The organism is Salmonella sp. SAL00672, assembly GCF_046552175.1.
GTDB classification, from domain to species: Bacteria; Pseudomonadota; Gammaproteobacteria; order Enterobacterales; family Enterobacteriaceae; genus Salmonella; species Salmonella enterica.
On sequence record NZ_JBGDUQ010000001.1, the window covers coordinates 114,144 to 168,730 of the forward strand.

Consider the following 54,587-nt stretch of genomic DNA (forward strand, 5'->3'; position numbering starts at 1 on the left):
TCGTTTAATATTGGTTTAGGTTTAAAGCCAGGAGGCGCTAATTACGATACCTTCTTACGTTTCAGTACTGACTAATAATGTTGAGAAAATGAACAGCGTCGGGTGGGAAGACGCAATACAGAATAGAAAGGAAATAAGAGAATAAGATGGCGTTAATTAACCCGGTATTCCTAGCGTCATTTCCCTTGCGTTTTATCCCCGTCAAAAGCGGCCTTTAGCCCACGTTGGCGCTCCCGACGTTTGTGCGTATGATGTTTTTAAAAGATCGTCATACTTTCTGTTCTGCGTCAATTTTTTCCTTACAAATGCTCGCCATAATGCCGTCCTCAGGAGGTCTCCCGACGTTTATGCTGCGCCGGGAGAAACAAAAACAACGCATAATCTGGGACAAATTGATGATTAAAGGCAAACTGGCGCTCGTGACGTGCGCGCTGACTCTGGTATTCACTTCGTCGCTTTTCGCCGCGTCGGACACGGCAGATGGTCGTACCCTGAAGCTGGCCATTGGCCCTGAGCCAACGGAAGGCTTTGATCCTATGCTGGGCTGGAGCCACGGCAGCTATTTATTGCTTCATGCGCCGTTGCTCAAGCAAAACGCCGACATGAGTTGGGGTAATTTACTGACGGAAAAAGTGGATACCAGCCCAGACGGTAAAATCTGGACGCTAACCTTAAAGCCCGGGCTGAAATTCTCCGATGGCTCGCCATTAACTGCCGAAGATGTCGTATTTACATACAACAAAGCGGCGAAGAGCGGCGGTAAAATTGACATGGGCAATTTTAGCCATGCGCGAGCGCTGGATGCGCGCCGAATTGAGATGACGCTGAGCCATCCGCAGAGCACCTTTGTGAATGTACTCGGGTCGTTAGGGATTGTTCCGGCCAGCCGTTATGATGAAAAAACGTTCGCCCGCGAACCGATAGGCGCCGGTCCATACCGACTGGTCAGCTTTCAGCCGGGTCAGCAACTGATCGTTGAAGCTAATCCCTGGTATGCGGGTAAAAAGAATGACTTTAACCGGCTGGTTTTTGTCTTTCTGGATGAAGATAATGCTTATGCCGCCGCGCGCAGCGGACAGTTGGGACTGGTGCGCATTGCCCCTTCTATGGCGGTGGCCCCGCAGCAGGATAATCTTAAACTCTGGGTACGCGATAGCGTTGAAAACCGGGGCATTGTCTTCCCGATGGTGCCTGCCGGTAAAAAGGATGCTAACGGTTATCCTGTCGGCAACGATGTGACCGCTGATGTCGCTATCAGACGCGCAATTAACTATGCCATTAATCGTAAGCAACTGGCGGAACAGGTGATGGAAGGCCATGCGATACCCGCCTATAGCGCGGTGCAGGGATTGCCGTGGCAAAATCCTTCAGTGATATTCAGCGATGGCGATATTGCAAAAGCGCGCGCCATCCTGGAAGAGGCTGGCTGGAAGATAAACAGTGCGGGCGTGCGTGAAAAAGCAGGTAAAGAAGCGCGTCTGACCTTATGGTATGCCAGTGGCGACAGCACCCGACGGGATCTGGCCGAGGCGGTGCGCGCCATGTTGCAGCCTTTAGGCATTGTCGTCTCGTTGCAATCGGGAAGCTGGGAAACTGTAGAGCGCCATATGCACGCTAACCCTACGCTGTTTGGCTGGGGAAGTCTGGACCCGATGGAACTCTTCCATCACTACAGTGGGAAAGCCGCTGGTGTGGAATATTATAACCCGGGCTATTACAGCAACCCTGCGGTAGAAGCACATCTGAAACAGGCTATAGATGCGCCTGACTGGCAAAAGGCGATTCCTTTCTGGCAGCAGGTTGAGTGGGATGGGAAGCAGGGCGCGGGCGTCCAGGGCGATGCGGCATGGGCATGGCTGCTTAATATTCAGCATACCTATCTGGCCAACCCCTGTATTGATCTGGGAAAAGGCGCGCCAGAAATCCACGGTAGCTGGTCGGTGTTAAACAATCTTGATGACTGGACCTGGACCTGTCGGTGATGAAATTGTTCTTCAGTCATTTTTTGCGGCTGATTATTCTGTTGGTGCTGGTGGCTGCCGGCACCTTCATTTTGCTTAGCTTTTCGCCCGTTGATCCTATCCGTGCTTATATTGGCAACGATCTGCTCCATGTTCCGCCAGAACAATATGCGCGGATTGCGGCGCGCTGGGGGCTCGACCAGCCGCTGTGGGAGCGTTTCGGTCACTGGTTTTGGCGTCTGCTCCAGGGTGACATGGGGTATTCCATGCTGTTCAACATGCCTGTCGCCAGCGTGATCCGGGAACGTTTTGCGACGTCATTCGCGCTGCTGGCGGGCGCCTGGCTATTGTCTGGTGTGCTGGGCGTGACATTGGGTTTTCTGGCCGGACGTTTTCTCCACCGTTGGCCGGATAAGATGATTTGCCGTATCAGCTACTTATTATCATCGTTGCCCACTTTCTGGATAGCAATGCTGTTGCTGGCGCTATTTGCCGTCCGCTGGCCGGTATTACCTGTTTGTTGCGCCTGGGACCCCGGAAATAATGCAGGAACAGCTCTTTTATCGGAACGTTTACGCCATCTTGTGTTGCCGGTATGTGCGTTAAGTCTATTGGGCATGGGGCAAATTGCGCTGCATACGCGAGAAAAAATAGCCAGCGTAATGAAGAGCGAATTTATTCGTTTTGCGCGCGCTCAGGGGGATAAAGGATGGTCGCTGTTACGTCACCAGGTGTTACGTCATGCGATTACCCCAGCGCTCTGCTTACAATTTGCTTCTCTGGGCGAACTGATGGGGGGGGCGTTACTGGCAGAAAAAGTCTTTGCGTATCCGGGGCTGGGACAGGCCACTATCGATGCCGGCCTGCGTGGCGATGTCCCGCTACTCATGGGGATCGTTTTATTCTGTACGCTATTAGTGTTTGCCGGAAATACGATTTCAGCCTGGCTTGTGGTGGGGCTTAATCGATCGCTGGAGCGTCCCGATGCTCTATAATCCTGCCCCGACGTTGTTTCGTCTGATCCTCTCCGTTACCTGTCTGCTGTTTATTGCCGGATACGGTTATGCCACGTTGAGCCAGCCGCCAGAGGTTAATCTGCTTGCCCGGCATCTGTCGCCTGATATCCAGCACTGGTTTGGCACCGATAATCTGGGGCGCGATGTATGGCTTCGTTGCTTTCAGGGGGCCTTCACCAGTTTACAAATTGGCGTTGGCGCCGCGCTGTGCAGCGGCGTTATCGCGCTAGTGATGGCGGCAGCGGCGCGCATTCATCCCCGGCTGGACCTCCTGATGCGGCTGATAACCGATGCTATGCTCGCCATGCCGCATTTACTTTTGCTGATCCTTATCTGTTTTACGCTCGGCGGCGGTAAAAGCGGCGTCATTGCGGCCGTGGCGTTAACGCACTGGCCCCGTCTGGCGCTGATTCTGCGCGCCGACGCGGAGCGGGTAGCGCAGAGTGACTACCTGACATTGACCTATCGTCTGGGGCATGGACACCTTTATTGCTGGCGATATCACTATTTTCCGGCGCTATTGCCGCAATGGTTGACGGGAACGTTATTGATGTTTCCTCATGCGGTATTGCACAGCGCGGCGTTAAGTTTTCTGGGGTTTGGGCTGGCGCCGCATGAGCCTTCGCTGGGGCTGTTGCTGGCGGATGCGTTACGGTTTATTAGCCATGGTAACTGGTGGCTGGTGCTGTTTCCCGGCCTAATGTTATTCACGCTGGTGATGCTCTTCGATCAGTTTGCGCGCGCCATTCAGCGGCTGTGGCTAAGGAGTGACGTATGCTAAGTTTACAACAGGTTACGCTGGAAAGCGCGCGTTATCGCTGGTATGGCACGAGACGCTGGTCGCCGTTATTACAGAATGTCTCTTTTGATATCGCACCCGGCGAAATGGTGGCATTGGTTGGCGGCAGCGGGGAGGGAAAAAGTCTGCTGCTGCAATGCCTGCTCGATCTGCTGCCGGAAAACTTACGCTTTCGGGGGGAGATTACGCTTGATGGCAACCGGCTGGACAGACATACCATCAGGCAGCTTAGGGGCAATACGTTTAGCTACGTGCCGCAGGGGGTACAGGCGCTTAATCCCATGCTGAATATCAGAAAACATTTGAACAGAGCATGTCATCTGACCGGACGCGCCTGGGATGAGACGCAGATGGTACAGCTATTACAGCAAAGCGATCTTGAACCGACAGTCCTGGAACGCTTTCCCCGCCAGCTCTCTGGCGGGATGGCTAAACGAATTCTGGCGTGCCACGCCTCGCTCAGCCAGGCTCGTTATATCCTCGCGGATGAGATCACCGCCTGGCTTGATACCGCACTGGCAAACCAGTTGCTTGAGCACTTGCGAGGTCTCTGCGAGCGGGGATGCGGCGTGCTGTGGGTGACTCATGACCTGCTGCTGGCGGCGCGGTATGCCGATCGCATTGTGGCGCTGCATCAGGGTTATATCACGGACAATATTCGCTGCGAGCAGTTACAGCCGGAAGAGATGAGTGAGCCGTTAAAACGGCAATGGCAGGCATTGCCTGAACTAAACCCGTTATTTATGCCGACCGGAGAGGGAATAGAATGCTGAGCTGCCGCGACCTCGTTATTCGTCAGGGCGGGAAAGTCTTATGGCAGAACCTGACGTTTACGATTTCTGCCGGTGAACGGGTAGGAATTCATGCGCCAAGCGGAACGGGGAAAACAACGTTGGGGCGCGTCCTGGCCGGATGGCAAAAGCCGACGGCGGGCGATGTTCTGCTGGACGGCAGCCCGTTACCTCTGCATCAGTATTGTCCGGTACAGCTTGTCCCCCAGCATCCTGAACTGACGTTTAATCCCTGGCGAAGCGCCGGAGACGCTGTACGTGATGCTTGGCAGCCTGACCCGGAAACGATGAGGCGTTTGCATGTGCAGCCCGAGTGGCTGACGCGTCGGCCAATGCAGCTCTCAGGCGGGGAGTTGGCGCGTATTGCGATACTGCGCGCGCTTGACCCACGAACGCGTTTTCTGATTGCCGACGAAATGACGGCGCAACTCGATCCGTCTATTCAAAAAGCGATATGGGTATACGTGCTTGAGGTGTGCCGCAGCCGTTCATTAGGGATGTTGGTGATTAGTCATCAGTCTGCGCTACTTGATCAAGTCTGTACCCGCCATTTACAGGTGGAATAGCCGCAAGTCGTTTCTCCGCATTGCCGTGTCGCCGTTAACGCACCGGGAACCCATAGGTCCCCGGTATTGTCGGCAGAGATTTTACTGCATGACGTGTTTATCTGCGTTTTTTGCATCAGCGGTATTACTGTAGTCTCTGGTCTCTTCAACCTGTACAGGGGCTCTGACAACCAGACTTGGCAGCGCCAGTTCGATATCATTCTCAATGAGTTTTTCAATAATACGGATATTTATCTCTTGCTGAATATCCATGTATTTATTGTAATCCGCGGTATTGACGATATGCACCACCTCATAGGTCAGCCGATCCTGACCAAAGGCCAGTAGATGGGCGCGGTCGAATTGTGTTTCGCCGACATCGGTAATAATCTTTTTCACCATATCGCCGATGAGGCGTAACTTTTCCGGCGGTGTCGCAGTGGCGACGCCAAAAGTAAACACGATACGACGCGTTTGCATCCGCTTATAGTTGTGTATGGTTTGCTGCAACAACTGCGCGTTCGCACAAACGATCTGTTCGCCGCTGAGGCTACGGATGCGAGTGGTTTTCAAACCGATATGTTCAATCGTACCGGCTACATCATTAAAGACGACGAAATCGCCAATCTCGAAGGGCTTATCGAAACCAATCGACAGCGAAGCGAAGACATCGCTCAGAACGGTTTGTACCGCCAGGGCAATAGCAATACCGCCCACGCCGAGGCTGGCTACCAGTGCGGTAATATCCACGCCGACGTTCGCCAGGATGGAGAGCAGCATCATAGACCAGACGAGCACGCGCAAAATCATACCAAGAATGACTAACGTCACCGGGTTTTTATTGGAGCCTGGGGCATACAGTAAATGACGCATCCATGACTGTACGCCCTGATCAAGCCAAATCGCCATTTGAATCGCAACCACTAAAAACCAGGCGTGAGAGAGGGGAGAGAATAACCGGTCGGGCAGGGCGACAAAGCGCAGGCTAAAGAGAAATGCGGCAAAAAAGATGAGCATCTTACTGGTCTTTTTCAGCATCTCGAAAACAATAGGCCGCAGCCGCCCATGAGCATCATCCTTTTTATCCGGGCGTTGTAGCGCTTTATAGACCACATTAAGTAGCCAGTTGATGAGCCAGTAAGTAATGAGGGTGACGAAAAAAACGACCGCCAGATTGATCCAGAACGTCGTTGACATCAGCATCGCAACGATATTTAGTCGTGCTAAATACTCCATTTTACCTCCGATGAAAAGCAGATGAACATTACAGTATAGACGTCACATCACGGAGGCCGATTTCCGGCTTTACTATTGCTGTTTTATTCAGCACTTTTGTTCAAAAAGTATGAAAAAGAGGGGTAGCCGTTTGGCTATCCCGGCGTTTCTGTGCAGACTTATCTACTCCTCTTAATAAAATAAGGAGTCATTTATGCAACAAGAACATCGTGAGTGTATTGAGCAGTGTTATGAATGCGCGGCGGCGTGTGATATCTGCGCCTCTTCTTGTCTGCGTGAAGATAACGTCGAAATGATGAAGCACTGCATCCAGTTAGATATGCAATGTGCGGCCATTTGTCGCCTGGCGGCGCAATTTATGGCATTGGAAAGCGAGTACTCACAAAAATTATGCCGCCTGTGCGCGGATATCTGCAAAGCCTGCGCCGAAGAGTGTGCAAGGCACGATCACGACCATTGCCAGAATTGCGCGCGGGCATGCAGCCAATACGCAGACGCCTGCCTTAAAATGGCCGCGTAATTTTTCTTCCGCCATTAGCTCAACCGGATAGAGCATAGAGCTTCTACCTCTAAGGTTCGGGGTTCAATTCCTCGATGGCGGACCAGTTGATATCAAAAAAGGCCACCTGCGCGGTGGCCGCTGAGTTTCTGTTGAAATAAATGCAATGTTATAATATAACAATCATCTTTCTAAGAAAGATGAGGGTAACGTTTTGGTGATTCATTTAAAAAAACTGACAATGCTTCTGGGAATGCTGTTGGTAAATAGTCCTGCCTTCGCGCATGGTCATCATGCTCATGGCGCGCCGATGACGGAGGTTGAGCAAAAAGCGGCAGCGGGCGTGTTTGATGACGCTAATGTACGCGATCGCGCGCTCACCGACTGGGATGGTATGTGGCAATCCGTCTATCCTTATCTGGTCAGCGGCGAGCTGGACCCTGTCTTCAGGCAAAAGGCGAAGAAAGACCCGGAGAAAACGTTTGAGGATATTAAAGCGTATTATCGCAAAGGATACGCGACGAATGTTGAGACTATCGGCATTGAAAATGGCGTTATAGAATTCCATCGCGACAATAACGTTGCATCCTGTAAATACAATTATGCCGGCTATAAAATTCTGACTTACGCATCGGGTAAAAAAGGGGTGCGCTATCTGTTCGAATGTAAAGATGCGAATAGCAAAGCGCCTAAATATGTTCAGTTTAGTGATCATATCATTGCCCCGCGCAAATCGGCGCACTTCCATATCTTTATGGGAAATACCTCGCAACAGGCATTGTTGCAAGAGATGGAAAACTGGCCTACCTATTATCCTTATCAGTTAAAGGCGAATGAGGTCGTTGACGAAATGCTACATCATTAAGTCTGATGCAATGTTAAAAGCTCGCTATGAATAGCGAGCTTTTTTTCTGCCGTTATGCCATATTTCTGGCAATCAATATAAAAAATACCTGCGCCCCCGGAGCAACGATGACGCTGTCCATACCGCCCTCGATTCAATGCCAAACGGAAGCGGCATGTCGCCTGATTACTCGTGTCACAGGCGATACGTTGCGTGCTATTCATTTATATGGTTCCGCTGTCGCGGGCGGTCTGAAGCCAAACAGCGACATTGATCTACTGGTGACAATATGCCAGCCGCTGACGGAGGCCCAACGCGCAACGCTGATGCAGGAATTGCTGGCGCTTTCATCGCCGCCGGGGGCGTCGGCAGAAAAACGCGCTCTGGAGGTCACTGTCGTGCTTTATTCGCAGCTGGTTCCCTGGTGTTTTCCACCTGCCCGGGAAATGCAATTTGGCGAGTGGCTAAGAGAGGACATTTGTCAGGGGATTTATGAACCAGCGCAGCAGGACTGGGACATTGTGTTACTGATAACCCAAATTCTGGAAACCAGTATACCGCTAAAGGGAGAACGCGCGGAACGGCTGTTCACGCCAGCCCCTGCGGTGCAGTTGCTGAAGGCCTTGCGTTATCCCCTCGACCTTTGGCAATCCACGGCAGATGTGCAGGGAGATGAGTATCATATCGTTTTAACCCTGGCGCGTATCTGGTATACCCTTTCTACCGGGAGATTTACCTCTAAGGATGCGGCGGCTGACTGGCTGTTACCTCAGTTGCCAGAAGATTATGCTGCCACGTTGCGTGAGGCGCAGCGTGAATATTTAGGTCTGGAGCAACAGGACTGGCATATTTTGCTGCCTGCGGTCGTACGCTTTGTGGATTTTGCCAAAGCGCACATCCCCACGCAGTTCACATAAGATGCCCCAGGACGTCTGTCAGGTTGCGCAAACGGCGTTCCTCAACTACTACTTAATAGGTTCTCATCGCTGAAGTAAGCAGATGATCTTATGCGGGCCATCGAATGGATATTCCCACATGGCTCTCGTTTTGTTGAGGTGGATATGACTGGTTCCGCATCATCTGTTTTAAAGACAGATACAAGACTATTGAGCGAAAACCTGTTTCTTAATTATGGTCTGGAGTCCTTATTTAAGGACGTCGCAATAATAGCTGGTAACGTAAATTATATTATTTTTGATATTGACGATTACTACACCGTACAGCAGTATATTACTTCCGCATTTAAAACGGTACTCATTGGAATTGTTACCCATAATGAATATAACTTTATTGATGAACATCATGCCATATATCGAATAAAGGTCGATGCCTCTATTGCTGAGTGGCGTGAATTACTGATTTTGGCCGCTGCTGGTCAATTTTTTCCCAGGTCAGAGAAAGTCAGATTAACGGCGAATGAAAGAAATGTTTTGGCGATGCTTGTTAAAGGAATGGATATCCGACAAATAAGCTGTGAGCTGAATGTACATTTAAAAACTATTTACTCAGTACGCTACCATGTTCTGACTAAATTAGGTTGTAGAACAGTTCTGGATTATCAAATACTGTCCGTTTCTAAAGCCTTTACGCACTGGCTTACAATAAATAATGTTGATAATGTAATTTCCCGTGTAAATAGTAAGGTCATTGCTTAATAATGATTTGCTTCTGATGGCGTTTAGGTTCACTATGCTTTCTTACATCATCATGAGGCCAGACAGGCATGGCTACTTTTAGTATTAGCGCAATGGCGGCGCAGTGTGGTGTCACAACAGCAAATATCAGGTCCTGGGAACGCTATGGCCTGCTTCAACCTACCAAAGATGAAGCTGGCAATCGTTTTTATTGCATAGAAGATGCTATCAGAATACAGCATATTATCGACGCGTTAAGCAAAGGCTTCTCATTAAAAGAGATTAAACCTGCCCTCTATGGTGAAGAAACGCATTGCCGCTCGGGATGGTTATTCTACCAGGAAGAGATTTTAGCGCAGTGTAGAAAATTCGAACCCGCCAAATTGCGAAAATTACTCTGGCGTTATGGTCGGGAAATTCCGCCGTGTATCGTCATTGAGTCAATACTGCGTCCTTTACGGCTGTGGTTGTCCGCAGGCGATGATGATGCACGCCGATTTGAAAAGGCATTACTGGATACTGCGATTATTGAATACGCCACATTCCAGCTAAGTAGCGTACGAAAGGCGCCAGCAGGCACAATGCTTATTGCTGCGTTTTCGCTGAACGACCCCATTGAGCTATGGCTGGAAACGATTAAATATTGTAGTGAAGGTATGCGAGTTGAAGTCATCCCCTGGCAGGCGCCGATGCCCGATCTTTTATCAACGTCTTTCGAGCATATTGTTCTGTGGCATGATGAGACATTAACTCCCGCGCAGGAAAATCTTATTCAGGCTTTAAAAGAATCGGGTAAATTTAGTCTTCATGTGAAAAATGGCTCAGGCTTAACATTACTGCCAGCCGTATACCGGCAGCATGAGATGCCGGAAAGCATGCAGCATGTTGCACCGCAAATCCATGCAAACGGCTACGAAAAATCAGGCACCGCACGTTGAGGCATCTGCATTATTAACGAACAGGGGAGGAGTAACCCCCTCCCTTGTTTATACCCTTCATACTCCAAGTTGCTTATGTGTTGGCTACGGATTACTCGGCCCATCCATGGGCCTCGCCCTGACGGGCCGTCGCACGCGACGTTCAAATCTGCTCCCGGCAGATTTGTCGTTCACCTCAGTCATATAGTTATCTATGCTTCTGGGGACTCACTCCCTTGCCGCCTTTAAGCAACTCGAATTATTTTGGGTATATATTAGATGTCGTCAGGTGTCTGAAACAAAACGGCTTCTAAGGCATTACGGTAAATATCAAGCTGCACTACGTCTTTTTCTGTTTCCAGTTTTTCAATAAGTTTGGCGATGATATCCTTATTTGAGACATGCTGCTGCGATTGCAATAGTTCGTAAGTAATTTCCTGAATAGCTCGCTGTTCACATAACATATGTGCAGAAAAAGGATTGCCAGTACTATTTTGTTCGTTGACTAGTGTAATGGTAGTCATATTTCACCATATTCGATGTAAATTGAAGCCGATCTCCCTGAGCGGGGGAGAGAAATTAGTGACCTATTAAAGTTAGACCTATATCATAAAACTGTAATAAAAAATCATAAAAACGTGATGCGCATCACATTTGTGTGATTTGTTGTATATTTTATACACTTTAAATGAAGGTGAAGATTCCGCAGAATCAACGGCCTGTTCTTTTTTCTCACTCCAGTTTAAACGAATAAGCATTAATACCCATCTGTAATAATTACTTAATGTTATCTTAATAAAGGTAAATTACTGTCAGGCCTCCGTAAAAGGAGGTTGATTAATGATTCGTCATATCGCCATTTTTCTTTGTTCTTTATTGATGTGCAGCACCACTTTTGCCGATTCGGTAACGTCGGTATCGCTTGGCGCGCTCTTAACCGCGCTCAATGAACGCATGTTATTAATGAAAGATGTGGCTGCTTATAAAATGAAGCACCATCTGCCGATAGAGGATTTCACACGTGAACAAAATGTTTTTGCCGAGGCTGAAGAAGAAGCGAAAAATAACGGTCTGGACCCGCATTCGATAACCCCTTTTATTCGTTCGCTAATGGATGCCAGTAAAGCGATACAGTACCGCTATTTAGCGCAGTGGCGAATCGGCTCAGAACCCTCCTTTCCGATACAAACCTTGTCGGTCACCCGGCAACGTATTCGACAACTTGATAATCAAATGTTGATCATTATCAGCCAGCGCTTGATGGTTGGCGCTTTCAGCCACGACGATATGGTGTGGCTGAGAGCGCAGTTTAATGCGCCGAATCTGAATGAGAGCGATATCAGTAATGTGTTGGCAGCCTTATCTTTGGTGCGACGCGCGCGTTAACTCCACATGAGGAGAGGTGGGCCAATACCTGGTGATTGCCTGCGGAGGTAGCGATAAAAGAACGCTTTTAGGTGATTTGGATATAAGCGTGGCGGAATAGCGGCTGGAGAGACGTGGTTTCGCTTCCCATCTTCCGGTGCATTCGTTAGCATACTGTTTCGCAGCTAAGCGTAAATGTTTTCAGGAAGAGGTTAATGTGTTCGCGGAGTATGGTGTTCTGAATTATTGGACGTACCTGGTCGGGGCGATTTTTATCGTTCTGGTACCGGGGCCGAATACGCTTTTTGTGCTTAAAAATAGCGTGGGACGCGGGGTTAAAGGAGGATATCTTGCCGCATGCGGCGTGTTTATCGGCGATGCGATATTAATGTTTCTGGCGTATGCGGGCGTGGCGACGCTGATCAAAACAACGCCGGTTCTGTTTAACATTGTTCGCTATCTCGGCGCGTTTTATCTGCTCTACCTTGGCGCAAAAATCCTTTACGCCACTCTGACCTCAAAAGGGCGTGCGGTGACGGAAACGGTAGTTCCTTTTGGCGCTATTTTTAAGCGTGCTTTAATTCTTAGCCTGACGAATCCTAAAGCCATACTTTTTTATGTTTCCTTTTTTGTGCAATTTATTGATGTTACTGCGCCGCATACTGGCGTGTCATTTTTTATTTTGGCCACCACCCTTGAAATCGTCAGTTTTTGCTATCTGAGCTTTTTAATTCTTTCTGGCGCTTTTGTAACCCACTATATTGGTACCAAAAAGAAACTGGCAAAAGTGGGCAATTCTTTGATTGGCCTTCTTTTCGTCGGGTTTGCCGCCCGCCTGGCAACGCTCCAGTCTTAACCCTCCCGGACCCGTCGTCAACGGCGGGTCATTGCTCTCCTTTCGGTGTTATTGCGTGGAAAACAGCAAAATAGTAACCAATAAATGGTATTTAAAATGCTGTTTTTGGAGCGTAACCTTTTTACGACAGCGATGAGATTATCGCTGAGTAACCTGCGGGAAGAGGGAAGCAAATGCGGCAAATTCCACAAAATCATATCCATACACGTTCCACGCCCTTCTGGAACAAAGAGACGGCGCCTGCCGGAATTTTCGAACGCCACCTTGATAAGGGAACGCGACCCGGCGTTTATCCTCGTCTCTCGGTGATGCAGGGGGCGGTCAAATATCTCGGATACGCTGATGAACATTGCTCTGAGCCGGAAGAGATCATGGTGATCAATGCCGGCGAGTTTGGCGTGTTTCCTCCGGAAAAGTGGCACAATATTGAGGTCATGACGGATGATACCTATTTTAACATCGACTTTTTTGTCGCGCCGGAAGTACTGATGGAAGGGGCGACCTCACGAAAAGTCATTCATGCCGGGAGAGAATAATAATGGGAAAGGCCACTTATACCGTCACGGTCACGAATAATAGCAACGGCGTCTCTGTGGACTATGAAACGGAAGCACCGATGACGTTGCTGGTACCTGAAGTTGCAGCAGAAGTTGTGAAGGATTTGGTCAATACCGTGCGTTCCTACGATACCGAAAACGAACACGACGTTTGCGGTTGGTAAGGATCTTGTAGTATCTATTTGATATAAAGTGATTTTTTAAATCAGAAGCCGCATCGCGCGTCGCCAGCGTGATGCGGTTTTTGCGTATTGAAAAGCGCTGTTTATTTACATCAGACATGGGTTGAAAAGAAACATTAAGAAAACATTAAGAATATCGCATTGTTTGCTAATGAGAGCGTATTCATAAAACTTATGATTGGGTATTAAAAACCAGAAGAGTCTTATAATCATGAAACTCGATACCCGATTAACTTCGTCAGCACTTACTCTTGCGCTTGCCGCTGTGGTCATCCCGTTTACGGCGGACTGGCAATTGCCTTTGCTTAACGGCGTGGTGGTCCGATGGATTGAAAACGGACAAGCGTTATGGTTACTGTTTGGGGCGCTATTTACCGCCTGGTATATACGGCCACTTTCCCGTCCCGAAGGGGCAAAGCAGTTTTGGCTATGGGCTGTTGTCTGGTGGGTGGTGCTATTGGGTAGAAGCACCAGTTGGGGGCGTGACTATTTCCCTGACGAGCCGCGTATGCTGTTCAGAACGATTTCAGTGCTATTAATTGCTGCGTTAGTCTTGCCAGTCCTGTTTTCTGCCGGGCTCCGTAAGGAGATTGTTCGTCGCCTACGGGACGCTCCTCTGCCATTGTGGCTGTTTACCGTGACGGCATGTTCATATCTGATTTCCGACACTGTCGAGCATCATCGGTGGTTGTCGCCGATATTCCTGCATAACGCTCGTTACACAGATTTGATTGAAGAGCTTTATGAAGTGCCATTTATGATCGGTTTGTTTATGGTGACCGTGGTGTTTATGCAGCAGGACAAGCAGGATGAATGTACGGCGCTGGAGATGACCCCGTATCACGCAAAATAGCGCGCTGAAAAAGACCATGAATTCGACATGGGATAGATAGCGGTTAGCAAAAAAAGCCCGCACTCGGTGAGGCGGGCAAATAATACTGGAAGCAATGTGAGCAATGTCGTACCGAACAGGTGGGTTATAAACTCAACTACTCGGTGTTGATAAAGATAATCGTTATCATTAATGATTGCAACCCTGATATTTATGCGCTTTTATCCACGACGCTAAAAGGTGATGGATATCACAAACTTCACTTTCCTGACGATGTGCTATTCTTTTTAACGGCAAATAAACCGCTAACGTTAAGACATAAGTGAGGAAAAAATGGGCATTCTTTCATGGATTATTTTTGGACTTATTGCGGGTATTTTGGCTAAGTGGATCATGCCAGGTAAAGATGGCGGCGGATTCTTTATGACGATCATTCTGGGGATCGTTGGTGCGGTAGTCGGAGGATGGATCAGTACGTTCTTTGGCTTTGGCAAAGTGGATGGTTTCAACTTCGGCAGCTTTGCAGTCGCGGTGATCGGCGCGATTGTCGTGCTGTTAATCTACAGAAAAATCAAAAGCTAAACGCAGAACTTTCAGAGATAATAAAGGCTACGACAGGTAGCCTTTATTATTCAAAATGAATTTACCACCAGCCCAGTTCGGTACCCGCCACCGCAATTAGCGCGATGCCCATCAACACCATCGTTGTTTTCCTCATGGTTATGGTCCCGGCGCGGCGTAACCGCCAATAAAAAACCATGCCAAAAATAATATTGCCGTAATGAAAATGACGACAGGGAAGAGGATACCCACTCTCATGCTATTACCTTCACTGTTCAGGGGGCGCCAGAATAGCAGGGTTTTCTCAGCGACAAAAGGTCGGTTGCTTTGTGACAGGGCGTGGCTATTACTGACTTAACCCGGGATAAACACCCGCTAAAGCGCTGACAGAAAGTATGGAAATAGCGTACCCGCCAGGTTATCCTGGACAAAATATCGCTTTAAGGAGTCGTTATGAAATTTACGTGGATTGCGTTGCCAGGCGTATTGCTGCTTAGCGCTTGTTCATCGTCGCAACCCAACGCCCCCAGGCCGCCGCGTATTGGGATGCCTAATCCGGCAGCCGTCTACTGTGAGCAACAGGGCGGTACGCTGATGCCGGTGCAGACCCCACAAGGCGTGCGTTCCGATTGCAAATTGCCCAATGGCGAAATCATTGATGAGTGGGCATTATGGCGCAGAGAGCACCCTGATACGAAAAAGTGACAACCTGCGGTCCGACGGGATATGATTAAGAACAATCTGATAATGAGTTTCATGCGGCGCAAGAAAATATGTTTCAGTTAAAGCCGGGCGCGTTGGCAATAGTTATTGGCGCTAAAACACCCGCCGGACGGCAGAATATTGGTAAATCGGTTGAGCTATTTTGCCTGTGTCAACCCGGAGATGAATTCATTAACCCGGTAAATGGACACGTCACCTTACTGCCGAAAGAAGCGCCTCGGGCGCTGTGGCTGGTCACGGGCGATGTAGCCTCCGCCGATGGCCAGCACGGTTTTGCCTGGGTGCGGGCAGAACATTTGATGCCGTTGTCCCCGGACAGACAACCAGGCCAGGCGGCGGCACGACAATCACAGCTCTCGTAGCCACTCTGCCAGCACAATGGCATGGTTCTGGCGAGTATCTTTAGCGGCGTATAGCAACGTTAGCGGCTGGTGTCGGGCAATATCCGCCAGACGTTTGCCTTCTTGATGCTGTTGCGCAAGTTCTGCCCGGTATTGCTGCGCGAAGTGGTTAAAATCAATCAGTTCGCTATGAAAGGCTTTGCGCAATTCGGTGGAGGGCGTAATGGCCTTATTCCATTCATCATAGACCAGCGCTGCTTTTTTAATGCCTCGCGGCCATAGCCTGTCAACCAATACCCGATAACCATCGTCTTTTTCCGCCGGGAAATAGACGCGCTTACACTGGATTCGCATTTTTCCCTCCTGTGATGGTGTCGCTTACGGTACTTTTGTCGGATAGCGGTAATGATTTTAATGGATCAGGCCTGATAAACGAAGCGTCATCAGGCATTCAAGTGGGTATCAGGTTTATTTATGACGCTATCTCTCGATCGCGTCCAGCGTAGAGGCCGAAAATCGCCATGATGATAGCCAGAACCGTCACGCCTGACAGCGGTAGATACCAGCTACCGCTGGCATCATGAAGTTTTCCCATGACGGGCGGCCCACATGCCGCCAGTAAATACCCGACCGACTGCGCCATGCCGGAAAGCGCCGCCGCCTGATGCGCCGAACTGGCGCGCAGGCCGATAAACGTCAGGCCGAGGATCATCGTCGCGCCTGAACCGAAGCCGAACAGTAGCGTCCAGATGATCGCCTGGCCCGGCACAAACCAAAGCCCCGCCGCGCCCACTGCGCACAAGAGTGAGACCAGCGCGGCAATCCAGCGTTGATCGTTAAAGCGAGGCAAAATAAGCGGAATGGCTAACCCAGGCGCCGCGGTCGCCAGTTGCAGCAGGCCATGTAGCGATCCTGCCTGTGCTTCGCTGTAACCGTGGCTGATGAGTATTGTTGGTAACCAGCCGATAATCACATAATAAATCAGTGAGTTAAGTCCCAGAAACAACGTAACTTGCCAGGCTAAAGGCGAACGCCAGATACCGCGTTCATGTAATGCCCGGGAGCTACTCAGGTTAGCTGAGCGGGTAGTGCGCCACTGCGGCAACCAGATAAGAAACGCCAACAGCGGAAACAGCATTAGCATTAACAGCGCGCCGCGCCAGCCAAAACCGTGCAACGCCAGCGGAACCACCAGCGCGGACCCCAACGCGGCGGCGGCGCCCATCGTCAATGAATACGCGCCCGTCAGCCTGGCGACATGTTGTGAAAAATCGCGCTTAATCAATCCTGGTAGCAGCACATTACCCAGCGCTATCCCGCACCCAATAATGGCAGTTCCGGCAAACAACAATGCAGCGGAGGGCAGGGAGCGGAGAGCAATACCCGCGCAAATCAGCAGCATTGCGGCAAACAGACTGCGTTCCATCCCAAACCGGCGGGCAATACCGGCCGCCAGCGGCGAAACCAGTGCAAACGCCAGAAGCGGCAAGGTTGTTAGCAGGCCCGTCTGGGCGGTGGAAAGACCGTAATCCGAACGGATTGTCTCCAGCAACGGCGCAGCGCCGGTAAATGTTACGCGCAGCGTAGTGGCTATCATCAAAATACCGGCAATCAGTAAAGCGCCCTGTTTGCCGCGTGGTGAAAGGGCTGTCGTCATCGTTTTCTCATCTCGTCAGGCGAGGCGATACCTTAACAGTTTTTACTGTTTGGATGAATCAAGCTAAAATGACAATTTATCGCTAAAATCGGACAATATAATGATTGGCCTGAGACTGGACGGTTACGATCCCGACCTTCACCACGATGCCGCTGTGGCCTTTTGTATTCGCGCCAGGGATGATGAACTGTTTAGCCCTCGCCATCAGCATCGCAAGGGACAGTTGATCCTCGCTCTGCACGGCGCGATCACCTGTGAGGTGGAAAATGCGATGTGGATGGTTCCGCCCCAGTATGCCGTCTGGCTCCCCGGCTCGCTGCCGCACAGTAATCATGTGACCGCAGGGGCGGAGCTGTGCTTTTTATTTATTGAACCTGCGGCGGTCGTCATGCCGGAGCGTTGCTGCACGCTGAAAATTTCGCCGTTATGCCGGGAGTTGATTTTGTCGCTGGCGCGCAGAACCGATCCCGAAAGAGCGCAAATGCCAACGCAGCGCCTTATTCAGGTGTTGTTTGATGAACTGCCGCAGCAGCCGCAGGAACAATTGCAATTACCGGTATCGGGGCATCCGAAAATCCGCCAAATGGTTGAGACAATGGCGCAGGAGCCCGCGCGATGGAATACGTTAGGGCAGTGGGCCAGCGTATTCGCGATGAGCGAGCGTAACCTTGCCCGGTTGGTCGTCAAAGAGACGGGATTAAGCTTTCGTCGCTGGCGTCATCAGTTGCAATTAATTCTGGCGCTACAAGCGCTGATCGCGGGACGTAATGTACAGCAGACGGCGCAAATGCTGGGTTATGATTCCACCACGGCATTCATTACCATGTTTAAAAAAGGCCTGGGGCAGACGCCAGGCCAGTATCTGACGGGCGAGTTACTGCTTCCCCACAATTAAAGAGACCAGCCCCGCCGCAATCAGTGGGCCGACCGGCACGCCGCGAAACAGCGCGACGCCAAGTACCGTACCGACCAGCAGCCCGGCGACGAGCTGCGGTTGGTTTCCCATCAGCGTAATGCCGCGACCGCCCAGCCAGGAGACGAAAACGCCGACGGCAATCGCGACCAGCGATTTCCAGTTCACAAAAGAGTGGATCAATGTGGAGGGCGGTAGGGTTCCGCTGGCGATGGGAGCCATTACGCCGATGGTCAGAATGATAATCCCGACGGTGAGTCCCTGTTTTTCAATCCAGGGAAAAAAGGTATTCAACGGGGTTACGCGGACAATAATCAGCACCAGAATTGAGACGGCGACAGTGGTGTTGTGGCTGATAAATCCCAGAGCTGCCAGTCCGAGCAGGATCAGCAGAGTGACATCAAACATTATGGTTTCCTTGCCAAAAAGTAAGCCTGACTACTTTACGCCCAAACGGCAAAGCGCACAGGCCTTTTTAACGATTGATGCGGATTTCAGGCAACTGCCTGAAAGACAATCTCTACGTGAAAAACGGCGTTATCATTAAATTGTCATCAACGCCGCGTATTGCTAACAGGTGAACCGTCATTGTTGTCTTCCTGAGGATACAATTATGTACGATCCACCGTTTCTTGAAGCGCTGATGATTACGGTGTCGTTTTTCGCCATTTTTATCATTATCGTTGTGTCTGTATTGCTCCTTGAAGGGGAAGGGGACTAAGCCGTTGGCGATGACTGAAAGCGGCGGAAGACTGCCAGTTCTGGTCGGGCGATGCGCAGATAGTCCTGTGTATTCATAATGACTGATTTTTCCAGCAGGCCGGCATTAAAGGCAATTTCATCGAAACGCTCAAACAGGAGCGGATCGGCGACCAGTTTCAGATTAGGGTGAAAACTGAAAGGCGGGATCGCGCCAAAAACGCAGCCGGTCAGCATATCGACTTCCGCCGGGCTGGCAAGGGAAGCGCGTAAGCCGCCCAGATGTGAAGCAAGCTGAGAGAGGTCGGCTTGCTGATCGGCCGCCAGAATAGCAAGAACGTGCTGGTTGACGCCGTTGCCTTTGACTTTACAGACCAGCGCTTTTGCGCCCTGGCCCAGCGCAGTACCGCGTATTTCAGATACCGCTTCGCATTTTCCTACTGCTTCATGGCTCACCACACGATAGCGCGCGTTCTCCTGGGTTAATAAAGCCACTAAACGTTGGTGTGTAGCGACACCCTTCGCGACTTCAGTCATTTCGGCCATTTCTCACTCCTGGTGCAATATGAACATTTACTGCGAAGCACTATGATGAACGATGTTGTTTTTGTTGTTTGTTCAGATAGAGCTGCGCATCGGAAGCCTGGTAGGCATCATTAATCGTATCATTGGGCTGCATATTATAAATCCCGGCAGAAAAATGGACTGTCTTATCCGGTGCGATAATTTGCAGGTTACGAATAATACGCTCCGGCAGATGGATAGCCAAATCCGCCGCGTAATCAACAAGAATAATACAGAACTCATCGCCGCCGAGGCGAATGGCGTAATCGCTTTTACGAATCGATGTTTTAATCGCTTTCGCCAACAGGGTTATAATTCGGTCGCCTTCCTGGTGCCCCTGGGTATCGTTGATCAGTTTTAACCTATCGCAATCAATAGCGACAAATGCCACCGGCGTCCCGGTATTGACCAGGCGTTGCAGTCGCTGTTCCAGCACCGGTGTTAATATTTTACGGTTGTAAAGCCCGGTCATGGCATCGCTAATATTTTCGCGTGTGACGTTGCGATAAAGCCGAAAGTGCATCCGTACCATATTAAGCAGGAGCGCCGTTGCCAGTAAGTAAAAGGCCAGCGCTTTCCAGGACGAGACAAGGAAATAGGTTAAATCAAGGGACAACGAAACGCGCAGTCCACCAGGGATATCATGGCTATAATTCGCATATTGAAACAGATTATTTTTGCTTTGATTAATAATAATTTCTTTTCCGGAGTCCATGTCCTTTAGTGTTACGTTAAGATAACGCCAAACCAGCGGACGGTCCTGGGTATAAAAAATATTTTTTAAATTATCCTGGTTAACATCCACCATCACGATACCTTTTAACGCTCCCGCCAGATAGACTGGCGTTAAAAAGCTCATGACGTTTTCCTGGGTAATATCATCCATGTAAATACTTGAAATAACCGTACGGCCGGTAAAAAGTTTATCTATATCTTTTCTGTTAATACCCATTGTGCCTTTTTGTAAAAAAGTCCAACGATGCATGGCGAAGCGCCGTGAGTTGATTAAATCATAGAAATAGACATAATGTTTATTTAAATCAACGTAATAACGGAATTTAAGCTCCAGTGTGCCCAGCCCGTGACTGTGGTCGTCCTGCGAACGGTTGATGCTTACCGCCTGATCAAATGCAGGCAGTAAAAGGGCGTCATCAAGATTATCGGTACACTGTGTAGCGGCGGTTTGCAGGGTACCATGTAGCGCCGGATAATTATGCCGGGTCAGGTTGACACCGTGCGTACCGTTAATAGCCTCAAAGGCGTCGCAAAACGCGCGGCGTTTTTCTGCGGTGACGGGGTCTCCCGGCGCTTCAAAAGTTCGCATCAAATGTGCGGCGATGCTCTGATTCTGGTACTTATCGTACAAAAACGACGAATCGGCTCTCTCCATGATATAACGCATATAGGCATTCATTGCCCTGTCGCTGGCAATAAGTTCGTAAATCAGGAAGGACGATGTCAAAACGATGACGCTTGCCGAGATAAAGTGCCTGAGCGCTTTATGATGCAAATTCATGATGAACTACAGCCCTGAAAGTCGGATGCGTTAGTTTACCATAGCGATGAGAATTCCTCTAATAGACTGTTTAAAAATAAAACGTGTTGATGTTATGGAATAAAAATCATTCTCGATTTAATAAATTCAATAATATATGATGTTGATATTTTCAGTCGTGACTATTGTCGCAAAAAGTAAATTGTTAATTAACGGCATCGATTTAACACTAACGAAAATAAAATAGCCTTTATTATTACGCGAAAGGAGTGTGAAGTGGTAAGGATAATAATGTACTTCCGTTCGGAGGCACTATGAAACGATTTAAAGAAATGGCAACAATTTTTCTTTTTGCATTGCTGGCTGCGGGGTTCACGTCGTCTGCTATGGCAGCGTCGGGTAGTGATAGTCCGTGGGATTTTGATTTTTCGGGTCCATGGCTTTTTTGCAAACTACAACCCCCTGATTCTCTGCAATTACCGCCACCTCCTGGTGAGTATTGCTGGCATTAATAAATCCATACTATTCCAGTGATAAGTCGGCGCATGTAAGGTTAATCCAGTCAGGAGATATACAGGTTTACGGCTATTGTAATGGCAATATGTATAATCGCCTTGTTAGTGATAAATCAGCCCGTGACGCATTACGGGCTGATTTAGGTTTATGCACTTTGATTGGCGCTCTGTTTCTGAAACAATTCGCGGAATACCGGATAAATATCCTCCTGATCGCGAATATGCTGCATGGCGAAGTTATCGAACGTCGCCTGCAGATGTTCATACTCGCGCCATAAGGTCTGGTGGGCGCGGCGGGTAATCTCAATATAGCTGTAATAGCGCACTACCGGCAGCAGCTTTTTCGCCAGAATCTCATGACACAGCGGTGAATCGTCGGCCCAGTTATCACCGTCTGACGCTTGCGCCGCATAGATGTTCCATTGCCCCGGGTCGTAGCGCTCTTTAACCACTTCATCCATGAGTTTAAGCGCGCTGGAGACAATCGTCCCCCCGGTCTCTTGCGAATAAAAGAACTCATGTTCGTCCACTTCCTTCGCCTGGGTATGGTGGCGGATATAAACCACTTCGACGTTCTTATACGTTCGGCTCAAAAACAGATAAAGCAGAATGTAAAAACGCTTGGCCATATCTTTGGTTGCCTGGTCCATCGAACCCGAGACGTCCATCAGACAGAACATCACCGCCTGGCTGGAGGGCTCAGGTCGTTTTTCATAATTTTTATAGCGTAAATCAAAAGTGTCGATAAACGGCACTCGCTCGATTTTAGCCCGTAGTTCGGCAATCTCCCGACGTAACCGCTCCTCTTCAAGCAGTTGCGCTGGTTCGCTTTTGCTGATGGTCTCCAGTTCCGTTTCCAGCGCGTGCAGTTCGCGGCGTTTTCCTGCCGTCATTGCTGTACGGCGCGCCAGAGAGTTTTGTAGCGAACGTACCACGCTGATATTGGCCGGCACGCCGTTTGAGGTGAAACCGGCGCGGTGAGTTTTATACTCGTTAAGCTGGCGATGCTGGTTTTTTTTCAGATTAGGCAGCGCTAAATCTTCAAAGAGCAGATCCAGATACTCATCTTTTGAAATCTGAAAAACAAACTCATCCTGGCCTTCGCCGTCCTGGCTGGCCTGACCTTGACCGCTGCCGGAACCGCCGCCACCGCCTTGCGGACGCTCAATGCGATCATTCTGGATAAAGTGATCGTTACCCGGATGGACGCGATGGCGCAGACCGCCGCGCCCCTGATGAAACATCGGTTCGCTAATATCATCGGTTGGAATAGAGACGGACTCTCCGCTGTCGACATCGGTCACAGAGCGTTTATTAATCGCTTCGGAAATCGACTGCTTAATTTGTGCTTTATAACGACGCAAAAAGCGCTGGCGATTCACCGTGCTTTTATTTTTGCCGTTAAGACGTCGGTCTATGAACCAGGTCATATGCCCCCCGTACTGCCAACTGAGCGCCTGTTCTGTCAGTGCCGGATAGCGCTAACGCTTAGCCAGTCTACAGAACATTACTTTGTAGGCCCGGTAAGCGCAAGCGCCACCGGGCATTAACATCACGACGATTTACGCACGCGCAGGTACCACTCGCACAGCAAACGAACCTGCTTACGGGTATACCCTTTCTCCATCATCCGATCGACAAAGTCGTCATGCTTTTTCTGCTCGTCAGTCGACGTTTTGGCGTTAAAAGAAATGACCGGCAACAGCTCTTCAGTATTGGAGAACATTTTTTTCTCAATCACCGTGCGCAGCTTCTCGTAACTGGTCCAGTTTGGATTACGGCCGCTATTGTTGGCTCTGGCGCGCAGGACAAAGTTTACTATCTCATTACGGAAATCTTTCGGGTTACTGATACCCGCTGGTTTTTCAATTTTTTCCAGTTCGGCGTTCAGCGACTCGCGATCGAACAGTTGACCGGTATCCGGGTCGCGATACTCCTGATCCTGAATCCAGAAATCCGCATAAGTCACATAACGATCAAAAATGTTCTGCCCGTACTCAGAATAAGATTCGAGATAGGCCGTCTGGATCTCCTTGCCGATAAATTCGGCGTATTTCGGGATCAGGTAGCCTTTCAGGAACTCCAGATAACGCTCAGCCTGCTCCTGCGGGAACTGTTCACGCTCAATTTGTTGTTCCAGAACGTAGAACAGATGTACCGGGTTTGCCGCCACTTCCGCATGGTCGAAGTTGAATACGCGGGAGAGGATCTTAAAGGCGAATCGGGTGGAGAGACCGTTCATCCCTTCGTCCACGCCCGCATAGTCGCGATACTCCTGGTACGATTTGGCTTTGGGGTCGGTATCTTTCAGGCTTTCACCGTCATAAACGCGCATTTTCGAGTAAATACTGGAATTTTCCGGCTCTTTCAGGCGGGAAAGAATCGAGAAGCGCGAAAGCGTTTCCAACGTGCCCGGCGCGCAGGGCGCATGAGCCAGCTCGCTATGATTAAGCAGTTTCTCGTAGATTTTGATCTCTTCGGAGATTCGCAGGCAATAAGGCACCTTCACAATATAGACACGATCGAGGAACGCTTCGTTATTTTTATTGTTACGGAAAGTCACCCATTCAGATTCGTTTGAGTGGGCAAGTATGATGCCATTAAAGGGCAGGGCGGAAATACCTTCCGTACCATTGTAGTTACCTTCCTGAGTTGCGGTCAGCAAGGGGTGCAGCACCTTAATAGGCGCTTTAAACATCTCGACGAACTCCATGATCCCCTGGTTAGCGCGGCACAGCGCGCCAGAGTAACCATACGCATCCGGATCGTTCTGGGCGTGATGTTCGAGTTTACGAATATCCACCTTGCCGACCAGCGCCGAAATATCCTGGTTGTTTTCATCGCCGGGTTCCGTTTTGGCGATGGCAATCTGCTCCAGAATGGAGGGCCAGACTTTCACCACGCGGAATTTAGTAATATCGCCGCCAAACTCATGCAGGCGTTTGGCCGCCCACGGGGACATAATCGTACCGAGATAGCGGCGCGGAATACCGTACTCTTTTTCCAGGATCTGCGCGTCTTCCTGCGGATTAAACAGGCATAACGGATGATCGTTGACCGGACTACGCTCGCCGTTGGCGCTTAAAACATAAATTGGCACGCGCTGCATTAGCGATTTCAGCCGTTCAGCGAGCGATGATTTGCCACCCCCCACAGGTCCCAGCAAATAGAGAATTTGCTTCTTCTCTTCCAGCCCTTGCGCCGCATGTTTCAGATAAGAGACAATCTGTTCAATCGCGTCTTCCATGCCGTAAAACTCTTCAAACGCAGGATAGCGAGCAATAACCCGGTTGGAGAAGAGTCGGGAAAGTCGGGGTTCCTGGGCAGTGTCGACCATATTAGGCTCGCCGATAGCCATTAATAGCCGCTCTGCCGCGTTGGCATAAGCACTGCGATCTTGCCGACAAATGGTAAGAAAATCCTGCAGTGTGAACTCTTCGTCCTTGGCAGCTTCGTAACGCTGGCGATAGTGATCGAATATATTCATGATATGCCATCCTTTCGTTTTTTCGCACATGTTAAGAGCCGTTCATATGAATAGTAGAGGCTCCCGGAAGAAGTAGACTGAACGCCGTCTCTGCTAAGGAAAAAAAAGCAACTCTCATGCCATTTTATTGGTCAGAAGATCAACGTGTCCGGTGATACACCTTCTTAACATTAAGCGTAGATGGCATTTGCAAAACTTGCCTGTACGCGTCAGTGGATTTCGATGACATATCAATAACTCATCAGGTAGAAAAGGCTGGTGGATATCAGAAAAAGCGTTCCCGGTCACATAACGATCATCAGCCGATCATCTGAAAATAATCGGTGGTGGTGATATTAAACGGTTACATTGTGTAAAATAGTTGGGCTTACAGGTATTGGCGGTTACACTTTTGCCGCAGAACATTTGAATAAGGAATTATGGATTGTGACCAAACTTAAACTTCTGGCTCTTGGCGTGTTTATTGCAACATCCGCCAGCGTCGCGCACGCTGAAAGCAACCTGACGTTGGGCGCAGGCGTTGGTGTGGTTGAACACCCTTATAAAGATTACGATAGCGATGTTTATCCGATACCGGTCATCGCTTATGAAAGCGAAAACTTCTGGTTCCGTGGTCTGGGCGGCGGGTACTACTTGTGGAATGACAATGCCGATAAGTTGTCAATCATGGCATACTGGTCCCCGATGTACTTCAAACCGGGCGACAGCGATGACCATCAGTTGCGTCGTCTGGACAGGCGTAAAAGTACTATGATGGCGGGCGTTTCTTACGCGCATCACACCCAGTATGGATTCCTGCGTACCTCACTGGCAGGGGATACGTTGGATAACAGTAACGGTATTGTCTGGGATCTGGCCTGGCTGTATCGGTATACCAATGGCGGGCTGACCTTAACGCCTGGTATCGGGGTTGAATGGAATAGCGAGAACCAGAACGATTACTATTACGGCGTATCACGTAAAGAATCTTCGCGTAGCGGCCTGCGCGGCTATAACCCGAACGATAGCTGGAACCCGTATCTTGAACTTAGCGCTAACTATAATTTCGCCGGTAACTGGAGCGTATATGGTACTGCGCGCTACACCCGCCTGTCGGATGAAATTACCGACAGCCCGATGGTGGATAAATCCTGGACCGGTATCCTTTCTACTGGCGTGACCTATAGATTCTGATTGATTGAATTTGCCGGAAAAACCACGACAAAGCCTGCGTTATGCGGGCTTTGTGCTGTCTGAAACGCGAACATGACGGCTTGCATAAATGCGCTGTTGACCGGGTATGGCGCAGCCTTATGTGATTTATACTTTGTTACATCAATTTAAAAAACTAGCCTTTTATATGAAAAATCCAGGTGATTACAACTGCGCTAACAATTAGCGTAATAATTGTTGCAATGCTGGCTGATATCGCCCTGTCACGTCCCGCTTATGCTATACCCATTCTTCACAGCGAGTAAGACGAATGAGCATAGTATTCAATACCGTAGCCAAGCCCAGCGGCAGTCTGTGTAACTTATCCTGCAAGTACTGTTTCTATCTTGATAAACCCCGGGGGCAGCGCGTCATGTCTGACGATGTGCTGGAGACGTATATCCGCCGGGTAATTGATGATACGCCATCCTCAGAGGTCTCGTTTTGCTGGCAGGGGGGAGAGCCGACGCTATGCGGTCTTTCTTTTTACCAAAAAGTGGTGCGCTTGCAGCAACGCTATGCCAACGGCAAAACTATCTACAACAGTCTGCAAACCAATGGCGTATTAATCAATGAAGAGTGGGCGGCATTCTTTGCGCAGCATCAGTTCCTGATTGGTATATCGATTGATGGGCCGCAAGTCGTTCATGATAATTACCGGAAAACACCGTCAGGGCGGGCGTCTTTTTCCCGAGTCGTTAATGCTATCCGCCTTCTGCAGGCAAATGATGTCGAGTTCAATACGCTCACTGTCGTGAATGATGCGTCATGCCGTCATGGCAACGCTATTTATCATTTTTTGACGCAGGAACTGGAAAGTAAACACCTGCAATTTATTCCCATTGTTGAGCCGCTCGCGCAAAAAGCGCAGCGTTCTTTGACGTTATCTGACAATGAAGATTCGCCTTCGCTGATGCCCTTTTCCGTCACGCCTGAAGGGTGGGGCGCCTTTATGTGCGATGTTTTTGATCAATGGATACGTCACGATGTCGGACGCATATTCGTACAGCTTTTTGACAACTTACTTGGCGTCTGGATGGGGGAGCCCGCCACGCTTTGTACGATGCAGTCGACCTGCGGGCAAAGTTTGCTGGTGGAGCAGAATGGCGACGTGTTTAGCTGTGACCATTTTGTTTTTCCCGCCTATAAACTGGGCAATCTGCAGCAACACTCTTTAGAAGAAATGGCGGCCTCTCCTTTTCAGCAGCAGTTTGGCGCGGCTAAAGCAAACCTTTCTTCACGCTGCCAGAACTGTACGTGGCGCTTTGCCTGTCACGGCGGTTGTCCGAAACATCGAATTTGTATGGACGGCGGCGAACGGCAAAATTATCTCTGTAAAGGATATCTGGAGTTCTTTCAACATGTGACGCCCTATATGAATGTGATGCGTCAATTATTACTGAATCAGCGACCCGCCGCGCATATTACCCGCATCGTCGACATGATTGCAGATGACGTTCGTCAGTGACAAGAAAATCGCCCCCCTTGCGCGGTATGATGCCGGACATTACCGTAGGGTCTAAGAGTCCTGTATTGTTTTACCGTCGAGTGACATTGAAAAGGAAATGAAATCAGTGAAAAACGTAACGTTTTGCGGGCAGGTGACGCTTCCTGCCATCGGACAGGGAACATGGTATATGGGCGAGCGCGCGGATCAACGTCAGCGCGAGGTTTCGGCGTTGCGCGCGGGGCTGGATTTGGGGTTACGCCTTATTGATACAGCGGAAATGTATGCCGACGGCGGGGCGGAAAAGGTCGTGGGCGAGGCGTTAGCAGGGCGACGCGATGAGGCATTTCTGGTGTCAAAAGTGTACCCGTGGAACGCTGGCGGCCAGAAGATAGTTGCCGCCTGTGAAGAAAGCCTGCGTCGTCTGAAAACAGATTATCTCGATCTCTATCTATTGCACTGGACCGGAAGCTTTTCATTCGAAGAGACCGTTGAAGGTATGGAGCGGCTAATCGCGCAGGGAAAAATTCGCCGTTGGGGAGTCTCTAATCTTGATTATGACGATATGCAGGCGCTGTGGCGCATCCCTGGGGGACAGCAATGCGCGACAAATCAGGTGCTCTATCATCTGGCGTCACGCGGTATTGAGTATGATTTATTGCCGTGGTGTCAACAACAGCGAATGCCAGTGATGGCCTATAGCCCGCTGGCGCAGGCTGGCCGGTTACGTAGCGGTTTACTGAATCATCCGGTGGTGAATGAAATTGCGCAAGCGCATAACGCTACGGCGGCGCAAATCTTACTGACGTGGGTGATTGCGCATCCGGGCGTGATGGCGATCCCGAAAGCCGGAAGTACAGAACACGTGAAGCAAAATGCGGCGGCGCTTGAGATTACCTTGTCAGCAAACGAACTTGCCTTACTGGACAACGCCTGGCCTACGCCAAAAGGGAAAACCGCGTTGGATATGGTGTGACGCCGGATAAAATGTGTAAGTGCCGCCATCCGGCAGGTCATGCCTGATGGCGGCTGGCGTCTTCCAGAGCCTATAGCAACGCCGTTATCCATTCACTTTTAGCGTTTAGCGACGCAGATAGTCTGCGCCAGACGAGAGGGTTTTTCTTCTGTGGCTTGTTGCGGCGCAGTAGCGTAAACCGTTTCAACGCAGACAAACGTTTTATAGCCGTCATCCGGCATGTCGCCCATGCTGACGGACAACGCCGGGCCAGGGTTCCAGCCTACGACGTTAAGGTGATGGTGGTGAACTACATCAATCGTGCGGTTTAATGTCGCATCGTGGATCACGCTACATGCTTCAGGATTGAGGTAAACGCGATCGGTACGGTCCGGAAAGGTTTGTATACCGTCGGTCAGGACACCTTCTTTAGCGTCGTTAACTTTATCAATAAACCGATCGCCGAGTCCGCTGACCTTAACGTTGGCGATGTCGCCAACGTTAAAATAGCTGTGGAGCGCGGATGTGGTTGCAAACTCGCCATGCGCTTCCAGTTCAATTTCACAGGTTTTGCCCACTTTAAAACGAGCCAGCAGCGTGAAATCGTGCGGCCAGTATTTCCGGGTGGCCTCACTGCTTTGCAGCTCAAATGTCAGCATTACGCCATTATCATCTTCATTATGCGCTTTTAGCGCCCACGGAAGATTACGCGCAAAGCCGTGTGACGGCAGACCCTGTTGAGCCGCAGGTCCAAACCAGGGCCAGCAGATCGGTACACCGCCGCGTAGCGCCACGCCGGTTTTGAAAGGCGTATTATTACTGAGCCACAATACCTCATCCTCGCCAACGGGTTTCCAGGAGAGAAGGTGCGCGCCCTGTAATGCAAAAGAGGCTTTAACCTGCGGATGGTCAACGACGATCAGATCCAGGTCATCAAGCTGACGACGGGAAAGGACAGGGGTAAGCTGTTCGATAACCGGGAGGGCAAAAATTTTATTAATCATTACGCAATCCTCTTAACCCTAAATAATTCGAGTTGCATGACAAGGCGCTTGTGCCTTGACCAGTGCTTGCGCTGGCCCGTAGAGGCGAGGCCGCAGGCCGAGTAACGCGGCAAGTGACGACAAATTCATCGGGAACGAATTTGAACAACCGTAGGTAACCTTCGGCCAGGGACATGGACATCCCTGATTCATCCCGATAAGTTCGACTTCCGTCAGTGATTCGGGTGAGAAAGCATAGCCAACACACCTGCAACTTGAAGTATGACGGGTATATCTTTAAGCAAAAAAAAGAGCGACCTGAGTCGCTCTTACCAATGACTGTGTCATCTCAACTTATTTGGAGATGTGAGCAATCAGGTCCAGTACTTTGTTGGAGTAACCGGTTTCGTTATCGTACCAGGAGACCAGTTTCACGAAGTTGTCGTTCAGCGCGATGCCTGCTTTAGCATCGAACACGGAAGTGCATACTTCGCCGTTGAAATCGGTAGATACAACGTCGTCTTCGGTGTAACCCAGCACGCCTTTCATTTCGCCTTCGGCAGCAGCTTTAACAGCAGCTTTGATCTGCTCGTAGGTAGCCGCTTTTTCCAGACGAACGGTCAGGTCAACAACGGATACGTTCGGAGTCGGAACGCGGAACGCCATACCAGTCAGTTTGCCATTCAGTTCTGGCAGTACTTTACCTACCGCTTTAGCAGCGCCAGTAGAGGACGGGATGATGTTCTGAGATGCACCGCGGCCGCCGCGCCAGTCTTTGTGAGACGGGCCGTCAACGGTTTTCTGGGTTGCGGTAGTCGCGTGAACAGTAGTCATCAGACCTTCGATGATGCCGAAGTTGTCGTTGATAACTTTAGCCAGCGGCGCCAGGCAGTTGGTGGTGCAGGAAGCGTTGGAAACGATGTCCTGGCCTTCGTATTTGTCAAAGTTAGCGCCTTTAACAAACATTGGGGTGTTGTCTTTAGACGGACCCGTCAGAACCACTTTTTTCGCGCCAGCGGTGATGTGTTTACGCGCGGTTTCGTCAGTCAGGAAGATACCGGTAGCTTCAGCCACTACGTCAACACCAACTTCGTCCCATTTCAGGTTAGCCGGATCGCGTTCAGCGGTAACACGGATTTTTTTACCGTTAACGATCAGATGACCGTCTTTCACTTCAACAGTACCGTCGAAACGGCCGTGAGTGGAGTCATATTTCAGCATGTATGCCATGTACTCTGCGTCTAACAGGTCGTTGATTGCAACGATCTCGATGTCAGAACGTTTCTGAGCAGCACGGAAAACAATGCGACCGATACGGCCAAAACCGTTGATACCTACTTTGATAGTCATATATTCCACCAGCTATTTGTTAGTGAATAAAAGGTTGCCTGTAAAATTACAAAAACCTTACGCAGCGTCAAGCGGAATCGTGTCAATCATTGCGACAAATCAATCCTCTGCACAACCTTTGCGCGGCTGATTCGCCTCACTCTTCCTTTCGGCTTGAAACCACATGGGGGCGCCGCCCCGAATTTTAAAGGGCAACCGAGATAATAATGTGACATCAGTCACGATTCGTGAGCCGCCATTTCGCAATGATCAAGTTTAGAACAAAAGTTGGTACTGAGGTGTTAATGTTTTGTTAGAATCGGTCAGGCAATGTGAGCACGTTTAAAGTGAGATGTGAGCAAATGGCTAACCAACCTTCAGCAGAAGAACTCAAGAAAAAATTGTCCGAAATGCAATTCTATGTGACGCAGGATCGTGGCACAGAACCGCCATTTACCGGACGCCTGCTACATAATAAACGCGATGGGGTTTATCACTGCCTGGTCTGTGATACGCCGCTTTTTCACTCCCACACCAAATACGATTCAGGCTGCGGCTGGCCTAGCTTTTACCAGCCCGTCAGCGAAGAGGCGATTCGTTACATAGACGATTTTTCTCATGGCATGCAGCGTGTCGAAATTCGTTGCGGTAACTGCGATGCGCATCTCGGACACGTTTTCCCGGACGGGCCGCAGCCAACCGGTGAGCGCTATTGCGTTAACTCGGCCTCGCTGGCCTTTTCTGACGAGAAAAACGGCGATCAACTGAAAGGCTGAAAAAACGATTCAGCAAATTATTCCACAGGAGCGGACACATCATGAATCTTGATGAGATCATTAACAGCATGACGCCGGAAGTGTATCAACGTTTATCCACCGCCGTTGAGCTGGGTAAATGGCCGGATGGCGTGGCGTTGACGCCGGAACAGAAAGAAAACAGCCTGCAACTGGTGATGCTATGGCAGGCGCGGCACAATACCGAAGCGCAACATATGACGATCGATACTCACGGTCAGATGGTGATGAAAAGCAAGCAGCAGCTCAAAGCGGATTTCGGTATTACGTCAAAGCCGATTGCGACATTGAAAATGCAGTAACGGGGAGCCGGATAAGAGGTAGTCGCCATCCGGTGGTTTAATTGCCAATGCGTTGTGCTTACCGGGCCTGCTCATTGCTGCCAGGCACAGGCCCGCCATATTTTTACGAATAACGCTTAATGTCCAGCGAGTCCGCCAACTGTGTCGCTAACTGATTATTGTCATCGGTGCCTTATTCCCAGAACATTGCGACAGCCAGCCCGCGCTTTTTAATCTGTTTTGTTAGAAGCGCTCTCCAGCCTGCGTTGAGCTTTGCCTGGTAGCGACGCTGACGTGACGTATCCGGCCCAAAGATCTATGCAATGGTCTCACCGTTGCGTGATGTATTGACCGGATACGATACCTGCTCCGCTACCTGGCGACAGCCTGGCCCTGCGTCTCTTCCCAGTCTGCCAGCGTATACAGCGTCGCGCCTGCCGCCGCCATCTCCATAAACGCGTGTGCGCTATCCTGCGGGTGAATATTCACGCCGCGACAGCCATCGGTGATAACGTTAACGGCATAGCCCAACTCTAGCGCATCCAGCACCGTAAATTTTACGCAGTAATCGGTCGCCAACCCCATCACGATAAGCTCGGTAACGTCATGCTCGCGAAGCCAGGTATCAAGGGTAGTTTTCTGCCGATGTTCGTTGTCAAAAAACGCGCTGTAGCTATCAATCAGCGGGTTTTCACCCTTATAGATACAGGCGTCAATCGCATGTTGGTTAAGCAGGGGATGTAACGCCGCGCCGTCGGTATGTTGAACGCAGTGATCCGGCCAGAGCGTTTGCGGCAGCCCGTCCAGCTTTCCCTGACTATAGGGTTCCGCCTGATGCTGGCTGGCGAAGCTGCCATGCTGCGCGGGATGCCAGTCCTGGCTGGCCAGCACCGGAATCTGCCGGGGCTGGCACCAGTCAATAAGAGCGTTGGCGATGTCGATGGTGCTGTCGCCTTCCGCTACAGCCAGCGCGCCGCCGGCGCAAAAGTCATTTTGCAAGTCGACCAGTAATAAGGCCCGGTTTGTCATTATCTTCTCCTTGTCGTCGGGATTTTTTAATCATCCGGCGTCAATTCACCACGCAAGTTTTGCGCCATCGCGCTACGAATCGCCTGAGTGTCCAGACCCTGGCTTAACAAATAATGCAGTTTGGTTAAGGTGGCTTCGACAGTCATATCGGCACCGCCAATCACGCCAGCGTGCGCCAGTGCATTACCGGTAGCGTACCCGCCCATATTGACTCGCCCTGACATGCATTGCGTCAGGTTAACCACCACGATGCCGCGCGAACTGGCCTCTTTCAGCTCCTGTAAAAACGCTTTATTTTGCGGCGCGTTGCCTACGCCATAAGAGCGCAGAATCAGCGCTTTTACCGGCTGACGCAGAAAGTTACGTACTACCTCGGCGGAAATCCCCGGATAAATCGTCACTACGCCTATCGGCTGCGGCGTAATAGGGTGAACGATTAATTCACCAGAACCGTAGGGCGCGGGAGGCGTATTTAAACGGCGAATGTGAATTCCTGCTTCCAGCAAGGGCGGCAGATTAGGAGAGGCAAAAGCGTCAAAACCATCCGCATGGGCTTTGGTCGTGCGATTGCCGCGGAACAGACGATTATTAAAAAACAGCGTTACTTCATTAATAGGGTAGTTGGCGGCGACATAAAGCGCATTCAGCAAATTAATTTGCCCGTCGGAGCGCAGCTCAGCCAACGGAATTTGTGACCCTGTCACAATGACCGGTTTGCCCAGATTTTCCAGCATGAAAGAGAGCGCCGATGCGGTAAACGCCATCGTGTCGGTGCCGTGCAGAATAACAAAACCGTCATACTCATCGTAGTGCGCTTTGATATCTGCAGCGATATGCTGCCAGTCTTCCGGCGTCATATCTGATGAATCCATCAGCGGGGCATATTCATGGATGGTAAAATCCGGCATCTCCGGGCGGTGGAATTCCGGCATCAGCGCCAGCTGACGCTGAAGATGCCCAGACACCGGGATATACCCTTTATCTGAGCGCTGCATACCGATAGTACCGCCGGTATAGGCAACGTAAATTGATTTCTTTTGCATGATAATGTTCAGTCGTGTCGCGAAGGACGTATTAATGATTATCGGATGGCGGCTATGAGCAGACGCCGCCATCCGGTATGGCTATTGATGAAGCATTAGCGAACGTTCGCGCAAGTCAAACAGAACGCATAACGGTTTTGCGGATCGTTAAATGCCGCCAGTTTATCCCCCTCGGCCTTCACCGTGTTGGCGGCGGAAACGAGCGGCGCCGGGAGCATCGCCTGAATGGCCTCCGGCAGCATGGCGCGTACTGATCCGGTCATACTGTCCATGACCATATCAAGGACCGTCGGTTCGTCCTGATAGTAATCAAGATGCCACTGTTTCAGTTTCGCCAGCTCCGCCGCTTTGGCGACGGCGTCGTCAAAGTCGCCGAGACTGTCCACCAGACCATTGGCTTTCGCGTCTTCTCCGGTCCAGACATGGCCTTGTGCGATTTTATCAATCTGCTCCGGCGTACGCTTACGCGCGTCTGCCACCAGCGTGATAAAGCGTTTGTAGCCGTACTCAATACTGAGTTGCATCATCTGCTGCACTTCCGGTGACAGCGCTTTGGTCATCGAAATATCCGCCAGCGGCGAGGTGGAAACGCCGTCGCTGTGTACGCCAATCGACGACAGGCTGTTTTCTACCGTATTGATGACGCCGAAGATGCCAATTGAACCCGTCAGCGTGCTGGGGCTGGCCACGATATAGTTTGCCGGCGTAGAGATCCAGTAACCGCCGGAGGCCGCCATGCCGCCCATTGAGACCACCACCGGTTTGCCAGCCGCTCTTGCCGCCGCCAGTTCGGCGCGGATAACTTCGGAGGCGTTGACGCTACCGCCTGGGCTATTGACGCGCAGCACAATCGCTTTCACTTTAGGATCAAGGCGTGCGTCGCGGATCTGCGATGCCGTAGTGTCGCCGCCGACATTCCCTGGCGTTTCTTCGCCATCCATAATCGCGCCATTGGCGAAAATAACCGCAATAGTACCGCCGGTATCCGCAGGCGTTTTCAGCGAATAATCGTAATAGCTGATCGCGCGATAGTTATTTTCGGTTTTGCTCCAGCCAAACTGCTTCGTCAGCGCTTTTTCAACATCTGCGCTGGAGGCGAGGGCGTCCACCAGTTTATGGTCGAGCGCATATTTGGCGGTGTCGCCGCCCACGCTAGTTAACCCGTCGATAATAGCCTGCGCGCCGGGGAAGAGTTGTTGCGGCGAAATCTGGCGATTGGCGGAAACGGTATGCAGGTAGTTCTGCCACAGTTCGCCTATCCAGCGGCTGTCGGCCTCGCGGGCGGCGGGCGACATATCGTCGCGGATAAACGGCTCGACGGCGGATTTATAGGTGCCGACCCGGAAAACGTGGGTAGAGACTTTCAGCTTATCCAGCAGCGTTTTGTAGTACAGGCCATTCGTAGCGAAGCCGTGAAGATCTACCTGACCCTGTGGGGAAAGCCAAATTTTATTGGCGAAACTGGCGAGGTAATACTGACCCTGGCTGTAGTTTTCACCCACGGCGAAAACCGGTTTGCCGCTGTCGCGGAATTCGCGCAGCGCTTTACCGATATAGCGCATTGATGGCTGATCGGCGCCGGTGAAGTTTTTCAGATCCAGAACGATACCCGTGATATTACGGTCATCTTTCGCCTGACGAATAGCGTTGACGATGTCAAACAGGGAGTTTTCCTGCAGACGGTCGGAGCTGGCGCCAAATAACTGGCGACCCAGCGCGCCCAGACGATGATTGGTGGACGGTTTATCCACAATGACGCCGGAAATATCCAGCAGCAGAGCGCCGCGCGCGGTTTGCTCACTGTTGCTGCCGTTACCGATCTGCATCCAGATCCCAACGCCCACCAGGACCAGAAAAATAAAGAACAGGTTGAGTACCATTTCACGGACGAAGTTCAACACTCGCCACGTCCATTTAAAAAATCCGGCAATAAATCGCCACAGGGTTCGCATGTATTCTCCCTATCTGAGTAACAACGCTTATACCTTGGTGAGGATAAAGCATTAAGATGTGGCTATCGTAATGACCCATCAGGCAGTTGTCAGCAGGAATCACTGCCTGCGCTGTAACAAAATCCGCTCCCGTGTTAATTTTGTGAATAAATATCATTGCTGGAGTTAATCAAATGGATGCACTAGAACTGCTGGTCAACCGTCGTAGCGCCTCTCGTCTCGCAGAACCGGCGCCTGTCGGAGAGCAATTACAGAACATTCTGCGGGCGGGAATGCGTGTTCCCGATCATAAATCTCTACAGCCGTGGCGTTTTTTTGTGATTGAAGGAGAGGGGCGCGACCGCTTCAGCGCCGTGCTTGAACAAGGCGCTGTCGCTGCCGGGGGCGATGAGAAAGCGATCGAAAAAGCGCGTAATGCGCCGTTTCGCGCGCCGCTGATCATTACAGTGGTGGCGAAATGCGAAGAAAACCATAAGGTTCCGGTGTGGGAACAGGAGATGTCTGCCGGATGCGCGGTGATGGCGATGCAAATGGCGGCGATTGCGCAAGGGTTTAATGGTATCTGGCGTAGCGGCGCATTAACGGAGAGCGCTATCGTGCGGGAAGCCTTTGAGTGCCGTCCTCAGGATAAAATTGTTGGTTTTCTCTATCTCGGCACGCCGCAGCTCAAAGCGTCAATGACGATCAGTACCCCCGACCCCACGCCGTTTGTGCGTTATTTCTGACGCTGAGGGATAAAACTGTCTGGATTCTGAGCAAAGGCGCGGTAATTCAGACAGTGATACTTACCACATCAGGGAATGAGCGCTACCATAGCGCGAATGCAATGACAGGAGATGTCCATGAGCGAGCAAGCCATTCGTTTAACGCAATACAGCCACGGCGCTGGTTGCGGTTGTAAAATTTCCCCTAAAGTGCTGGAGACTATCCTGCATAGCGAGCAGGCGAAGTTCGTCGACCCGAATCTGTTGGTGGGTAATGAAACCCGCGATGATGCGGCGGTTTACGATCTGGGTAATGGCACCAGTATTATCAGCACCACCGACTTCTTTATGCCGATAGTCGACAACCCGTTCGATTTTGGCCGCATTGCGGCAACAAACGCCATCAGCGATATTTTTGCGATGGGCGGCAAACCGATTATGGCGATCGCGATCCTTGGCTGGCCGATTAATACCCTGTCGCCCGATATTGCGCGTGAAGTGACCGAGGGGGGGCGCTTTGCCTGCCGTCAGGCCGGTATCGCGCTGGCGGGCGGACACTCTATTGACGCCCCGGAGCCGATCTTTGGTCTCGCGGTCACAGGCGTAGTGCCGACCGAACGGGTGAAGAAAAACAGTACCGCGCAGGCGGGATGCAAACTCTTTCTGACCAAACCGTTGGGGATTGGCGTGTTGACCACCGCCGAGAAAAAATCGCTGCTTAAACCTGAACATCAGGGGCTGGCGACGGAAGTCATGTGTCGGATGAACGTTGCTGGCGCGGCGTTTGCCAATATCGATGGCGTAAAAGCCATGACTGACGTTACCGGTTTTGGCCTGCTGGGGCACCTGAGCGAGATGTGCCAGGGCGCAGGCGTGCAGGCGATGCTTTGCTATCAGGACATCCCTAAACTGCCGGGCGTGGAAGAGTATATTGCTCTGGGCGCCGTACCGGGCGGCACAGAGCGCAACTTCGCCAGCTATGGTCATCTGATGGGCGACATGTCGCGTGAAGTTCGTAGCCTGCTGTGCGATCCGCAAACGTCAGGCGGTCTGTTGTTGGCGGTAACGCCGGACGCCGAAGACGATGTTAAAGCCACTGCGGCGGAATTTGGTATCGAGCTGACCGCGATTGGCGAACTGGTCGAGGCCCGCGGCGGTCGCGCTATGGTTGAGATTCGTTAACCTGATGCGGTTGTTTATTGCCGAAAAACCGAGTCTGGGGCGCGCCATTGCGGATGTGCTGCCAAAACCGCACCGTAAAGGCGATGGTTTTATTGAGTGCGGAAACGGGCAGGTCGTCACCTGGTGTATTGGTCATTTGCTGGAACAGGCGCAGCCCGATGCGTATGACAGCCGTTATGCGCGCTGGAATCTGGCTGACCTGCCTATCGTGCCGGAAAAATGGCAGCTTCAGCCTCGTCCTTCCGTCACCAAACAGCTCAATGTGATTAAGCGCTTTTTGCATCAAGCCGGTGAAATTATTCACGCCGGCGACCCGGATCGCGAAGGGCAGCTTCTGGTTGATGAAGTGCTGGATTATCTCCAGCTTCCTGCCGAAAAGCGCCAGCAGGTGCGGCGTTGTCTGATAAACGACCTTAACCCGCAGGCGGTCGAGCGTGCTATTGACAGGCTGCGGGCGAACAGCGACTTCGTGCCGCTGTGCGTCTCCGCGCTGGCGCGAGCGCGAGCGGACTGGCTGTATGGCATTAATATGACCCGCGCTTACACGATCCTGGGCCGTAATGCCGGCTATCAGGGCGTGTTATCCGTGGGACGCGTGCAGACGCCGGTACTGGGGCTGGTGGTGCGGCGAGACGAAGAGATTGAGAACTTCGTCGCCAAAGACTTCTTTGAAGTGAAGGCGCACATCGTTACGCCTGCCGACGAGCGTTTTACCGCTATCTGGCAGCCGAGCGAGGCGTGCGAACCTTATCAGGATGAAGAGGGGCGCTTGCTTCATCGTCCGCTGGCGGAGCATGTAGTGAACCGAATCAACGGTCAGCCCGCGCTGGTAACCAGTTATAATGATAAACGGGAATCAGAATCCGCGCCGCTGCCGTTTTCGCTCTCGACGCTACAGATTGAAGCCGCCAAACGCTTTGGCCTGAGCGCGCAAAATGTGCTTGATATTTGTCAGAAGCTCTATGAAACCCACAAACTGATTACCTATCCGCGTTCCGACTGCCGTTATCTGCCGGAAGAACACTTTGCCGGACGGCAGGCGGTCATGAACGCGATTAGCGTCCACGCCCCGGATTTACTGCCGCAGCCTGTGGTTAATCCTGATACGCGCAATCGCTGCTGGGATGACAAAAAAGTGGATGCGCACCACGCGATTATCCCGACGGCGCGCAGTTCTTCTGTCCATCTGACGGAAAACGAAGCGAAAGTGTACACCCTGATTGCGCGTCAGTATCTGATGCAGTTCTGCCCGGACGCGGTGTTTCGTAAATGCGTTATTGAACTGGAAATCGCCAAAGGGAAATTTGTCGCCAAAGCGCGTTTTCTGGCGGAGGCCGGTTGGCGGACGTTACTGGGCAGTAAAGAGCGCGACGAGGAAAACGACGGTACGCCGCTGCCGGTTGTCGCCAAAGGTGATGAGTTGCTGTGTGAAAAGGGGGAAGTGGTCGAGCGCCAAACCCAGCCGCCGCGTCATTTTACTGATGCGACATTGCTTTCCGCGATGACCGGAATTGCCCGCTTCGTGCAGGATAAAGATCTGAAAAAGATCCTGCGCGCGACCGATGGGCTGGGGACGGAAGCCACGCGCGCCGGGATTATCGAGCTGCTGTTCAAACGTAGCTTTCTGACCAAAAAAGGGCGCTACATTCATTCTACCGATGCTGGCAAAGCGTTAATACATTCGCTGCCGGAAATGGCGGCCCGTCCAGATATGACCGCGCACTGGGAATCTGTTTTGACGCAAATCAGCGAAAAGCAGTGCCGTTACCAGGATTTCATGCAACCGCTGGTCGGCACGTTATATCAGCTGATCGAGCAGGCTAAGCGCACGCCGGTGAAGCGCTTCAGAGGGATAGTCGCGCCAGGCGGTGGAGACAAGAAAAAGAGCGCGCCGCGTAAGCGAGCGGGCAAAAAAAGCCCGCCTGCTGAGGAGACAGGCCGTCAGACCGAATAAGCGTAAAGCTATCTGGCCTGACGACGGGATTAAATGACGCCCTGCGCCAGCATGGCGTCGGCGACTTTCACGAAACCGGCGATGTTGGCGCCCTGAACGTAGTTGGTATGCTTATTGTCGCCGCCGTACTCGACACAGGCGTGGTGGATATCCAGCATAATGTGATGCAGACGGGCGTCCACTTTCTCGGCTTTCCAGCTCAACCGCGCGGCGTTCTGCGCCATTTCCAGCCCCGATGTCGCCACGCCGCCCGCGTTGGCGGCTTTACCCGGCGCAAACAGTACGCCCGCTTCAAGGAAGAGATCGGTCGCTTCAATCGTGGTTGGCATATTTGCCCCTTCCGCCACGGCTTTTACGCCATTGGCAATCAGTACGCGCGCGGCGTCAACGTCCAGTTCGTTCTGCGTCGCGCATGGCAGGGCGATATCCACCGGTACGCTCCAGGGCTGCTGGCCTTCCAGATAGGTTAAGCCAAACTCACGGGCGTAGTCAGCGACGCGACCGTCACGGCTGGCTTTAATTTCACACAGACGCGCCAGCTTCTCTGGCGTGAAGCCACTTTCATCGACCACCGTCCCGCTCGAATCCGACGCGGTAACCACGCGCGCGCCAAAGGCCATCGCTTTCTCAATGGCGTATTGCGCTACGTTGCCGGAGCCGGACACGGCGACGCGCATCCCTTCGAAACCGAGACCATGACGTTTAAGCATCGCTTCGGTAAAGTAGACCAGGCCATAGCCCGTCGCCTCCGGGCGAATCAGGCTGCCGCCGAAGGAAAGCCCTTTGCCGGTGAAGACGCAGGAGCTGTTATTGGAAAGCTTGCGCATCATTCCCGCCATAAAGCCCACTTCGCGCCCGCCCACGCCGATATCCCCGGCAGGCACGTCGGTATCCGGCCCTAAATGGCGATACAGTTCAGTCATCAGCGCCTGGCAGAAACGCATCACTTCGCCTTCGCTTTTCCCTTTCGGATCGAAATCGCTGCCGCCTTTACCGCCGCCCATCGGCAACGTGGTGAGGGCATTTTTAAAGGTTTGCTCAAAGCCGAGGAACTTAAGGATGGAAAGGTTTACCGAAGGATGGAAGCGCATACCGCCTTTATAGGGGCCGATAGCAGAGTTGAACTGCACGCGCCAGGCGCGATTTACCTGCACCTGGTTTTTGTCGTCCAGCCACACTACGCGAAACTGGATTACGCGCTCTGGTTCAACCAAACGTTCCAGTAAAGACATGTGGCGGTAACGGGGGTTTTGTTCAAGAAACGGCCACAGGGTGGTCATGACTTCACGGACGGCTTGCGCGAACTCGGTTTGATGCGGGTCGCGCTTTTGTACATGGTTGAGGAACGATTCCAGAGAACATGTCTGATCCATAGATATAAAAACCTCTTATATATTAATGTGGTTGTATTTGCGTTTTATCAGAATATGTATTTGCAGTTTTCGACTATACCATCAGCAATGTGACGGTAAGCAAGAAAAAAATGACGCTGCTAAGTAAATTCATAACGGGGCGAGGGTCATAACTAAAAGCGATGACAAAAGAGGATTAAAGTTTTCACGGCGGCTTACCGTTATACTGAGAATATACTTAGAAAAATAAGGAAATCCTATGCGCCGAAGCCTCGTGGTCGCCGTGATGGCGATAATGCCAATGGTCGGGCTGGCAAACCAGAACAGTCGTCCTGATATTCAGGTGAATGTCCCGCCGGAAGTTTTCAGCACGCGCGGTCAGTCGTCCCAGCCCTGCATTCAGTGCTGCGTTTACCAGGATCAGAATTACTCCGAAGGCGCGGTAATAAAAGTGGAAGGCGTCTTGCTCCAGTGCCAGCGTGACGAAAAAACCATCAGCACGAATCCGTTAGTCTGGCGTCGCGTAAAGCCATAAACGCCTGCAATAGCGGAATATCCGCCGGGGCGAGGGGGTACTCCAGCGCCTCTTCCGGCGTACACCAGGCTAATGCCTGATGTTCCAGCGCACGTATCAGACCGTTAAACGCAGGCACATGCCAGGCGTGCAAATGAATTCGTCGGCCAGACACGTCGCGTTGATGGCTGGCGATATAGACGCCGGGCGTGGCGTCAATCCCTAACTCTTCGCGTAGCTCGCGGATAAGCGCCTGCGGCTGGGTTTCGCCGGGTTCGACTTTACCGCCGGCAAATTCCCATAAACCGGCTTGATCCGCATGAGCTGGGCGCTGGGCCAGCAGTATTTTGCCGTCGCGTTCAATGATGGCGGCAACAACATCGAGTTTTTTTATCATTGTCGTTAAGGTCGTTATTCCTGCCGGGAAGCGTCGCGCTATCCCGGCCTTACGGTTAATCAGAAAGCGGAATCAAACCCGAAACGTCGCCCAGACCGGCGCATGGTCGGAGGGTTTTTCCATACTGCGAATGTCGTAGTCTATACCGGTTTCTGCGCAACGTTCCGCCAGCGGAGCGCTTGCCAGCAAGAGGTCAATGCGCAGTCCGCGATTATCCACGAAACCTTTTGAGCGGTAATCAAACCACGAAAATTTATCCATCGTTTGCGGATTCGCCTGACGGAACGTGTCCACTAATCCCCACTTCAGTAACCGTGACATCCATTCACGCTCCTCCGGCAGGAAGGAGCATTTACCGGTACGCAGCCAGCGTTTGCGGTTTTCTTCGCCGATGCCAATATCCAGATCGGTCGGGCTGATATTCATGTCGCCCATAATTAATACCGGATTATCGCACTTGAGTTCCGTTTCAAGATAGTTTTGCAAGTTCTGATAAAACTGCGCTTTCGCGGGGAACTTCAACGGATGATCCCGGCTTTCCCCCTGCGGGAAATAGCCGTTAATGACGGTGATATTACCCAGCGGCGAGGGGATTTCCGCCATGATAATGCGGCGTTGCGCCTCTTCGCCATCATCCGGGAAACCGCGTCTGACGGAAATGGGCGTGGCTTTTGTTAGCAGCGCGACGCCGTAATGGCCCTTTTGTCCATGATAGAAAACGTTATAGCCCAGCTTCGCGACCTCTTCGAGCGGGAACATTTCGTCGTGGACTTTTGTCTCCTGTAGACCGATCACATCGGGCTGGTGTTTTTCGACAATCGCTTCAAGCTGATGGGGACGGGCGCGCAGGCCGTTGATATTAAAAGAGACAAATTTCATAGTCACTGCCACTTTGCAAGGTGAATCGTGTTGGGATGGTAACAGAAATTTTACCGGGTGACTGCCACTCATCGTCAGATTCGGCCAATGGAAGCGTATGGTGTTTTCTATAGCGCGAAAATGGCACGGTTTGCGTGCAGATGCGCCAGAACGGGGCGGTAATTTCCAGTAAATTTCGTATAAGATCACAATTCCAGAATTATATTTGGCAACTGAATAATATTTCGCTTTTTCCTCTTTTTAGTCACCGATTATGCGGGAATATTCACTTTTCATGCAGTAAAAGTGAATATCGCTACGCTGTAACCCATTGATTTACCGTTTATCACCTCTGTTTATGCAATGTTAACGCTGGCTGGCACGAATGCTGCAATCTACATTTACAGCGCAAACACTCATATTAATTAACATATAAATAACTTTATTTTTACCAAAAGAGGTCGCTATGTCTCTGTCAGTTACGCGTGAAAACTTTGATGAATGGATGGTGCCAGTATACGTTCCCGCGCCTTTTATTCCTGTACGCGGAGAAGGCTCACGCCTGTGGGATCAGCAGGGGAAAGAGTACATTGATTTTGCTGGCGGGATCGCGGTCAACGCATTGGGACATGCGCATCCGGCGCTGCGCGAGGCGTTAAATGAACAGGCGAATCGCTTCTGGCATACCGGGAACGGTTACACCAATGAACCGGCGCTGCGACTGGCGAAAAAACTGATCGACGCGACCTTCGCCGAACGCGTTTTCTTTTGTAATTCAGGCGCTGAAGCAAATGAAGCAGCGTTAAAACTGGCGCGCAAATATGCCCACGATCGTATCGGCAATCATAAAAGCGGCATTGTGGCCTTTAAAAACGCGTTCCATGGTCGCACGCTCTTTACCGTCAGCGCTGGCGGTCAACCCACCTATTCACAGGACTTTGCGCCGCTGCCGCCGGATATTCGTCATGCAGCCTATAACGATCTGAACTCCGCCAGCGCGCTCATTGATGACAATACCTGCGCCGTGATCGTAGAGCCTGTGCAGGGCGAGGGCGGCGTGATCCCTGCCACGAAAGCTTTTTTGCAGGGGCTGCGTGAATTGTGCGACCGGCATCAGGCGTTACTGATTTTTGATGAGGTGCAGACGGGCGTCGGACGTACCGGCGAACTGTATGCATATATGCATTATGGCGTTACGCCCGATATCCTGACGACTGCTAAAGCGTTGGGTGGCGGCTTCCCGATCGGCGCGATGCTGACCACGCAAGACTATGCCAGCGTCATGACGCCAGGCACGCATGGTACCACCTACGGCGGTAATCCGCTGGCGACAGCAGTTGCCGGAAAAGTACTGGATATCATCAATACGCCGGAGATGCAAAACGGCGTCAGACAGCGCCACGATGCGTTTATTGAACGTCTAAATACCATTAATGTACGTTTTGGCATGTTCAGTGAAATTCGCGGGCTGGGGCTACTGCTTGGCTGTGTGCTACAGACGGAGTTTGCCGGAAAAGCCAAACTCATCGCTCAGGAAGCGGCAAAAGCAGGTGTGATGGTACTCATCGCCGGCGGCGACGTGGTGCGTTTTGCGCCAGCGTTAAATGTGAGCGACGAGGAGATAGCCACCGGGCTTGATCGTTTTGCCCTGGCGTGCGAACGCCTTCAGACGGGAGGCGCACCATGCGGGTGATTCGTCCTGTCGAACATGCGGATATCGCCGCGCTGATGCAGCTTGCAGGCAAAACGGGCGGCGGCTTAACCTCGCTACCGGCAAATGAAGCGACGCTGGCGGCCCGCATTGAACGCGCGCTAAAAACCTGGTCCGGCGAGCTGCCAAAAGGCGAACAAGGGTATGTATTCGTTCTCGAGGACAGTGAAACGGGTGAGGTCGGCGGGATCTGCGCCATTGAGGTCGCGGTCGGCCTTAATGACCCCTGGTATAACTATCGTGTCGGTACGCTGGTTCATGCCTCCAAAGAGCTGAATGTATATAACGCGTTGCCAACATTATTCCTGAGTAATGATCACACTGGCAGCAGTGAGCTTTGCACGCTGTTTCTCGATCCCGAATGGCGTAAAGAGGGTAACGGCTACCTGTTGTCAAAATCGCGCTTTATGTTTATGGCCGCGTTTCGCGATAAATTCAATGAGAAAGTGGTGGCGGAAATGCGCGGCGTCATTGACGAGCACGGTTATTCTCCCTTCTGGCAAAGTCTCGGCAAACGCTTTTTTTCTATGGATTTCAGCCGGGCGGATTTTTTATGCGGTACCGGGCAAAAAGCGTTTATCGCCGAGCTGATGCCCAAACATCCTATTTATACCCACTTCTTATCTGAAGAGGCACAGGCCGTGATTGGCGAAGTCCACCCGCAAACTGCGCCAGCCCGCGCGGTGCTGGAAAAGGAAGGCTTTCGCTATCGCCACTATATCGACATCTTCGACGGTGGGCCGACGCTGGAGTGTGATATTGACCGCGTGCGGGCTATTCGTAAAAGCCGACTGGTGGAAGTCGCGGAAGGGCAACCCGCGCCTGGCGACTATCCGGCATGTCTGGTCGCCAATGAAAACTATCACCACTTTCGGGCCGCGCTGGTGCGTGCCGATCCGCAGACTTCACGACTTGTACTTACCGCAGCGCAGTTGGATGCGCTGAAATGTCGCGCGGGCGACCACGTTCGGCTGGTACGCCTTTGCGCTGAGGAGAAAACCGTATGACGCTATGGATAAACGGCGACTGGATAACCGGTCAGGGCGAACGCCGCCGCAAAACGAATCCGGTGAGTGCGGAGATACTTTGGCAGGGGAATGACGCTAATGCGGCACAGGTCGCCGAGGCCTGTCAGGCGGCGCGCGCGGCGTTTCCTTGTTGGGCCAGACAGCCTTTTGCGGCACGACAGGCTATCGTAGAGAAATTTGCCGCCCTGCTGGAGGCGCATAAAGCCGATCTCACGGAGGTCATCGCGCGTGAAACCGGTAAACCGCGCTGGGAGGCGGCGACGGAAGTGACGGCGATGATCAATAAGATTGCCATCTCGATTAAGGCTTACCACGCCAGAACAGGTGCACAAAAAAGCGAACTTGTCGATGGCGCCGCGACGTTGCGCCATCGTCCTCACGGTGTGCTGGCGGTATTCGGCCCTTATAACTTTCCCGGCCATTTACCGAATGGCCATATTGTGCCCGCGTTGCTGGCAGGCAATACGCTGATCTTCAAACCTAGCGAGCTAACGCCATGGACCGGGGAAACGGTAATAAAACTCTGGGAACGGGCGGGGCTACCGGCAGGCGTTCTTAATCTGGTGCAGGGCGGCCGGGAGACCGGACAAGCGCTAAGTTCGCTCGACGATCTCGACGGACTGCTGTTTACCGGCAGCGCCAGTACCGGATATCAGCTTCATCGCCAGCTATCCGGCCAGCCGGAAAAAATCCTGGCTCTTGAAATGGGCGGAAACAACCCGCTCATTATTGAGGATGTGGCAAATATAGATGCGGCGGTACATCTGACGCTGCAATCGGCGTTTATTACCGCCGGACAGCGCTGTACCTGCGCGCGACGCCTTCTGGTAAAACAGGGTGCGCAGGGAGATGCATTTCTGGCGCGGCTGGTTGACATCGCCGGACGTCTGCAGCCCGGCAGATGGGACGACGATCCGCAGCCGTTTATCGGCGGACTGATTTCAGCGCAGGCGGCACAGCATGTGATGGAGGCCTGGCGTCAACGAGAGGCATTAGGCGGGCGCACGTTACTGGCGCCGCGGAAGGTCAAAGAGGGAACCTCTCTGCTGACGCCTGGCATCATTGAGCTGACGGGCGTCGCGGATGTGCCGGATGAAGAGGTGTTTGGTCCGCTGCTGAACGTCTGGCGTTATGCGCATTTCGATGAGGCGATTCGTCTGGCGAATAATACCCGTTTTGGTCTGTCGTGTGGGCTGGTGTCGACGGATCGCGCGCAGTTCGAACAGCTCTTGCTGGAGGCGCGGGCAGGGATCGTTAACTGGAATAAACCGCTCACCGGGGCAGCGAGTACTGCGCCGTTTGGTGGTGTCGGCGCGTCTGGCAACCATCGACCCAGCGCCTGGTATGCCGCCGATTATTGCGCCTGGCCGATGGCCAGTCTGGAATCTCCCGAACTGACGTTGCCTGCGACATTAAGCCCCGGCCTCGACTTTTCTCGCAGGGAGGCGGTATGACGGCGCATGAAGTTAATTTTGACGGGCTGGTGGGGCTTACGCACCATTATGCCGGGCTATCCTTCGGCAATGAGGCATCGACCCGCCACCGTTTTCAGATGTCGAATCCTCGTCTGGCGGTAAAGCAGGGGCTGCTAAAGATGAAGGCTTTGGCGGATGCCGGCTTTCCCCAGGCGGTGATCCCGCCGCATGAGCGGCCTTTTATTCCGGCGTTGCGTCAGCTCGGCTTCACGGGTAGCGATGAGCAGATTCTGGATAAGGTTGCGCGTCAGGCGCCACGCTGGCTTTCTAGCGTGAGTTCCGCGTCGCCAATGTGGGTTGCGAATGCGGCGACGGTTTGCCCATCGGCAGACGCGCTGGACGGGAAAGTTCACCTGACGGTGGCGAATTTAAACAATAAATTTCATCGCGCTCTTGAGGCGCCTGTTACCGAAGCGCTGCTACGCGCCATATTTCGCGATGAAAGTCAGTTTTCAGTGCATAGCGCGTTACCGCAGGTCGCATTATTGGGAGATGAAGGCGCGGCGAATCATAACCGTCTTGGCGGCGAGTATGGTTCGGCAGGCGTGCAGCTTTTTGTCTATGGGCGCGAAGAGGAGAATGAAATACGACCCGCTCGTTATCCGGCGCGCCAGAGCCGCGAAGCCAGCGAGGCCGTGGCGCGTCTTAATCAGGTGAATCCGCAACAGGTTATCTTCGCTCAGCAAAACCCGGAGGTCATCGATCAAGGCGTATTCCATAATGATGTCATCGCCGTTTCGAATCGACAGGTATTGTTTTGTCACGAAGCGGCGTTTGCCCGTCAGAAAGTGCTCATTAATCAGTTGCGTACGCGCGTTGACGGTTTTATGGCGATAGAGGTGCCCGCCGGCGAGGTTTCTGTATCAGATGCTGTGGCGACCTACCTGTTTAATAGTCAGTTGCTAAGCCGTGACGACGGCTCAATGCTGTTAGTGTTGCCGCGGGAATGTCAGGACCATGCCGGCGTCTGGCGCTATCTGAATAAGCTGGTGGCGGAGGATAACCCCATCAGCGCGATGCAGGTGTTTGATTTGCGAGAAAGTATGGCCAACGGCGGCGGCCCGGCCTGTCTGCGATTACGCGTGGTGTTAACAGAAGAAGAACGACGGGCGGTGAATCCAGCGGTAATGATGAATGACGCTCTGTTTACGGCCCTTAACGCGTGGGCGGATCGTTATTATCGCGATCGCCTGACCGCCGCCGATCTGGCCGATCCGTTATTATTGCGAGAAGGCCGGGAGGCGCTGGATGTGTTAACGCGTCTGCTGGATTTGGGGTCGGTTTATCCTTTCCAGCAAACGGGGGCGGCTGATGGATAACTTTCTGGCGTTGACGCTAAGCGGCACGACACCACGGGTGACGCAGGGGAAGGGCGCGGGTTTTCGCTGGCGCTGGTTAGGCCATGGTCTGCTTGAACTCACGCCCGATGCGCCGGTCGACCGCGCGTTAATTCTTTCTGCGGGGATACACGGTAATGAAACCGCGCCGGTAGAGATGCTGGATAGGCTGCTGTCGGCGCTGTTCTCAGGCAGCTTGACGTTAACGTGGCGAGTGCTGGTGGTACTCGGCAATCCGCAGGCGCTGGCGGCGGGAATACGCTATTGTCACAGCGATATGAACCGTATGTTTGGCGGGCGTTGGCAGTCCTTTGCCGAAAGCGATGAAACGCGGCGGGCGCGTGAGCTGGAGCTAAGTCTGGAGACCTTCTTTTCCTCTGGTCAGGCGCGGGTACGCTGGCATCTGGATCTGCATACCGCCATTCGTGGCTCGCATCATTTGCGTTTTGGCGTATTGCCGCAGCGCGACCGCCCGTGGGAGACAGATTTTCTGGCGTGGCTGGGCGCGGCAGGACTGGAGGCGTTGGTATTTCATCAGGCGCCCGGCGGTACGTTTACGCACTTTAGCTCTGAACATTTCGGCGCGCTTTCCTGTACGCTGGAGTTGGGAAAGGCGTTGCCGTTTGGGCAAAACGATCTGACGCAGTTCAATGTAACCTCGCAGGCGTTGTCGGCGCTGCTGAGCGGTGTCGAAACGTCAACCTCGTCTTCGCCGCCGCTACGCTATCGGGTGGTGTCGCAAATCACGCGTCACAGCGACAAGTTCGCGCTTTATATGGATGTGCAAACGCTGAATTTTACTGTCTTTGCGAAGGGAACGTTGCTGGCCGAGGAGGGGGATAAGCGCGTGACGGTGACGCATGACGTTGAATATGTTCTCTTTCCTAATCCCTCTGTCGCCTGCGGATTGCGGGCTGGATTAATGCTGGAAAGACTGCCCTGATAAATGTCCCTGTAAGCTCACGTTAGGGTTACAGGGATGATTTGGGATACAGTTTCATGCTATTACGGATTATTCCTGGAGAATTGCTTTATTAATAAGCGTTGCTGCGTTATAGTTCTGCATAATTTCTGCTATATCATGCTGTTGTATATTTCTCTTTCAACTCTGCGCAATTTATTCTTTTTTTCTTCACAATTGGCGAAAAAGTGTTTTTTATACTTTCATTGTTTTACCGTTGTTATGACTAATTGACGCTAAGACAGTTAAAGTTAATCACGACAACACGGTGCTGTTTTAAATATGCCGTAAAAATAACTGAAAGGAAGGATGGAAATATGCGTAAACTGACTGCTCTATTTGTTGCCTCTACCCTGGCGATGGGTGCTGCGAATCTGGCTCATGCCGCTGAGACTACCACCGCCGCGCCAGCGGATGCGAAGCCAATGATGCAGCATAAAGGTAAATTTGGCCCACATCACGATATGATGTTTAAAAACCTGAACCTGACAGACGCGCAGAAGCAACAAATTCGCGACATTATAAAAGCGCAGCGCGAGCAAATGAAACGTCCGCTGCTGGAAGAGCGTCGCGCCATGCATGATATTATTGCCAGCGATACCTTCGATAAAGCCAAAGCCGAAGCGCAAATTACGAAAATGGAAGCACAGCGCAAGGCCAATATGCTGGCGCATATGGAAACCCAGAATAAAATTTATAACGTTCTGACGCCGGAGCAGAAAAAGCAATATAACGCTAATTTTGAGAAGCGTCTGACAGAACGCCCGGCGCAAGAAGGTAAAATGCCTGCTGCGGCAGAATAACTTTCCGCATAATTTAAGACCGCCGGTCTTGTCGACAACACAATCGTTGAGGTGGACAGGATCGGCGGTTTTCTTTATGACTGGCGACAGTCGGTGTGCAGTTCAATGATCTCATATTGACCTGACATTAGTGGCTTACAGAGAATTTTATAGCCATCCTGATCAAAGCCCGCAGGGGTGCGCACCAGGGTGGCGGCCTCATCCAGCGAGGGGACCGCCCCCAGCCATAACCAGTTGTTGATAATGTGGAACTGGGTCATTTGTGGGCGGCTCTCTTTTAACGCGATAGCGCCTTTCCAGGGCCAGCAAACCACACGTAACCGTTCCAGCGAGGCCTGCAGACGAAGAAAATGCGCCTGCGGGGTTTCTTGCCCACAGCATGCGCCAGCACAGCGCTTCAGAGCGAAACGAAAACAGGCGCGCCCACGGCTTACCGGTTCAAGCCCCAGCAGGCCATAACACAATTTTTGTTCATCGGCGAGGTTCTGTAAGCTTTGCAGCGCCGCCCGACGGTTGGCGAAGAGCCCAAACAGGTTCGGCTCATGGGAAAAATCGACGCTGCGGGCGGAAACGACCTCAATCTTTTGTTCGCTCAACTGTAGCGAGCAAAGCTGGCGATTACGACGTAACCGCTTGTTAAACAGCGGCTGTTGTTCTTTGATCAGCCGTGCCTCCAGCAGCAACGCGCCTATTTCCCCAGCGGTGCAGATCCAGCTTATCCGCCGCGCCTGTCGCAGCATAGTGGCCTCGTCAGGCGTTCGCAGATGTGAAAGCACCCGGCTGCGAATATTCACGCTTTTACCGATATAAAGCGGCAGCGTATCGCTTTCGCTATGAAATATATAGACGCCCGGTAAGGCTGGCGCTTCGCTGAGGAAAGGACGTAAATGTTCTGGATATTCGTAAATGGCCGCCGCTTCAAACTCAAGGCGGGGGGCTGATTGACGCCGTACCACAGTGATCTCCGTTAACTGGTTATTCATCCAGTATAACAGCGGATGGGTGATTAAAAAAGAGGCTGGGAAGAGAGGAGGCCGGATAGACGAGCGATATCCGGCACAACAGTAGAAGTACGCTTACCTTTTCCAAAAGTCGTCGAATACCGTAATCGGTAAACGGCGCTTATGTTCAGTTTTTACATACCAGCCTTCGATAGTTTTAGCGATGGCGGGGTCCAGCGTTTTGCCTTCCAAGTAATCGTCAATATTGTCATACGTTACGCCCAGCGCGGCTTCATCAGGCAGTGAAGGGCGGTCGTCTTCCAAATCGGCGGTGGGGACTTTTTTATACAGATGCTCAGGACAGCCCAGCGCTGCGAGAAGCTGTTTGCCCTGGCGTTTGTTAAGGCGATGAAGCGGGTTAATATCGGTACCGCCATCGCCATATTTGGTGAAGAACCCGGTTATCGCTTCCGCCGCATGGTCGGTGCCCACCACGACGCCGTGAGTCATACCGGCGATGCTATATTGCGCTTTCATTCGCTCACGCGCTTTTTCATTGCCGCGAACAAAATCGCTCAGCTCAATTCCCGCTTCGCGCAGCGCCTGTTCGCTGGCGAGGACGGCGCCTTTAATATTGACGGTGAGTACTCTGTCCGGCTGAATAAAAGCAATGGCGTCCTGGCAATCCTGTTCATCAGCCTGTACGCCATAAGGCAGACGAACGGCGATAAACTGCAGCGCATTATCACCGGTCTCTTCCCGCAATTCGGCGATAGCCATCTGGCTGAGTTTCCCGGCCAGCGTCGAATCCTGCCCGCCGCTGATGCCTAACACCAGCGATTTCAAAAAGGGATAGGTTTTCAGGTACGCTTTAAGAAAATCCACGCTGCGGCGAATTTCTTCTTCAGGGTTGATATGCGGTTTCGCGCCAAGCGCCTGGATTATCTCTTGCTGCAGAGTCATTTAACCCCCTTCGACATTAAAAAAATGAATCTTTACCCTGTTAAAGCTAACCCTTCGCCGCTGAAACGACAAGGTTTGGCGGGCTAAGCGGTGTTTAAAACAACATATCGCTGCGTTAGAGAATTTTCCGAAAGGCTTTTTGTGGCGAGGCGCGGCTTGAAAAATATTCTGATGTATTCCAGGCTTACATAACACGCTGATAAACAAGAGGACGGAAAATGAACAAGAACGTAGCAGGAATTTTAAGCGCAGCGGCGGTAATGACTATGCTGGCAGGCTGTACGGCGTATGATCGTACAAAAGACCAATTTGTTGAGCCTGTCGTTAAAGATGTTAAAAAAGGAATGAGCAGGGCGCAAGTTGCGCAGATTGCGGGCAAACCGTCATCTGAAGTGAGCATGATTCATGCGCGCGGTACCTGTCAGACCTACATCCTGGGTCAACGTGATGGTAAAGCGGAAACCTACTTTGTTGCGCTGGATGATACCGGGCACGTGATTAACTCCGGCTACCAGACCTGTGCGGAGTACGACACTGACCCACAGGCGCCGAAGCAGTAACAACTGTACATTGCCTGAACATTCAAGGAAACCGGCCTGCGAGCCGGTTTTTTTGTGCCTGCCATAACCTTATTTATTATCGCGAATTATTTGCCCGAAATGTGAGGGGGGTCATAACGCCAGGTCAATGAGAGACAATTTAGTGGGTCAAGGAAATACCATCCGGCGGTCCGATCCCGTATACTCATTTCAGCCACCTAAAAAAGTAAATCCGGTTACGCAAGTCGCCCAGAGTATGGATGCAGGTTGAGGCTTGCGGCGTATCTGGTTGACAGATAATCGCACATGAGGAAGGTTTTTATGGAAAAGAAACACATTTATCTGTTTTGTTCTGCGGGCATGTCAACATCGTTACTGGTATCAAAAATGCGCGCTCAGGCTGAAAAATATGAAGTGCCGGTTATTATTGAAGCATTCCCTGAAACCCTGGCCGGTGAAAAAGGCCCGGCAGCGGACGTCGTGTTATTAGGCCCGCAAATTGCTTATATGCTCCCCGAAATTCAGCGTTTATTACCCGGTAAACCGGTAGAAGTCATTGATTCAATGTTGTACGGCAAGGTAGATGGCTTAGGCGTGCTTAAAGCTGCGGTAGCGGCAATTAAAAAAGCCGCCGCGAATTAATTATTTTTTAATTTTTCCCGTCAAAGAGTTATTTCATACACTAACCGCAATATTTTATTGCGGTATTTAAGGGTATTTTTCTATGAGTAACGTTATTGCTTCACTTGAAAAGGTACTCCTTCCTTTTGCTGTAAAAATAGGAAAGCAGCCACACGTTAATGCAATCAAGAACGGCTTTATTCGTTTAATGCCATTAACCCTTGCGGGGGCGATGTTTGTATTAATTAATAACGTTTTCCTGAGCTTTGGGGAGGGGTCGTTTTTTTATTCCATGGGTATTCGGCTTGATGCCTCAACCATTGAAACTCTTAATGGATTGAAAGGCATCGGCGGGAACGTCTATAACGGCACATTGGGCATTATGTCGCTCATGGCGCCATTTTTTATCGGCATGGCGCTGGCGGAAGAGCGCAAGGTTGATGCGCTGGCCGCCGGACTGCTCTCCGTGGCGGCATTTATGACCGTAACGCCGTATAGTGTCGGCGAGGCCTATGCCGTAGGCGCTAACTGGCTGGGTGGTGCAAATATTATCTCCGGTATTATTATTGGCCTGGTGGTCGCGGAGATGTTTACATTTATTGTCCGGCGCAACTGGGTGATTAAGCTACCGGACAGCGTACCGGCTTCGGTGTCTCGTTCATTCTCAGCATTAATTCCCGGCTTTATTATTCTCTCTATTATGGGGATTATTGCCTGGGCGCTGTCTAATTACGGTTCTAACTTCCATCAGATTATTATGGACACTATCTCTACGCCGCTGGCATCGCTGGGTAGCGTGGTAGGGTGGGCATATGTCATTTTTGTACCGCTGCTGTGGTTCTTTGGTATTCATGGTTCGCTGGCGCTGACCGCGCTGGACAGCGGCATCATGACGCCCTGGGCGCTGGAAAACATCTCTATTTACCAGCAGTATGGCTCCGTCGATGCGGCGCTGGAAGCCGGTAAAACGTTCCATATCTGGGCGAAACCGATGCTGGATTCTTATATCTTCCTCGGTGGTAGCGGCGCAACGTTGGGTCTGATCATCGCTATCTTCCTGGCATCCCGTCGCGCGGACTATCGCCAGGTGGCAAAACTGGCGCTGCCGTCAGGTATCTTCCAGATTAACGAACCCATCCTGTTTGGCCTGCCGATTATTATGAACCCAGTGATGTTTATCCCCTTCATTCTGGTTCAGCCGATTCTGGCGGCGATTACGCTGGTGGCTTACTATTTGGGTATTATTCCGCCGAT

60 protein-coding genes and 1 tRNA gene (1 of these 61 only partly in view) are annotated in these 54,587 nt (G+C 51.6%); 40 read left to right on the forward strand and 21 right to left on the reverse strand.

Annotated features, from left to right (window positions below):
- Nucleotides 1–347: 347 nt before the first annotated feature.
- The 5 genes from ACLJTG_RS00605 to ACLJTG_RS00625 are packed head-to-tail and all read left to right on the forward strand — an operon-like array spanning nucleotide 348 to nucleotide 5,133.
- Nucleotides 348–1,982 carry an ABC transporter substrate-binding protein gene (locus ACLJTG_RS00605; RefSeq protein ID WP_000946085.1) on the forward strand — a complete coding sequence of 545 codons (1,635 nt, stop codon included), beginning with the start codon at nucleotides 348–350 and terminating at the stop codon, nucleotides 1,980–1,982.
- Nucleotides 1,982–2,956, forward strand: a complete 975-nt coding sequence (locus ACLJTG_RS00610) for an ABC transporter permease (protein WP_001726984.1) — start codon at nucleotides 1,982–1,984, stop codon at nucleotides 2,954–2,956. The genes ACLJTG_RS00605 and ACLJTG_RS00610 overlap by 1 nt, the downstream gene beginning before the upstream one ends.
- The gene (locus ACLJTG_RS00615; protein ID WP_000966636.1) at nucleotides 2,946–3,758 is read left to right on the forward strand and encodes an ABC transporter permease; all 813 of its coding nucleotides are present in this window, start codon (nucleotides 2,946–2,948) and stop codon (nucleotides 3,756–3,758) included. Before ACLJTG_RS00610 ends, ACLJTG_RS00615 begins: the two co-directional genes overlap by 11 nt.
- Nucleotides 3,752–4,549, forward strand: coding sequence for an ATP-binding cassette domain-containing protein (locus ACLJTG_RS00620; RefSeq protein ID WP_000950212.1), 798 nt, complete (start codon nucleotides 3,752–3,754; stop codon nucleotides 4,547–4,549). The genes ACLJTG_RS00615 and ACLJTG_RS00620 overlap by 7 nt, the downstream gene beginning before the upstream one ends.
- A complete protein-coding gene (locus ACLJTG_RS00625) occupies nucleotides 4,543–5,133 on the forward strand; it encodes an ATP-binding cassette domain-containing protein (protein ID WP_000947460.1) in 591 nt (196 codons plus the stop codon). The genes ACLJTG_RS00620 and ACLJTG_RS00625 overlap by 7 nt, the downstream gene beginning before the upstream one ends.
- Before the next feature lie 81 nt (nucleotides 5,134–5,214).
- Here the strand turns inward: ACLJTG_RS00625 and ACLJTG_RS00630 are convergent, their stop codons facing one another.
- Entirely contained in the window at nucleotides 5,215–6,348 is a 1,134-nt protein-coding gene (locus ACLJTG_RS00630; RefSeq protein WP_023261432.1) for a mechanosensitive ion channel family protein, read from the reverse strand.
- A 193-nt stretch (nucleotides 6,349–6,541) separates the two neighbouring features.
- Between ACLJTG_RS00630 and ACLJTG_RS00635 the strand changes: the two genes are divergently transcribed.
- The 6 genes from ACLJTG_RS00635 (at nucleotide 6,542) to ACLJTG_RS00660 (ending at nucleotide 10,263) form a co-directional block, all read left to right on the forward strand.
- Entirely contained in the window at nucleotides 6,542–6,868 is a 327-nt protein-coding gene (locus ACLJTG_RS00635; protein WP_079951258.1) for a four-helix bundle copper-binding protein, read from the forward strand.
- An 8-nt stretch (nucleotides 6,869–6,876) separates the two neighbouring features.
- Nucleotides 6,877–6,953, forward strand: a tRNA-Arg gene (locus ACLJTG_RS00640).
- 111 nt (nucleotides 6,954–7,064) lie between these two features.
- The gene (gene zinT / locus ACLJTG_RS00645) at nucleotides 7,065–7,712 is read left to right on the forward strand and encodes a metal-binding protein ZinT (RefSeq protein WP_001537483.1); all 648 of its coding nucleotides are present in this window, start codon (nucleotides 7,065–7,067) and stop codon (nucleotides 7,710–7,712) included.
- 107 nt (nucleotides 7,713–7,819) lie between these two features.
- Nucleotides 7,820–8,608, forward strand: coding sequence for a cryptic aminoglycoside nucleotidyltransferase ANT(3'')/ANT(9) (gene aadA, locus ACLJTG_RS00650; protein WP_000175796.1), 789 nt, complete (start codon nucleotides 7,820–7,822; stop codon nucleotides 8,606–8,608).
- A gap of 144 nt (nucleotides 8,609–8,752) precedes the next feature.
- A complete protein-coding gene (locus ACLJTG_RS00655) occupies nucleotides 8,753–9,346 on the forward strand; it encodes a helix-turn-helix domain-containing protein (protein WP_001682351.1) in 594 nt (197 codons plus the stop codon).
- A 68-nt stretch (nucleotides 9,347–9,414) separates the two neighbouring features.
- Nucleotides 9,415–10,263, forward strand: coding sequence for a MerR family transcriptional regulator (locus tag ACLJTG_RS00660; RefSeq protein ID WP_000190263.1), 849 nt, complete (start codon nucleotides 9,415–9,417; stop codon nucleotides 10,261–10,263).
- A 254-nt stretch (nucleotides 10,264–10,517) separates the two neighbouring features.
- On the opposite strand, the gene ACLJTG_RS00665 is transcribed toward ACLJTG_RS00660, so the two are convergent.
- The gene (locus ACLJTG_RS00665) at nucleotides 10,518–10,766 is read right to left on the reverse strand and encodes a biofilm/acid-resistance regulator YmgB/AriR (RefSeq protein ID WP_000208086.1); all 249 of its coding nucleotides are present in this window, start codon (nucleotides 10,764–10,766) and stop codon (nucleotides 10,518–10,520) included.
- 78 nt (nucleotides 10,767–10,844) lie between these two features.
- Entirely contained in the window at nucleotides 10,845–11,000 is a 156-nt protein-coding gene (locus tag ACLJTG_RS00670) for a hypothetical protein (protein ID WP_000908466.1), read from the reverse strand.
- A gap of 82 nt (nucleotides 11,001–11,082) precedes the next feature.
- Here ACLJTG_RS00670 and ACLJTG_RS00675 point away from each other — a divergent pair, with 82 nt between their 5' ends.
- From ACLJTG_RS00675 to ACLJTG_RS00700, 6 genes are all read left to right on the forward strand, one after another.
- Nucleotides 11,083–11,628 (forward strand): chorismate mutase, encoded by a 546-nt coding sequence (locus ACLJTG_RS00675; RefSeq protein ID WP_000617979.1) that lies wholly within the window; start codon nucleotides 11,083–11,085, stop codon nucleotides 11,626–11,628.
- Between the two features lie 196 nt (nucleotides 11,629–11,824).
- Nucleotides 11,825–12,463, forward strand: coding sequence for a leucine efflux protein LeuE (gene leuE / locus ACLJTG_RS00680; RefSeq protein ID WP_079951257.1), 639 nt, complete (start codon nucleotides 11,825–11,827; stop codon nucleotides 12,461–12,463).
- 173 nt (nucleotides 12,464–12,636) lie between these two features.
- Complete coding sequence (gene yeaR / locus ACLJTG_RS00685; RefSeq protein WP_001248993.1) at nucleotides 12,637–12,999, forward strand: DUF1971 domain-containing protein YeaR; 363 nt, start codon at nucleotides 12,637–12,639, stop codon at nucleotides 12,997–12,999.
- 2 nt (nucleotides 13,000–13,001) lie between these two features.
- A complete protein-coding gene (locus ACLJTG_RS00690; RefSeq protein ID WP_000513733.1) occupies nucleotides 13,002–13,184 on the forward strand; it encodes a DUF1869 domain-containing protein in 183 nt (60 codons plus the stop codon).
- A 229-nt stretch (nucleotides 13,185–13,413) separates the two neighbouring features.
- Nucleotides 13,414–14,055 (forward strand): hypothetical protein, encoded by a 642-nt coding sequence (locus ACLJTG_RS00695; RefSeq protein ID WP_001576139.1) that lies wholly within the window; start codon nucleotides 13,414–13,416, stop codon nucleotides 14,053–14,055.
- Nucleotides 14,056–14,367: 312 nt separating this feature from the next.
- Nucleotides 14,368–14,616: a GlsB/YeaQ/YmgE family stress response membrane protein gene (locus tag ACLJTG_RS00700; RefSeq protein WP_000512149.1), complete on the forward strand. Its 249-nt coding sequence runs from the start codon at nucleotides 14,368–14,370 to the stop codon at nucleotides 14,614–14,616.
- A gap of 138 nt (nucleotides 14,617–14,754) precedes the next feature.
- Here ACLJTG_RS00700 and ACLJTG_RS00705 read toward each other — a convergent pair whose 3' ends face one another.
- The gene (locus ACLJTG_RS00705) at nucleotides 14,755–14,853 is read right to left on the reverse strand and encodes a YoaK family small membrane protein (RefSeq protein ID WP_095462096.1); all 99 of its coding nucleotides are present in this window, start codon (nucleotides 14,851–14,853) and stop codon (nucleotides 14,755–14,757) included.
- 195 nt (nucleotides 14,854–15,048) lie between these two features.
- Here ACLJTG_RS00705 and ACLJTG_RS00710 point away from each other — a divergent pair, with 195 nt between their 5' ends.
- Nucleotides 15,049–15,300 (forward strand): DUF333 domain-containing protein, encoded by a 252-nt coding sequence (locus ACLJTG_RS00710; protein WP_000673491.1) that lies wholly within the window; start codon nucleotides 15,049–15,051, stop codon nucleotides 15,298–15,300.
- Nucleotides 15,301–15,368: 68 nt separating this feature from the next.
- Nucleotides 15,369–15,680, forward strand: coding sequence for a hypothetical protein (locus ACLJTG_RS00715; RefSeq protein ID WP_000487126.1), 312 nt, complete (start codon nucleotides 15,369–15,371; stop codon nucleotides 15,678–15,680).
- Here the strand turns inward: ACLJTG_RS00715 and ACLJTG_RS00720 are convergent.
- Both ACLJTG_RS00720 and ACLJTG_RS00725 read right to left on the reverse strand, forming a co-directional pair.
- Entirely contained in the window at nucleotides 15,666–16,013 is a 348-nt protein-coding gene (locus tag ACLJTG_RS00720) for a DUF488 domain-containing protein (RefSeq protein WP_001222527.1), read from the reverse strand. The genes ACLJTG_RS00715 and ACLJTG_RS00720 overlap by 15 nt on opposite strands.
- Before the next feature lie 118 nt (nucleotides 16,014–16,131).
- A complete protein-coding gene (locus tag ACLJTG_RS00725; protein ID WP_000205343.1) occupies nucleotides 16,132–17,316 on the reverse strand; it encodes a CynX/NimT family MFS transporter in 1,185 nt (394 codons plus the stop codon).
- 100 nt (nucleotides 17,317–17,416) lie between these two features.
- On the opposite strand from ACLJTG_RS00725, the gene ACLJTG_RS00730 reads away from it, so the two are divergent.
- A complete protein-coding gene (locus ACLJTG_RS00730) occupies nucleotides 17,417–18,211 on the forward strand; it encodes an AraC family transcriptional regulator (protein ID WP_000579793.1) in 795 nt (264 codons plus the stop codon).
- Here ACLJTG_RS00730 and ACLJTG_RS00735 read toward each other — a convergent pair.
- Nucleotides 18,191–18,637 carry a DUF441 domain-containing protein gene (locus ACLJTG_RS00735; RefSeq protein ID WP_000460698.1) on the reverse strand — a complete coding sequence of 149 codons (447 nt, stop codon included), beginning with the start codon at nucleotides 18,635–18,637 and terminating at the stop codon, nucleotides 18,191–18,193. The two genes, ACLJTG_RS00730 and ACLJTG_RS00735, sit on opposite strands and share 21 nt — an antisense overlap.
- Before the next feature lie 205 nt (nucleotides 18,638–18,842).
- Here ACLJTG_RS00735 and yoaI point away from each other — a divergent pair, with 205 nt between their 5' ends.
- Nucleotides 18,843–18,950 carry a small membrane protein YoaI gene (gene yoaI, locus ACLJTG_RS00740; protein ID WP_000272243.1) on the forward strand — a complete coding sequence of 36 codons (108 nt, stop codon included), beginning with the start codon at nucleotides 18,843–18,845 and terminating at the stop codon, nucleotides 18,948–18,950.
- Here yoaI and ACLJTG_RS00745 read toward each other — a convergent pair.
- Entirely contained in the window at nucleotides 18,947–19,465 is a 519-nt protein-coding gene (locus ACLJTG_RS00745; protein ID WP_023893413.1) for a YbaK/prolyl-tRNA synthetase associated domain-containing protein, read from the reverse strand. The two genes, yoaI and ACLJTG_RS00745, sit on opposite strands and share 4 nt — an antisense overlap.
- A 49-nt stretch (nucleotides 19,466–19,514) precedes the next feature.
- On the reverse strand, nucleotides 19,515–21,008 hold the full coding sequence (gene dgcJ / locus ACLJTG_RS00750) for a diguanylate cyclase DgcJ (RefSeq protein WP_198898117.1): 1,494 nt from the start codon (nucleotides 21,006–21,008) through the stop codon (nucleotides 19,515–19,517).
- A gap of 293 nt (nucleotides 21,009–21,301) precedes the next feature.
- Between dgcJ and ACLJTG_RS00755 the strand changes: the two genes are divergently transcribed.
- Entirely contained in the window at nucleotides 21,302–21,499 is a 198-nt protein-coding gene (locus tag ACLJTG_RS00755; RefSeq protein ID WP_012218875.1) for a hypothetical protein, read from the forward strand.
- Nucleotides 21,500–21,648: 149 nt separating this feature from the next.
- On the opposite strand, the gene ACLJTG_RS00760 is transcribed toward ACLJTG_RS00755, so the two are convergent.
- Nucleotides 21,649–22,932: a YeaH/YhbH family protein gene (locus ACLJTG_RS00760; protein ID WP_000219722.1), complete on the reverse strand. Its 1,284-nt coding sequence runs from the start codon at nucleotides 22,930–22,932 to the stop codon at nucleotides 21,649–21,651.
- A gap of 122 nt (nucleotides 22,933–23,054) precedes the next feature.
- Entirely contained in the window at nucleotides 23,055–24,989 is a 1,935-nt protein-coding gene (gene yeaG / locus ACLJTG_RS00765) for a protein kinase YeaG (RefSeq protein ID WP_001518010.1), read from the reverse strand.
- 426 nt (nucleotides 24,990–25,415) lie between these two features.
- On the opposite strand from yeaG, the gene ACLJTG_RS00770 reads away from it, so the two are divergent.
- The 3 genes from ACLJTG_RS00770 to ACLJTG_RS00780 all read left to right on the forward strand — a co-directional run bounded on the left by ACLJTG_RS00770 (nucleotide 25,416) and on the right by ACLJTG_RS00780 (nucleotide 28,603).
- Nucleotides 25,416–26,162 carry a MipA/OmpV family protein gene (locus ACLJTG_RS00770; RefSeq protein ID WP_000163762.1) on the forward strand — a complete coding sequence of 249 codons (747 nt, stop codon included), beginning with the start codon at nucleotides 25,416–25,418 and terminating at the stop codon, nucleotides 26,160–26,162.
- A gap of 289 nt (nucleotides 26,163–26,451) precedes the next feature.
- On the forward strand, nucleotides 26,452–27,648 hold the full coding sequence (locus tag ACLJTG_RS00775; protein ID WP_000029247.1) for an anaerobic sulfatase maturase: 1,197 nt from the start codon (nucleotides 26,452–26,454) through the stop codon (nucleotides 27,646–27,648).
- Nucleotides 27,649–27,745: 97 nt separating this feature from the next.
- Nucleotides 27,746–28,603 carry an aldo/keto reductase gene (locus ACLJTG_RS00780; protein WP_072158829.1) on the forward strand — a complete coding sequence of 286 codons (858 nt, stop codon included), beginning with the start codon at nucleotides 27,746–27,748 and terminating at the stop codon, nucleotides 28,601–28,603.
- Nucleotides 28,604–28,701: 98 nt separating this feature from the next.
- On the opposite strand, the gene ACLJTG_RS00785 is transcribed toward ACLJTG_RS00780, so the two are convergent.
- Both ACLJTG_RS00785 and gapA read right to left on the reverse strand, forming a co-directional pair.
- The gene (locus tag ACLJTG_RS00785) at nucleotides 28,702–29,586 is read right to left on the reverse strand and encodes a D-hexose-6-phosphate mutarotase (RefSeq protein ID WP_000608655.1); all 885 of its coding nucleotides are present in this window, start codon (nucleotides 29,584–29,586) and stop codon (nucleotides 28,702–28,704) included.
- A 333-nt stretch (nucleotides 29,587–29,919) separates the two neighbouring features.
- Complete coding sequence (gene gapA, locus ACLJTG_RS00790; protein ID WP_000153505.1) at nucleotides 29,920–30,915, reverse strand: glyceraldehyde-3-phosphate dehydrogenase; 996 nt, start codon at nucleotides 30,913–30,915, stop codon at nucleotides 29,920–29,922.
- 341 nt (nucleotides 30,916–31,256) lie between these two features.
- Between gapA and msrB the strand changes: the two genes are divergently transcribed.
- Both msrB and ACLJTG_RS00800 read left to right on the forward strand, forming a co-directional pair.
- On the forward strand, nucleotides 31,257–31,670 hold the full coding sequence (msrB, locus tag ACLJTG_RS00795) for a peptide-methionine (R)-S-oxide reductase MsrB (RefSeq protein ID WP_001519539.1): 414 nt from the start codon (nucleotides 31,257–31,259) through the stop codon (nucleotides 31,668–31,670).
- A gap of 41 nt (nucleotides 31,671–31,711) precedes the next feature.
- Entirely contained in the window at nucleotides 31,712–31,990 is a 279-nt protein-coding gene (locus tag ACLJTG_RS00800) for a YeaC family protein (RefSeq protein WP_001046864.1), read from the forward strand.
- Nucleotides 31,991–32,341: 351 nt separating this feature from the next.
- Here ACLJTG_RS00800 and pncA read toward each other — a convergent pair whose 3' ends face one another.
- The 3 genes from pncA to sppA form a co-directional block, all read right to left on the reverse strand.
- On the reverse strand, nucleotides 32,342–32,998 hold the full coding sequence (gene pncA / locus ACLJTG_RS00805) for a bifunctional nicotinamidase/pyrazinamidase (protein ID WP_000184707.1): 657 nt from the start codon (nucleotides 32,996–32,998) through the stop codon (nucleotides 32,342–32,344).
- A 26-nt stretch (nucleotides 32,999–33,024) separates the two neighbouring features.
- Entirely contained in the window at nucleotides 33,025–34,041 is a 1,017-nt protein-coding gene (gene ansA, locus ACLJTG_RS00810) for an asparaginase (RefSeq protein WP_001170134.1), read from the reverse strand.
- 95 nt (nucleotides 34,042–34,136) lie between these two features.
- Nucleotides 34,137–35,993: a signal peptide peptidase SppA gene (gene sppA / locus ACLJTG_RS00815; protein ID WP_001259874.1), complete on the reverse strand. Its 1,857-nt coding sequence runs from the start codon at nucleotides 35,991–35,993 to the stop codon at nucleotides 34,137–34,139.
- A gap of 173 nt (nucleotides 35,994–36,166) precedes the next feature.
- Between sppA and ACLJTG_RS00820 the strand changes: the two genes are divergently transcribed.
- The 3 genes from ACLJTG_RS00820 (at nucleotide 36,167) to topB (ending at nucleotide 39,833) form a co-directional block, all read left to right on the forward strand.
- Nucleotides 36,167–36,718, forward strand: coding sequence for an NAD(P)H nitroreductase (locus ACLJTG_RS00820; protein WP_079981142.1), 552 nt, complete (start codon nucleotides 36,167–36,169; stop codon nucleotides 36,716–36,718).
- A 117-nt stretch (nucleotides 36,719–36,835) separates the two neighbouring features.
- Nucleotides 36,836–37,879, forward strand: a complete 1,044-nt coding sequence (gene selD, locus ACLJTG_RS00825; RefSeq protein WP_001294904.1) for a selenide, water dikinase SelD — start codon at nucleotides 36,836–36,838, stop codon at nucleotides 37,877–37,879.
- Between the two features lie 4 nt (nucleotides 37,880–37,883).
- Complete coding sequence (topB, locus tag ACLJTG_RS00830; protein WP_001235866.1) at nucleotides 37,884–39,833, forward strand: DNA topoisomerase III; 1,950 nt, start codon at nucleotides 37,884–37,886, stop codon at nucleotides 39,831–39,833.
- Between the two features lie 29 nt (nucleotides 39,834–39,862).
- Here the strand turns inward: topB and gdhA are convergent, their stop codons facing one another.
- On the reverse strand, nucleotides 39,863–41,206 hold the full coding sequence (gdhA, locus tag ACLJTG_RS00835; RefSeq protein WP_000372869.1) for an NADP-specific glutamate dehydrogenase: 1,344 nt from the start codon (nucleotides 41,204–41,206) through the stop codon (nucleotides 39,863–39,865).
- Nucleotides 41,207–41,444: 238 nt separating this feature from the next.
- Here gdhA and ACLJTG_RS00840 point away from each other — a divergent pair, with 238 nt between their 5' ends.
- Nucleotides 41,445–41,720 carry a YnjH family protein gene (locus ACLJTG_RS00840; RefSeq protein WP_001254682.1) on the forward strand — a complete coding sequence of 92 codons (276 nt, stop codon included), beginning with the start codon at nucleotides 41,445–41,447 and terminating at the stop codon, nucleotides 41,718–41,720.
- Here ACLJTG_RS00840 and ACLJTG_RS00845 read toward each other — a convergent pair.
- Nucleotides 41,680–42,096, reverse strand: a complete 417-nt coding sequence (locus ACLJTG_RS00845) for a pyrimidine (deoxy)nucleoside triphosphate diphosphatase (protein WP_000592136.1) — start codon at nucleotides 42,094–42,096, stop codon at nucleotides 41,680–41,682. The two genes, ACLJTG_RS00840 and ACLJTG_RS00845, sit on opposite strands and share 41 nt — an antisense overlap.
- A gap of 72 nt (nucleotides 42,097–42,168) precedes the next feature.
- Nucleotides 42,169–42,975 (reverse strand): exodeoxyribonuclease III, encoded by an 807-nt coding sequence (xthA, locus tag ACLJTG_RS00850; protein WP_000673954.1) that lies wholly within the window; start codon nucleotides 42,973–42,975, stop codon nucleotides 42,169–42,171.
- A 445-nt stretch (nucleotides 42,976–43,420) separates the two neighbouring features.
- Here xthA and ACLJTG_RS00855 point away from each other — a divergent pair, with 445 nt between their 5' ends.
- From ACLJTG_RS00855 to spy, 6 genes are all read left to right on the forward strand, one after another.
- Nucleotides 43,421–44,647 (forward strand): aspartate aminotransferase family protein, encoded by a 1,227-nt coding sequence (locus ACLJTG_RS00855; RefSeq protein ID WP_000059496.1) that lies wholly within the window; start codon nucleotides 43,421–43,423, stop codon nucleotides 44,645–44,647.
- Nucleotides 44,638–45,672, forward strand: a complete 1,035-nt coding sequence (gene astA, locus ACLJTG_RS00860; RefSeq protein ID WP_001263889.1) for an arginine N-succinyltransferase — start codon at nucleotides 44,638–44,640, stop codon at nucleotides 45,670–45,672. The genes ACLJTG_RS00855 and astA overlap by 10 nt, the downstream gene beginning before the upstream one ends.
- Nucleotides 45,669–47,147 (forward strand): succinylglutamate-semialdehyde dehydrogenase, encoded by a 1,479-nt coding sequence (gene astD / locus ACLJTG_RS00865; protein WP_000177260.1) that lies wholly within the window; start codon nucleotides 45,669–45,671, stop codon nucleotides 47,145–47,147. The genes astA and astD overlap by 4 nt, the downstream gene beginning before the upstream one ends.
- A complete protein-coding gene (gene astB, locus ACLJTG_RS00870) occupies nucleotides 47,144–48,487 on the forward strand; it encodes an N-succinylarginine dihydrolase (RefSeq protein WP_000123931.1) in 1,344 nt (447 codons plus the stop codon). Before astD ends, astB begins: the two co-directional genes overlap by 4 nt.
- Nucleotides 48,480–49,448, forward strand: a complete 969-nt coding sequence (astE, locus tag ACLJTG_RS00875; protein WP_000368456.1) for a succinylglutamate desuccinylase — start codon at nucleotides 48,480–48,482, stop codon at nucleotides 49,446–49,448. Before astB ends, astE begins: the two co-directional genes overlap by 8 nt.
- 335 nt (nucleotides 49,449–49,783) lie before the next feature.
- Nucleotides 49,784–50,269, forward strand: a complete 486-nt coding sequence (gene spy, locus ACLJTG_RS00880; protein WP_001228996.1) for an ATP-independent periplasmic protein-refolding chaperone Spy — start codon at nucleotides 49,784–49,786, stop codon at nucleotides 50,267–50,269.
- Between the two features lie 74 nt (nucleotides 50,270–50,343).
- Here the strand turns inward: spy and cho are convergent, their stop codons facing one another.
- Nucleotides 50,344–51,225, reverse strand: coding sequence for an excinuclease Cho (gene cho / locus ACLJTG_RS00885; RefSeq protein ID WP_410958875.1), 882 nt, complete (start codon nucleotides 51,223–51,225; stop codon nucleotides 50,344–50,346).
- A gap of 120 nt (nucleotides 51,226–51,345) precedes the next feature.
- Entirely contained in the window at nucleotides 51,346–52,173 is an 828-nt protein-coding gene (gene nadE, locus ACLJTG_RS00890) for an ammonia-dependent NAD(+) synthetase (protein WP_000174981.1), read from the reverse strand.
- Between the two features lie 218 nt (nucleotides 52,174–52,391).
- Between nadE and osmE the strand changes: the two genes are divergently transcribed.
- From osmE to chbC, 3 genes are all read left to right on the forward strand, one after another.
- Nucleotides 52,392–52,733, forward strand: a complete 342-nt coding sequence (gene osmE, locus ACLJTG_RS00895; RefSeq protein WP_001039301.1) for an osmotically-inducible lipoprotein OsmE — start codon at nucleotides 52,392–52,394, stop codon at nucleotides 52,731–52,733.
- A 300-nt stretch (nucleotides 52,734–53,033) separates the two neighbouring features.
- The gene (gene chbB / locus ACLJTG_RS00900; RefSeq protein ID WP_000412161.1) at nucleotides 53,034–53,354 is read left to right on the forward strand and encodes a PTS N,N'-diacetylchitobiose transporter subunit IIB; all 321 of its coding nucleotides are present in this window, start codon (nucleotides 53,034–53,036) and stop codon (nucleotides 53,352–53,354) included.
- A gap of 82 nt (nucleotides 53,355–53,436) precedes the next feature.
- On the forward strand, nucleotides 53,437–54,587 hold the 5' portion of the coding sequence (gene chbC / locus ACLJTG_RS00905) for a PTS N,N'-diacetylchitobiose transporter subunit IIC (RefSeq protein WP_000073063.1). It continues 208 nt past the right edge of the window; only the first 1,151 of its 1,359 coding nucleotides appear in the window; the start codon lies at nucleotides 53,437–53,439; the stop codon falls past the right edge of the window.

What these genes read in the sequence shown, in the direction of transcription:
- astD (WP_000177260.1), top strand. Translation starts at nt 45,669, where the DNA reads ATGACGCTATGGATAAACGGCGACTGGATAACCGGTCAGGGCGAACGC.
- pncA (WP_000184707.1), bottom strand. Translation starts at nt 32,998, where the DNA reads ATGACAAACCGGGCCTTATTACTGGTCGACTTGCAAAATGACTTTTGC.
- yeaR (WP_001248993.1), top strand. Translation starts at nt 12,637, where the DNA reads ATGCGGCAAATTCCACAAAATCATATCCATACACGTTCCACGCCCTTC.
- ACLJTG_RS00620 (WP_000950212.1), top strand. Translation starts at nt 3,752, where the DNA reads ATGCTAAGTTTACAACAGGTTACGCTGGAAAGCGCGCGTTATCGCTGG.
- ACLJTG_RS00760 (WP_000219722.1), bottom strand. Translation starts at nt 22,932, where the DNA reads ATGACCTGGTTCATAGACCGACGTCTTAACGGCAAAAATAAAAGCACG.
- ACLJTG_RS00820 (WP_079981142.1), top strand. Translation starts at nt 36,167, where the DNA reads ATGGATGCACTAGAACTGCTGGTCAACCGTCGTAGCGCCTCTCGTCTC.
- ACLJTG_RS00715 (WP_000487126.1), top strand. Translation starts at nt 15,369, where the DNA reads ATGTTTCAGTTAAAGCCGGGCGCGTTGGCAATAGTTATTGGCGCTAAA.
- ACLJTG_RS00670 (WP_000908466.1), bottom strand. Translation starts at nt 11,000, where the DNA reads ATGCTTATTCGTTTAAACTGGAGTGAGAAAAAAGAACAGGCCGTTGAT.
- ACLJTG_RS00675 (WP_000617979.1), top strand. Translation starts at nt 11,083, where the DNA reads ATGATTCGTCATATCGCCATTTTTCTTTGTTCTTTATTGATGTGCAGC.
- nadE (WP_000174981.1), bottom strand. Translation starts at nt 52,173, where the DNA reads ATGACTCTGCAGCAAGAGATAATCCAGGCGCTTGGCGCGAAACCGCAT.
- msrB (WP_001519539.1), top strand. Translation starts at nt 31,257, where the DNA reads ATGGCTAACCAACCTTCAGCAGAAGAACTCAAGAAAAAATTGTCCGAA.
- astA (WP_001263889.1), top strand. Translation starts at nt 44,638, where the DNA reads ATGCGGGTGATTCGTCCTGTCGAACATGCGGATATCGCCGCGCTGATG.
- astB (WP_000123931.1), top strand. Translation starts at nt 47,144, where the DNA reads ATGACGGCGCATGAAGTTAATTTTGACGGGCTGGTGGGGCTTACGCAC.
- ACLJTG_RS00800 (WP_001046864.1), top strand. Translation starts at nt 31,712, where the DNA reads ATGAATCTTGATGAGATCATTAACAGCATGACGCCGGAAGTGTATCAA.
- aadA (WP_000175796.1), top strand. Translation starts at nt 7,820, where the DNA reads ATGACGCTGTCCATACCGCCCTCGATTCAATGCCAAACGGAAGCGGCA.
- selD (WP_001294904.1), top strand. Translation starts at nt 36,836, where the DNA reads ATGAGCGAGCAAGCCATTCGTTTAACGCAATACAGCCACGGCGCTGGT.
- ACLJTG_RS00655 (WP_001682351.1), top strand. Translation starts at nt 8,753, where the DNA reads ATGACTGGTTCCGCATCATCTGTTTTAAAGACAGATACAAGACTATTG.
- ACLJTG_RS00630 (WP_023261432.1), bottom strand. Translation starts at nt 6,348, where the DNA reads ATGGAGTATTTAGCACGACTAAATATCGTTGCGATGCTGATGTCAACG.
- sppA (WP_001259874.1), bottom strand. Translation starts at nt 35,993, where the DNA reads ATGCGAACCCTGTGGCGATTTATTGCCGGATTTTTTAAATGGACGTGG.
- ACLJTG_RS00695 (WP_001576139.1), top strand. Translation starts at nt 13,414, where the DNA reads ATGAAACTCGATACCCGATTAACTTCGTCAGCACTTACTCTTGCGCTT.
- ACLJTG_RS00785 (WP_000608655.1), bottom strand. Translation starts at nt 29,586, where the DNA reads ATGATTAATAAAATTTTTGCCCTCCCGGTTATCGAACAGCTTACCCCT.
- ACLJTG_RS00700 (WP_000512149.1), top strand. Translation starts at nt 14,368, where the DNA reads ATGGGCATTCTTTCATGGATTATTTTTGGACTTATTGCGGGTATTTTG.
- gdhA (WP_000372869.1), bottom strand. Translation starts at nt 41,206, where the DNA reads ATGGATCAGACATGTTCTCTGGAATCGTTCCTCAACCATGTACAAAAG.
- ACLJTG_RS00745 (WP_023893413.1), bottom strand. Translation starts at nt 19,465, where the DNA reads ATGACTGAAGTCGCGAAGGGTGTCGCTACACACCAACGTTTAGTGGCT.
- ACLJTG_RS00735 (WP_000460698.1), bottom strand. Translation starts at nt 18,637, where the DNA reads ATGTTTGATGTCACTCTGCTGATCCTGCTCGGACTGGCAGCTCTGGGA.
- ACLJTG_RS00710 (WP_000673491.1), top strand. Translation starts at nt 15,049, where the DNA reads ATGAAATTTACGTGGATTGCGTTGCCAGGCGTATTGCTGCTTAGCGCT.
- ACLJTG_RS00780 (WP_072158829.1), top strand. Translation starts at nt 27,746, where the DNA reads ATGAAATCAGTGAAAAACGTAACGTTTTGCGGGCAGGTGACGCTTCCT.
- xthA (WP_000673954.1), bottom strand. Translation starts at nt 42,975, where the DNA reads ATGAAATTTGTCTCTTTTAATATCAACGGCCTGCGCGCCCGTCCCCAT.
- dgcJ (WP_198898117.1), bottom strand. Translation starts at nt 21,008, where the DNA reads ATGAATTTGCATCATAAAGCGCTCAGGCACTTTATCTCGGCAAGCGTC.
- ACLJTG_RS00855 (WP_000059496.1), top strand. Translation starts at nt 43,421, where the DNA reads ATGTCTCTGTCAGTTACGCGTGAAAACTTTGATGAATGGATGGTGCCA.
- ACLJTG_RS00725 (WP_000205343.1), bottom strand. Translation starts at nt 17,316, where the DNA reads ATGACGACAGCCCTTTCACCACGCGGCAAACAGGGCGCTTTACTGATT.
- ACLJTG_RS00615 (WP_000966636.1), top strand. Translation starts at nt 2,946, where the DNA reads ATGCTCTATAATCCTGCCCCGACGTTGTTTCGTCTGATCCTCTCCGTT.
- ACLJTG_RS00610 (WP_001726984.1), top strand. Translation starts at nt 1,982, where the DNA reads ATGAAATTGTTCTTCAGTCATTTTTTGCGGCTGATTATTCTGTTGGTG.
- gapA (WP_000153505.1), bottom strand. Translation starts at nt 30,915, where the DNA reads ATGACTATCAAAGTAGGTATCAACGGTTTTGGCCGTATCGGTCGCATT.
- ACLJTG_RS00635 (WP_079951258.1), top strand. Translation starts at nt 6,542, where the DNA reads ATGCAACAAGAACATCGTGAGTGTATTGAGCAGTGTTATGAATGCGCG.
- ACLJTG_RS00605 (WP_000946085.1), top strand. Translation starts at nt 348, where the DNA reads ATGCTGCGCCGGGAGAAACAAAAACAACGCATAATCTGGGACAAATTG.
- ACLJTG_RS00660 (WP_000190263.1), top strand. Translation starts at nt 9,415, where the DNA reads ATGGCTACTTTTAGTATTAGCGCAATGGCGGCGCAGTGTGGTGTCACA.
- osmE (WP_001039301.1), top strand. Translation starts at nt 52,392, where the DNA reads ATGAACAAGAACGTAGCAGGAATTTTAAGCGCAGCGGCGGTAATGACT.
- ACLJTG_RS00720 (WP_001222527.1), bottom strand. Translation starts at nt 16,013, where the DNA reads ATGCGAATCCAGTGTAAGCGCGTCTATTTCCCGGCGGAAAAAGACGAT.
- ACLJTG_RS00730 (WP_000579793.1), top strand. Translation starts at nt 17,417, where the DNA reads ATGATTGGCCTGAGACTGGACGGTTACGATCCCGACCTTCACCACGAT.
- yeaG (WP_001518010.1), bottom strand. Translation starts at nt 24,989, where the DNA reads ATGAATATATTCGATCACTATCGCCAGCGTTACGAAGCTGCCAAGGAC.
- ACLJTG_RS00665 (WP_000208086.1), bottom strand. Translation starts at nt 10,766, where the DNA reads ATGACTACCATTACACTAGTCAACGAACAAAATAGTACTGGCAATCCT.
- ACLJTG_RS00840 (WP_001254682.1), top strand. Translation starts at nt 41,445, where the DNA reads ATGCGCCGAAGCCTCGTGGTCGCCGTGATGGCGATAATGCCAATGGTC.
- ACLJTG_RS00775 (WP_000029247.1), top strand. Translation starts at nt 26,452, where the DNA reads ATGAGCATAGTATTCAATACCGTAGCCAAGCCCAGCGGCAGTCTGTGT.
- astE (WP_000368456.1), top strand. Translation starts at nt 48,480, where the DNA reads ATGGATAACTTTCTGGCGTTGACGCTAAGCGGCACGACACCACGGGTG.
- ACLJTG_RS00755 (WP_012218875.1), top strand. Translation starts at nt 21,302, where the DNA reads ATGAAACGATTTAAAGAAATGGCAACAATTTTTCTTTTTGCATTGCTG.
- spy (WP_001228996.1), top strand. Translation starts at nt 49,784, where the DNA reads ATGCGTAAACTGACTGCTCTATTTGTTGCCTCTACCCTGGCGATGGGT.
- ACLJTG_RS00690 (WP_000513733.1), top strand. Translation starts at nt 13,002, where the DNA reads ATGGGAAAGGCCACTTATACCGTCACGGTCACGAATAATAGCAACGGC.
- topB (WP_001235866.1), top strand. Translation starts at nt 37,884, where the DNA reads ATGCGGTTGTTTATTGCCGAAAAACCGAGTCTGGGGCGCGCCATTGCG.
- ACLJTG_RS00845 (WP_000592136.1), bottom strand. Translation starts at nt 42,096, where the DNA reads ATGATAAAAAAACTCGATGTTGTTGCCGCCATCATTGAACGCGACGGC.
- chbB (WP_000412161.1), top strand. Translation starts at nt 53,034, where the DNA reads ATGGAAAAGAAACACATTTATCTGTTTTGTTCTGCGGGCATGTCAACA.
- ACLJTG_RS00625 (WP_000947460.1), top strand. Translation starts at nt 4,543, where the DNA reads ATGCTGAGCTGCCGCGACCTCGTTATTCGTCAGGGCGGGAAAGTCTTA.
- ACLJTG_RS00705 (WP_095462096.1), bottom strand. Translation starts at nt 14,853, where the DNA reads ATGAGAGTGGGTATCCTCTTCCCTGTCGTCATTTTCATTACGGCAATA.
- yoaI (WP_000272243.1), top strand. Translation starts at nt 18,843, where the DNA reads ATGTACGATCCACCGTTTCTTGAAGCGCTGATGATTACGGTGTCGTTT.
- ansA (WP_001170134.1), bottom strand. Translation starts at nt 34,041, where the DNA reads ATGCAAAAGAAATCAATTTACGTTGCCTATACCGGCGGTACTATCGGT.